Genomic DNA, 57,671 nt, shown 5'->3' with positions numbered 1-57,671 from the left:
AACTTCATGGTCTGTTCTGTTTATATACACAAGTCCATAACGTTTATTGAAACCTTGTGAAGAACTTAAAAGGTCTGTAAATGACCATGGACAATATCCAATCATCTCTACACCATCTTCAATAGCTAGTTTACATGCATTTATATGACTTCTTAAATAATCTATACGATAATCATCATGAATTTTTCCATCTTCTAATACATCTTTAGCTCCAAGCCCATTTTCTGTTATTATAACAGGTAAGTGATATCTTTGCCAATATTCATTTAGAGCAACTCTAAGACCTGATGGGTCTATTGCTGCCCCATACTCTGAAGCCTTTAGATTAGGATTCATAGACATTTTAAATAATCCATACATACTAAAATCAACAGTTCCTTCTCTTAATCCAAATGGATGTTGTGAGTCCTCTGGTAAAGCTTCTGCACAATTTGTTCTATAGTAATTTACAGCTATAAAATCCATTTTAGACTTTTTAAGTATTTCTTTATCCCCATCTTCCATATGAGGAATTATATTTCTTTTTTCAAGATAGTTCATATAGTATCCTGGATATTCGCCATAATGATGCATATCAAGCATATAATACACTTTGAAGTTATCATTCATTCTAGCTGCATACACATCTTCTGGTCTAGATGTAAGAGGATATGTTACAGATGATGATACAGCTGCTCCAATTTTACTGCCTTTTATCATTTCATGGCATGCATTAACTGCCAATGCATGTGCCAAACAAAGATTATAATCCATCTGAGCACGCATTTTATCTATCTTCCATGAATCTGTTTCATCATATATGTTAATTCTCTCTTCTACTCTGACAATTAAATTCTGCTCATTATGAGGTTGCCAATACTTTACTCTATCTCCAAAATGCTCAAAGCATATTTTAGCAAATCTTTCAAAAGCATAAACAGTCTCTCTACCTTCCCAACCATTGTATTTCTCCACTAGTGTAAATGGAAGGTCAAAATGATATAAAGTTACGAATGGCTCAATATCGCACTCTATTAGTTTATCTATTATTTTATTATAAAAGTCTATACCTTTCTGATTTATTTCTCCTTCACCATCTGGAATTATTCTTGCCCATGAAATTGAAAAACGATAAGTTTTCATCCCTAATTCTTTCATTAATTCAATATCTTCTTCATAATTATGGTAAAAATCTGATGCCACTTTAGTATCTGCTTGTAAATGAGACTTTTTAAAAGAATTGTAGTCAGCTACTGTTTTTCCTTTATTGTCTTTATCCCAAGCTCCTTCTACTTGAAATGCAGAAGATGATGCTCCCCATAGAAAGTCTTTTGGAAATCCTGTATTCATAAATATTTCTCCTTTTTATATTGATTATTTTCTTTATTGACTCATTGCAAGAAGTTTACTCTCTATATTAACTATTTTCTTTGTTAATTCATTACAATAAACTTACTTTTATATATATTTAATTATTAATTTATTTATTTCTATTTAAACTAACTTACTTATCTCTATTCAAATTAATCTAATTACTAGCTAATACTAATGAAATTATATTATCATTGGTTGAAACATAACTAGATTTACAAGAAACTACTTGTCCAAAGTCAAATGTATTGTTTACTATAACTGGTGTAGTTACATCGTAACCAGCCTTTTTTATTTTATCTATATCAAAGGATATAAGTTTATCACCCTTCTTCACTAAATCTCCTTGATTAACATGTTTTGTAAAGTATTTGCCATTTAACTCTACTGTATTAATTCCAACATGTATTAACATTTCTGCTCCATTATCTAGTTTTAATCCTATTGCATGTAATGTTGGAAATAAAGAAGCTACTTCACAATCAGTAGGAGCTATTATTACTCCTTTTGTAGGTAATACAGCTATACCTTCTCCCATAGCTTTTGATGCAAATACATCATCCTTTACCTCTGATAATTCTATACATTCTCCCTCTACAGGCGAAGTTATATCAATAACACCATCTTTCACTTCTACTTTTATAGATGAACTTTCTTTATTAGAAAATTCTTCTAAATCTTCAAACCCAACTAGATAAGTTGAAATAGCTGAACCAAAAAACGCTATAGCACAACCACCTAAATAACTTAAGAAACCTAATGCACCTGCTTCAGCATATACAGGTATAGTTAAAACACCTTGGTTTGCAAATGCATTACCATAAGCTCCACCCATTCCCATTATGGCACCTCCAATTGCACCACATATTACAGCACATACCATAGGTTTTTTTAGTCTAAGATTGGCACCGTATATTGCAGGTTCAGTTATGCCAAATAACGCTGTTATAGTTGCAGACATAGAAATTGTTTTTAATCCTTGATTTTTAGTTTTAAAGAATACTCCTAGTGCAGCTCCTGCTTGTGAAAAGTTTGCAGCCCCTGCAAATGCCAATAAATTTTGTCTTCCTGTTTGGGCAACATCACTTATACCGATTGGTAATAGTGCTCTATGCGCACCAAATATAACCAACACACACCATAACCCACCTACAAATGCTCCACACAATGCTGGGCTTAGTTCATAAATGTACTTATAAGAAAAGTTTATAACATTTCCTATATATATTCCAATTGGTCCAAATAAAAACAATGTTGCAGGTAACATTATAACCAATGATAAAGTTGGAACCATTATTATTTTAATTACCTCAGGTATATACTTTTCTAATGCTTTTTCAACATATGAAAGGGCCCATATAGCAATAATTATTGGAATAACAGATGATGTATACGTAGCTTTTGTTACTGCTAGCCCTAAAAATCTAACAGCTTCTTCACCTTCCATCAAAGCAGTAAAAGTCGGATAACAAAGTGTAGCTCCTAATACCATAGATATTATTTTATTTGCATTAAATACTTTAGCCGCAGTATATCCTAGTATAATAGGCATAAAATAGAATATAGAATCAGCCATAGCATTTAAAATAATATAGCTTTGAGTTTCTTTTATATCTACCCCATGTTTATTCATATAATACATAGCAAGAACTGATAAAATACCTTTAATCATACCAACCCCTGCTATAGCAGGTATTGTAGGTGTAAAAATACCAGCTACTGCTGATAATATAGAATTCATTATACCTTGTTTTTCTCCACTTTCATTTTTTTTACCTACTTCATTAGATTGAGGTACAATTTTTATAACCTCATCATATACTTTTTTTACTTTATTGCCAATTACAACTTGTATTTGACCCATACTCTCAACAACAGTTATTACTCCCTCAGTTTTAGATAACTTATCCTTATTCACTTTAGAAGCACTTTTGACTTTAAATCTAAGTCTTGTCATACAATGAGTCACTTCATTTACATTCTCTTTCCCTCCTACATTTAGTAGAATTTCTTGAGCTATATTTTTATAATCCATAAAAAATCCTCCATTTCAATTATCGGCTTTTTGTTTTATGGCCATTTAAACAAAAAAATCGAACCAAATAAATAGATTATACCCATAGTACTCTATAGATAATCTATAAAAATTGATTCGATCTTGCCTGCATTACCAGTAACACGTCTACTGTTATAATATTCAAATTTGTTAACTTTATAGTATCACAAGCGTTTTCTTAATTCAACTATAAATTATAATTTTTTAGTAAATAATAATTATATGTTTAAATTTTTTTGGCAGAGAAGGTACTTGATTAAAAACTCTAAATGGTATATTATTTACATTATAAAAATACCATATGGAGGATAATATGAAAAAAATATCTAATCAAAAACTACTTTTACTTGCCATTGTCGCATTTTTCTGGTTTTCACAATATGTATATATACCTTTCCAAAGTCCATATTTAAGTGCGTGCAATGTATCTACAAACATGATTGGTATAATAATAGGTGCATATGGAATCTCACAATGTTTACTAAGACTTCCTGTTGGAGTATTTGCCGACTCCATAAACAAACATAAAATATTTATACTATCAGGAATTTTATTTGCTGGTTTAGCATCTCTTATAAGAGTCTTCTCTCCTGAAGGCAATGGTTTTCTTATAGCTAATATTTTATCTGGAATATCATCATCAACTTGGATTTCTTACATGGTTCACTATACCAACTTTTTTTCTACAGAACATCAACAAAAAGCTACAAGTACGATAATATTAGTAAACAATCTAGGAATGTTGATTGGATTTGTTATGAGTACTTTATTTTATGAAAAATTAGGAATGACAGCCTTATGTACCATGAGTGTATTGTCTTCAATTATTGGAACAATTCTAGCCTTAAACATAAAAAATCATAATTCAAAAAGAATACAAGAAAAAACATCAGTTAAAAAATATCTATCTATCTGTAAGGATAAAAGACTTATATTTTTTTCTTTTATGGCATTGATTCAACAAGGTATTCAAATGTCTACAACAATGTCATTTACTACTCAAATTCTTAAAAACTTAGGTTCTAGCTCTACCCTTATAGGTCTATCTTCTATATTTTACATGGTATGTGCTGTTGCCTCTTCTGGCTTTGCTTCTACTAAGTTTTGTACTAAACATGGACCAAAATTTTGGATTCCTCTAGTTTTTATTTTAATTTCAGCTTACTGCTTTTTAGTTCCAACAATAAAAAATATTAATATAATATTTGTGCTACAAGTGTTACCAGGTATATCTACAGGAATACTTCTTTCTTACCTTACTAGCGAATCTATGAAAAATGTACCAAAACATCAGAAATCTACTGCAATGGGCTTTTTTCAAGCAATTTATGCTATAGGAATGTCTATATTTCCAATGCTAGTTGGTAAAATATCAGAACATACTTCAATACAATATGGATACTTTGTCTTAGCTATTATAGCTATAATAGCCTCTATCTTGTCTTATACATATTATAAAAAAGTAGACTTAACTCTTAACTATGATATAATACAATCATAAAAAAATTATATGTTTAGGAGTTTTTATGAAAAGCTTAAATGCCACTGAAAAAATCATTGATTATATTAAATTAAACATTCTAAATGGAACTTTTAAAATTAATAGTAAATTACCAAGCGAGAGAAAGATTGCTGACCTGTTTAACATAAGTAGAATACCTGTAAGAAATGCCATAAATATACTCTGTAATGAAGGAATACTTAGAGCTGTACCTTACTCAAGCCCTATAGTTGAAGGATTTAAAAAAGTTGACCTGTTTGATGATAATGAAGTCTATAAAAATCATAACATACAAGAATTTTATGTTGAATCTTTAAGAGCAAGGCAACTTATCGAAAGTGAAGCTACTAGGTTAGCAATTTTAAATGCTACCTCCAAAGAACTTCAAAAAATAAAATATACTTACTTAAAGTCAATAGAGGAACTGGATAAGGTTTATCAAGGTTTGATGGAAGAATGTTATGATGCTGACTTTCAATTTCACAAAGAAATAATTTTAGCTTCTCATAACCCAATTTTTATAAAGTATTATGAGTTAATACCTAAAACAGTTTCTTCTAATCAATACTTTGGCTTTAAATATAGGAACTCTCTACAGGATATGATTAGCCATCATAATAATATAATAATAGCCTTTGAGAGTAAAGACTATAACTTAGGTTATACATCAATGTACAATCATTTAGAAGATGTAATTCAGTTATTTCAACATGATTAAGCTACTATTTTACCTTAAATGCAACTGTCATATAAAAAGGTGTCGCTCTACTTTTAGTGCGACACCCACGATTAATTTAAGTCTATTAAAATTTCACTTACTATAGATTTTGCATCCTCTATTATATACTTTGGATCGACTTCATAAAATTCTCTATCTATAAATCTATCAATCTTCTCCATGCTTTCTATAGAATCACTTGTAACAAATAATACTATAGATGCATCTTCTATGTCGTAAATAGAAAGTTCATTTTTTATATTATCATTATCTTGAATTTCATAAACTAAATCAAACCCTAAATCATTTGCAGCTGCCTTAAGAGAATTTAAACTTCTTTCACTTTCACAAACTGCCACTATCTTTTTATTCATATTTCAAATACCTCTCTAATTCTACTCCGGTACAATCATCACTATACATTTTGCCTGTTTAACTACACTTGCTGTAACTGAACCTATCATTCTTGTAAGACCTTTTTTAGTAGATTTTGTCATAACTATAATATCTACATTATCTTCTTTTGCTTTTCTAATTATTTCATCTCCTGGATACCCAAAAGTAAAGTGGACTTTAACATCGTACTCTCCCATTATATCTGCTGCTTTATCCAGGATTCTTCTTCCTAAGTTCTCAGAATTCTTTATCTCTTCAGCCAGGGATATGCCATCAATAAATACTAGTTCTTTTACATTCATTATTTCTACTTCGATTTCATCTTTCTTGAATATTCCTTGTATAAATTCCAAAGAATGCATACTTCTTTCTGTTCCATCAATTGGCACTAATATTTTCTTTTTATTCATGTCACATCTTCCTTTCTCACTTTAGAATAATTAAGTAAAATATATATTCTAAGTTATAAAAATATATAATAAATCTTTACTTCAGGAATTAATATTAATAGTATGTATAATAAATTTAATATTTATTATGGTGTTAATTTTATAATATATAGCTAATAGTGTCAATGAACAAAATTGTAATTAAAAAAATAAAGGATATTAACCTGTAAAACTATTTTCTTTCAACAAATTTTTTAAAACTTCTGCAATTCTTCACACTCTGCAAATAGTTCTTTTGCCTTAGTAGCAATTCTTTCCCCAAATATTTTAGCCTTTTCATCTTGTACTTCTGGACCTTCAACTGAATGTACATGTCCCAAATGTATGAATGGCTTTCCTAAAGAACCACCTCCAGAGTACACAAGCATTCCTTTAACCATCAAGTGCCCTACTATAGTAAGTATTGCAACATCTGGACCTCCACATATATAATCACATGTAGCAAAAACAGCTCCTAATTTTCCAGCTAAATTGACTTTTTTTGAATCTTCATCAAACCATTTTTTTACTTCCCAAGTTGTATTTGCTAAATAAGTAGGTGTTCCAAATATTACTGCCTTACTTTCACTTAAATACTCTAAATCAATATTATCAAGTCTCATAAGTTTAACGTCTACTCCACCCACCTTTTTAGCACCATCTTCTATCAGCTTAGCTACCCTTTCTGTGTTTCCACTTCTAGTTTGATATAATATCGTAATCTTCAAATTTAATTCCCCCTTATTTAATAAAAATAATTCATTATATGTCAAAGTATAGCACTAATTTTACTGTACTACAAAGAACTAGTCGATTATTTTTTTATTAACTATTTCCCGTAAAAAACACATAAATTTATTACCTTAAAAAATGCCCAAACTCACTTTTAACTTGCTTATTTCAATTTCAACTATATCTGATATATCTTCAAAAGACATACCTCTATCATAAAGTTTTCCTGCAATTTTGATTTTTGCATTTTCTTCTCCCTTTTTAATCAATGCTCTGTTTTCTTTTTCTATTACATTTCTAACGTATCGCTTTGCAAATGGTTCATTATTATCACATAAAGCCTTGTATTTTTCCTTGTCTCCTTTTACAAAACTAAGTGCCCTTTTATCTTGTTTTATAGCTTCTGTACAAATTTCTTCTGTTTGTTCTTTTACAAATTTTAATGCCATTCCGTATTGTCTTACTGCTTTTAAACAGATACCAATAGTTTGCTCCTTTACAAATTCTAGTGCCAATCCATTTTGTCTTACTGCTCTCAAACAGATTGTTTCTGTTTGATTTTTTACAAATTTTAAATCAAGCCCATTCTGTCTCACTGCTTCCATGCAGATTTCTTCCGTTTGATTTTCTACCCATTTTAGATTATAGCTACAATGTTTAACTGCTTCCATGCAGATTTTTTCTGTTTGATTTTTTACTCTTGCTAGTCCAAATTCGCTATTTCTAACTGCTTCTATACATATTTCTTCTGTCTGTTCTTTTACATATTCCAAAGCAGCACCATTTTTTTCAACAGCTCTTAAACATAATTCCTCTGTTTGATTTTCTATATATTTTAATGCTGTTCCATCTTGGTTAATAGCTAGCATGCAAATTTCTTCTGTTGGCTCTTCTACAAATTCCAACATTCTCCAATCTTGTTTAACTGCTTCCATACATATTTTTTCTGTCTGATTCTGAACACATTTTATTGCATTACAATTTTGTCTAACAGCTTCTAGACATATCTCTTCTGTTTGATTTTTTATGTATATTAAATTCAATCCATTTTTTCTTACTATCTCTAAACATTCTTCTTCTGTCTTATTATTAAAATCCTCAGTATCTATTGATTCAAATATATCATTTTTATCTTCGTGCATATCTTAAACTCACCCCTTATAAATTTTATAAAATTCAATAAATTTACTCTCAATTTTATTCTATCAAAGAATATAAAAATTTTTGAGTCTTGTTTTTTTTCACAGAATCATTTGCATGTTAAAAAATAAATTAATTGCTCTAATTCCAGTATACAATACCCAAAATATGTGGTATATTTTAACTATAATATATTTTTATATATTATTGTCAGAATATTTAAAGTAAAATTTATATAGAATGTCTTTATTTATATATCACTTATATTAAGTATATTTTTCTTTTTTAGTTTTGGGGTTAGTAAGGGGTTAGTAATTTAGATTTTCATAGGATATTATTTTTACAATTAGTTTTTATTTTTATCAAGCCTATTTGTATTATAATTAATAAAACTAAATACGATTTAAATAATTCCTTGAGATAAATTTAATAAAACTTAGAATCCTTATCTAAGCTTAAAGTATAAAATTATTGGGAGGATGTAAATTATGGACCAAATCAAGCGCTTACATGAATTGCAACAAAAATCATACTTAACTAAAGAAGAATTTGATGAATTAAAAAACATCACATATATTGAAAAATTTGAATTAAGAGACGAATGTGATAACTCTTATATTTATACATTTTACACTAATGACAAATGTAATGATATAAAATTTATAAAATCACAATTTATTGTTACACTTATAAAAATTGGTTTCTTATGTGAGTGTGGCGGTGTATTTAGACAAAAGAAAATAGTTGATGAATATGATTACGGATATAATGCTATATACAAATGTGATTCTTGTGGAAAAGAACTTGATAGAGAAGTAGAAAATTATGATTAAATAACAAAAGAGCTATTTAAAATATTTTTTATAAATGCTCGATAAAAGTCACTCTAAATTGTGAACTATACCCCTCTTAGGAGACAGTTAAAATATGTAAAACTGTCTAAAACTAGGAGGGTTTTGTTATGTCTAAAATTAAGTATAATAATTTTGAAATCAAAAGAGACTGAAATATAGATAGTAATTATAAATTTAATAAAAAAAGTACTAATGATTTACACTAGTACTTCATAGCTACTTTTACATGTTTTAACTGTATGAAATATCCTTAGATAATAGTGATTTTTTATGCCTTAATCTTAAGACAAGTCATCTTAATTCAAGCCATCTTAATTGTTTAATTCAATTTCATATTTTTTTATTTTCTTATATAAAAGACTTTTATGTATTCCCATAACCTCTGCTGCTTTTGAACATTTCCAGTTGTACTTCTTCAACACATCAATAATTAAACTCTTCTCATAATTCTCAACCATTTCATGAATTGAGCAATTACTATCCACATTACATTGAGCCACTCTGCTGATATTATCCATCTTAGATGGAAGGTCACACATCATAATTACCATATCATCACTTACAGCATAGGCGCTTTTTATTACATTTTCTAGTTCTCTTATATTTCCTGGCCAAATATAGTTAATAAAACAATTTTTAACATTATCACTTAAAACTTTCAATTCTTTATATTCAACATTTAATTTATTTAGTATATAGTTTGCTAACAATAAAATATCATCTTGTCTATCCTTTAATTCCATCATATGAATATTTATTACATTTAGCCTATAGTATAAGTCTTCTCTAAATAATCCCTCTTCAACCATTTTGCTTAAATTCTTTCTTGTAGCAGAGATTACTCTTACATCTATCTTTATAGTTTTAAGACCTCCAACTGGCTCTATCTCACTTTCCTGAAGAACTCTTAAAAGTTTTGCTTGCATGGTCAAAGGCATGTCACCTATTTCATCTAAAAAGATTGTACCATTATTCGCAACCAAAAACTTACCTTTTTTGCCTCCTTTTTTTGCTCCTGTAAAAGCTCCTTCGTCATACCCAAATAGCTCTGATTCTAATAGTTCTTCTGGTATTGCAGCACAGTTTATACTAACCATGGGCTTGTCTGCTCTACTGCTGTTATTGTGAATTGCTCTAGCAAATACTTCTTTACCTGTACCTGTTTCACCCGTTAAAAGTACTGAGAAGTTTGTTTTAGAAGCTTTCATACCTGTTTTCTTAAGTTCTATGAAATCTTTATTTTCACCTATGAGCTTGTCAAAACCACATTCATCCTTGAATTGTTCTTTATAATATTGGAGCTCCATATATTCTGACATTAACTTTTTAGCCACATCAAAGGATTGTAATCTAAATTTAACTTGAGCCACTCCTGCAACTACTTCTCCATTGTCATTTTCCACATAGGATCTACTTACTATTACACTCTTTTCTTTTGTTTTTCCACCAGAGTAATGGTGTATAGCTCCTTCTTCACAATATTTTTCTCTCATAACATCTAACATTTTTGTATTTGGTATAATACTTTGTATATTGTGTCCTATTATCTCTTCTCTGTCTGTACCTAAGAAGTCACAATATTTATCATTAATATCTATGATTACTCCATCTTTATCTACAACAATAAAACCATCATCAGTCATGGATAATACTCTTGCAAATATATCCTTATACCAGTGCTTTTTCATTGTTTCACCCCTCCACTATACCTTCAGCAAAAATAATAAGTCTTACAATACAATATTATAAGACTTACCATTCTATGTATTCAATGTTTTCTAAAAGTTATCTACTTAATGATTCTATCATTTCAGGTAGAATTTCATACAAATCCCCTACAATTCCATAGTCACATATATTGAAAATAGGAGCTTTTGAATCTTTATTTATAGCAACTATATATTTAGAATCACTCATACCTGCTAAATGCTGTATCGCTCCAGATATCCCACATGCAATGTACAACTCTGGTCTAACAGTAGTTCCTGTTTGTCCAACTTGATGAGAATGCTCTATCCACCCTGAATCTACTGCCGCTCTTGAAGCACCAATCTCTGCCCCCAATTTATCTGCCAATTCTTTTATGAGTTCAAATCCTTCTGCCTTCTTTAACCCTCTTCCTGCTGATACTATTATTCTAGCATCAGTTAGATTTATGGATTTCTTTTCTTGTGGAAGTATTTCCACTAATCTAGTTCTAATCATATTTTCAGTAAGTTCTGGAGTAACAACCTCTAAAACTCCAGTCTCTGATTCAGTTCTTACAGCTTTTGCCATAACCCCTGGGCGAACTGTTGACATCTGTGGTCTATTTTTTGGACAAACAATAGTAGCCATTAAATTTCCGCCAAATGCTGGTCTTGTTTGTAATAACTTATTATCTGTTAAATCTATTTCAAGTTTTGTACAGTCAGCAGTTAGACCTGTCCCAACTTTACCTGCAATTCTAGGTGCGATATCTCTTCCTATAGAAGTAGCTCCTACTAGCACAACCTCTGGCTTCTTTCTTTCAATTAAACTTGCAATTGAAATTGCATATCCATCAGTTGTAAAATCTTTAAGAAGAGGGTCATTGATATAATATGCTTTATCAACACCATAGTGAAGTAACTCCTTTACTTCTTTCTCTACTTCATATCCAGCTATTACAACTGCAAGCTCTTTTCCTAATTGGTCAGCAAGCTTTCTTCCCTCACCAATGAGTTCTATAGTAACAGGATTGATTTTGCCTTCCCTTTGCTCTCCTATTACCCAAACACCATTATAATCATTTAAATTTATACCTTGATTAACTTTTGCTCTCATCATCTTAACACTCCTATACTAGTTTCAAATCGAATAGTATTTCTATTAATTTATCAGCTTTTTCCTTTTTATTTATACCTTCGATTATTTCATTATGCTTGTCTTTAACTGGTACAAAAGACTTGTAAACATTTGTAGGTGAACCCTTTAATCCAATTTGAGTTGTATCAACAGCTAAGTCTGCAAGTGTTAGCACAGTAATTTTGGTATCTCCATTATTGTAAGCTTCTAAGATTCCTTTGACACTTGGATATCTTGGACTATTCAACTCTTTTATAGCAGTTAGTAAAACTGGCATCTTTGCTTCTATTAAATAATCTCCTGTTTCTGTATAACGAGTTACTAGTAATTTATCACCTTGAACTTTTACTTCTTTTGCATAGGTAACCTGTGGCACTCCCAAGAATTCTGCAACCTCTGGTCCAACTTGAGCTGTATCTCCATCTATAGCTTGTCTTCCACAGAATATTACATCATACTTTCCAACCTTCTCTATCGCAGCAGCAATAATTGTAGATGTAGCCCAAGTATCTGAACCACCAAAAGCTCTATCTGAAATTAAATATGCTTCGTCAGCACCCATTGCCAAGGCTTCTTTTAAAGCACTTTTAGCTTGAGGTGGTCCCATGCTTATAACTTTAATCACTGCTCCCATTTCATCTTTTATTTTTAAAGCTTCTTCTAAAGCATTTCTATCATCTGGATTGATTATACTTGTTACTCCATCTCTTATTAGAGTACCTGTCTCTTTATTTATTTTAACTTCATTAGTGTCTGGAACTTGCTTTAAGCAAACAACTATATTCATGCTCTTCCTCCTATCCTAGTACTGCTCTTGAAATAACAACCTTGTGTATTTCTGAAGTACCTTCGTAAATTTCTGTTATCTTAGCATCTCTGTACATTCTCTCTAATGGATAGTCTTTCATATATCCATATCCTCCATGAATTTGAAGAGCTAGGTTTGTAACCTCTCTTGCAGTACGTGACGCATTGTATTTTGCCATGGCAGCTTCTTTAGTATGTTTTTCTCCTCTAGCTTTTAAGTCTGCTGCATAATATACCAACAACTTTGCTGATTCCACCATAGTAGCCATATCTGCTATATACCATTGAATACCTTGCAAAGCCGAAATTGGCTTGCCAAACTGAACTCTTTCTTTAGAATATTTGATACTTTCTTCTAAAGCCCCTTCAGCAATTCCTACAGCTTGAGCTCCAACTCCAATTCTTGCCCCATCTAGACAAGTCATAGCTATATTAAAGCCTTTGCCTTCTTTTCCTAATAGGTTAGACTTTGGAACTCTACAGTTATCAAATATTAACTCTACAGTCTCTGAACCATGGATACCCATTTTTTCTTCAATTTTTCCTATTGAAAAACCTGGAGTACCTTTGTCAACAATGATAGCAGACATTCCCTTTATGCCCTTTGATGGATTTGTCAATGCAAATATTATTAATGATTCTGCTTGACCTCCACCAGAAATAAAACACTTTGTTCCATTTAAAACATATTCATCAGTTTCTTCGTCAATAATTGCAGTTGTTGCAGCTCTTGCAGCATCCGAACCAGCATTAGGTTCAGTTAAAGCAAAAGCACCTACACACCCACCTTCAGCCATTATTGGAAGGTATTTTTTCTTTTGTTCCTCAGTGCCAAATTTCAAAATAGCTTGAGCATATATTGTGTGTATTGATAATATTGCTGCAGATGATGCACATTTTTTAGCAACCTCATTAACAACAATTACCTTTTCTATATCTGCTCCACCAGAACCGCCATACTCTACAGGTGTTCCAATACCATTAAATCCTATTTTAGCCATTTTGCTAAAAAGCTCTCTTGGAAAAATACCTGTTCTATCTATTTCAGCAGCTATTGGCGCTATTTCATTCTCTGCAAATTCTTTTGCTACTCTTTGAAGCATTAATTGTGCTTCTGTTAATCTAAAATCCATAAAATTCCCTCCTATTTATTGACATACTTCACATGTTTATTAACATATTTCACATGCTTCTTTATTCATCGTTACAATTCCAGATTCAATTAGAGCCTCTATATCAGAATCACTGTATCCAAGTTCTCTCAATATCTCATCTGAATGTTCTCCTATAAGTGGAGCATCACAAGTCATGTTAACTTCAATATTTCCAAATTTAACCGGAGTGGATGCAAGCATTGTCTTATTTCCATTTTTACTTGTATGTTCATATATATAGTTATTAGCGATAGCCTGTTCATCAGTTACTACATCCTTAACATGCTGAATTCTTTCATGGGCTATATCCGCAGTAGTAAGCTTTTCAACCATCTCATTTTGAGTAAATTTTGCAAATTCACCATCCAAAATACTAATAAGTTCTGTAGCATTTTTCTTACTTTCTACTGAAGATGCAAATTTCTCTTCTTTTACTAGGTCTTCTCTTCCAAATAATCTGCAAAGTGCCTCAAAATATCTTTCATGCTCTAGGATACTTAAGAATATCCACTTTCCATCCTTACAACGATAAGAGTTTATTACTGGAGAAATAGCATTCTTTCTAGTTTTTGGATACTCATCGCTAAACTGTGTAGATGCTAATAAAGATGATGCATTCCATATTGCTTGTCCAAATAAAGATGCCATTACTTTTTGCCCTTTTCCAGTCTTAGCTTGCTGGTATAAAGCTGCACATATACCTCCAGATAAACTACAAGAAGTTGTGGCATCTCCAAAAGCTATAGGTGGATTTATTGGACTTGTATCCTTCTCTGCGATATCAAGCATAGCTCCACTTCTTGCCCAAAAGGCAACTGTATCAAAACCCGCATTATCCTTAGCAGGTCCAAAATCGCCAAAACCATTTATTTGTCCCCAGATAAGATGTGGATGCTTTTTGCTTAATGATTCATAGTCAAGACCTAATCTTTTTAACGCTCCTGTTCTATAACTTGAAACAAATACATTTGCTTCACTTAAAAGCTTATCCATAATTTCAATTCCTGCCTCACTCTTAAGATTTATAGACAAACCTCTTTTATTTGAATTATATGTGCTGTAAAAAGGATTATTATAATCATCTATTGGCATTGTCATTGTTGCCCCTGTCTTTCTTCCTGGGTCTCCAAAGCTTGGCTCTACCTTAATAACATCAGCACCCCAGTCAGCTAATATTTTAGAAGTTCCTGGACCTGCTACAAAATATGTTAAGTCAATAACCTTAACTCCTTCCAATGGCTTATTTAACACTTTCAATTCCTCCTTATACTATCAACTTGATATTTTAAATATGGTATTTATGGTATTAAAACATAAAATTTATTGTACATACTTTGAAAATTGATTTTATAATATCAAAATATAATCTATACTTTTGTCTTTTCTGTTATGGTAACCCTGGGAACATAGTAAACAGAAGAACTGCTACTACGGTTCCAATAATAGGGGTCAAAACAGTTACCCAGAATATTGGCATATAAGCGTCCTTATGTGATTCTTTACATAGACCATTTGTTACAGTAACTATATATCCGTTGTGTGGAAGCGAATCTAATGCTGCTGATGAAATTGCCATAGTTCTAGTTAATGCAGCAGCAGAAACACCCTTAGCTAAAAATACTGGTCCAAGAAGTGGAGCCGCAATCCCAAGTCCACCTGAAGCTGACCCACAGATACCTGCAATAACTGTAGTCCCAACTGCAGCTCCTGCAATAGGAGGTCCAGGAATGCTAGTCATTGCATTAACTATGAAGTCAAAACCAACTGCTGATTTTACAACTGAACCAAATGCAACTACAGCACAAGTATTACATATTGCTACTACCGTAGTTTTACATGCATCACCAACATGTCCAACTATTTTAGTATTATCTTGATATTTATTTAACAATAAATATACTAATAAAGCTCCAATAAACACTCCTACCTCAATAGGTACTATCGCTTGTCCATTAACTTTTACATTAATTATTAAGATTGATACTATTAATGGAATTAAAGCAATTAGACCATTAGGACCATTTTCTCTCTTAGAATTAGTTGAGACTACTTCATCAAATATATCTGATTCATGTGCTATAAAATGCCCACCATTGCCCTTTTCCTTTGAAACCATTTTGTATAAAATGGTGCTTCCAACTATAAACATTACTGCACATGATATAAATCCATTTACTGCTCCAGCCATAATATCTGTCCCTAATGTTGAAGCTGGAACAATATTATGAATCTGGGGTGCTCCTGGTGCAACCATAGCAAAAGTTGAACATCCAAAAGTCAAAGCTGCCGGTATAAATCGTCGTGGCAAATCAGCTTCTTTAAAAATTTCCAAAGCTATTGGAAATACTGCAAAGCTTACAACGAAAACACTTACTCCTCCATAGGCTAATATTCCACAAGCTATTGGAATAGAAAGTAATGCTTTATCCTTCCCAATCCATCTTACAATCATCTTAGCAATAGATTTTGCTCCACCAGTAATCTCCATTATTTTTCCCATTAATGTACCTGTTAGGAAAATAAAGAAATTTGCCTGGAGAAATCCAACAAATCCTGTCATATAATCCACCTTAAGTGCATTATATACATTTAAATTTCCTGTTATAGCAACTAATAATGAACATACAATTGCTATTATAAAAATATTTACTCCCTTCATAACCATTACAACTAGAAGGGATAGGGCTATGATAATCCCTACTAAACTTATAATTACTCCCGTATTCATAAATTAACTCCTTTTAAAATTAAACTATAAAACTATATGTATTTTTCACGAAATTTAGATTTTGAATATGTTCTACATTTGTTCCAATTTAGTTATAATAGCTACTTATTTTCAAAAACCGGTTTTCTCTTTTCAATAAATGCATTCATTCCTTCTTGCTTATCTCTTGTAGCAAAAGTTAAACCTGCAATATCTTTCTCTAGTTCAAGAGCATTTTTTAAATCCATATCTATTCCCTTATTGATAACAACTTTTGCATATCTTATTGCTATTGGTGCTTTTTCAACTATTTCGTTCATCATCTTCATTGCCTCTTCTAAAAGCACATCACTTGGAACAACTTTATTAATAAGACCAATAGATTTAGCTTCTTCTGCGTTTACTTGTCTTCCTGTAAAAATTAATTCTTTGGCTATCCCAGTTCCAACAAGCCTTGATAATCTTTGAGTTCCACCAAAACATGGAATTACCCCCAAATTAACTTCAGGTTGTCCAAATATAGCCTTCTCTGATGCAATTCTAATGTCACAACTCATAGCAAGTTCACATCCACCACCTAATGCATATCCATTAACTGCTGCTATTACTATTTTCTCAAGAGCCTCAATTTTATCAAAAATCCCTTGGGCATAACCAGCATATTTTCTTCCTTCTTCACTTTTATAGTTTTGCATCTGGCGTATGTCAGCTCCAGCTACAAAAACTTTACCTTCCCCAGTAATAATAACTCCTAATATTTCCTCCTGTTCTGATACTACATCAATAACTTGAGATAATTCTCTAAGGGTGTCATTATTAAGAGCATTTAAGGCTTTAGGTCTATTTATAGTAATAATACAGACTTTGTCCTTAACTTCCACATTAAGATTTCTCAAACTTTCCACTACAGATTCCATCATATTCCCCCCATTATACATTGTTATTTTTTCTACATTTCTTGTTAACATATAGTAGCAAGTTCTACGCCAACTCATATTGAATTCCTTTATTTTTATTAAAAAGTTATCTTTTTGGGGTAAAATAAACGAAATATACATAAATTTCACTGTATTTTTAATAATTTTTAACTTTAGAATTGATTAAATTACAATTTACTAAAGAATTTTTATCCAATAAAATCTATAAAGCAATATTTTTGTCTCATTTTTGAGAAAATACTTAAAAAACACAGTATCACTTTTGAGAATACAGTCTCATTTTTGATACTTTCATTAAAATATTTTAGTTGGCATCTCCATAAGCTTATTTGCACTCTAATAAAGGAGTCCTTATTCAATATATAGATAGTTTATTTTCTGGAGTAAAAGTTATTGTTTAGTAACAACTGAGCACTTATTCACTTATAGACAGTTTATGTTTATTAATTTAAGTTATTAATACTTTAATTTAATAAATTTATGTATTTCTTCTAATATCATAAATTTTTTAATGAAAATAGGAAAAACCACAAAGACTCAATGTCTAAATAGCTTTTCCTATCTCAAATGCTACTAATAATTTTAGATTGATTTACAATATTTATTTAATCTTTTTTGATATTATTCTGAAATCTCCACGTGTATTCATAGATAAATTAACAATATTATATTTATACTTTTTCTCTAAAATTAAATAACTCCATTTTCTTTTAAATCATTTATTTTATCACTATCAAAACCAAGCCAACTGCTATAAATCTCCTCATTATTTTCTCCTAAAGATGGTGCTGGTACATTAATTTGAGCTTTTGTTGTCATTAACTTAACTGGATTTCCATTGACTCTCATATCTCCTATAATAGGGTGTCTCATATCTACAATCATTTCCCTTGCTTTTGCAATATGTTCATCTGTTGTTACACAGCTAAGATTATAAATAGGGGCAGCTGGAACACCTGCCTTTGATATTAAGTCAACTGCTTCTTTTATTGTATGATTAACAGACCATTTTTCTATTTCTGTTTTAAGAGCCTTGTGATGTTCACAACGATTAAGATTTGTTTTAAATCTCTCATCTGTTAAAAGGTCTTCTCTAAAAAGTACCTTTTTACATAACTTTTCAAAAAGTTTGTCATTACCACAACCTATTACAAAATTGCCATCACTTGCTTTAAAAGAGTCATAAGGATAAGCAGAAGCATATCTATTACCCATAAGTTCAGGCTGACCTGAATCAAAGTATCTCTGTATACCAGTTTCGAGAGATGATACAACAGAATCAACGAGGGAAATATCTACTCTTTGTCCTTTTCCTATTATCTTTCTAGCATTAAGTGCTGCAAGTATACCAATAGTTAAATTCATTCCACCTAATACATCCCCCATAGCATTACCTACTCTCGTTGGCTCTCCTCCTTCTGTACCTGTTATACTCATAAGACCACCCATTGCCTGTGCAATAATATCATAACCTGGACGTTCTGCATATGGTCCATAACATCCAAACCCTGACACAGCTCCATAAACTATTTGATTGTTAATTTTGGCTAATTCATCATAACCCAGCCCTAGCTTTTCCATAACACCTGGTCTATAATTTTCTACTACAACATCAGCTTGTTTTACCATTTCTAAAAATATATTTTTACCTTCTTCTGACTTAAGGTTTAGAGTTATACCTTTTTTATTTCTATTTATATTTGCATAGTATAGGCTCTCTCCATTTACAAAAGGTCCAAAACCTCTTGTATCATCACCTTTTCTTGGCATCTCTATTTTTATAACATCAGCACCAAAATCTGCCAACATCATTGTACAATATGGACCTGCAAGGACTCTAGTAAGGTCAAGTACTTTTATATTACCTAATGCTCCCTTTTTCATAACTATACCTCCAATTTATATTCTATTACTCAATATTAAAAGTTAATTTTAATAACAAATTCTTCGATTATCGAAATTAATTCATAATACGTGCTATTCCATTAAAGAATAAAACTGATACTACTGCAATAACCAATAATCCAACTACACTCATAATGAACAGTTGAACAAACACCTTATTTTGTTCTTCTTTATTAAAATCTTTCTTACTTGACCCCATAGCTGCTAAAATTAACGCGCCACCAGTAGAAAGCGGACTTACACCAGCAAGAGAACCTCCTACACCAACTGCTGCAATAAGTGCTAGTGGGTCTACTCCTCCAACTGATTTAGCTATATCAACACACATAGGCATCATAGTTGGATACACTACTGCTAAGGCAGAACTTACCATAGACATAAGCCCTGCTGAAATACTCATAATAGGAGTAGCTGTTTTACTATTCATTAGTGATGATAATGCATTACTCATCAAGTCAATACCTCCCGCTGCATCCACAATTGTCATCATTGCTCCCACTCCAAGTACCATTACTATTGTACTCCATGGAATTGCCTTGATACATTCTCCATCTTCAGCAATATTGAAAAGAAGAAGTATAGCAGAAACTGAAAAAGCAGCAAGTCCAACATTCACATCAAAAAATATAATAAAAGCAATCATGACTAGTATACTTATAAGAGAAATTATTTGCTTTATATTAAACTTTTCTATATTCTTACTATCTATAATATTTATAGATTTTTTAAGTTTATATCCTTTAAAAATTATGAATAATACTATTGAAAATACAATCGTTGATAGGGTTTGACATGCTAAAATAGTTGGCATAACATTTTCAATTCCAACCCCTTCTGCAACAGTTTTTATAATTTGACCTTCTGGAGTAATAGTAGTCATACGACCTGCCATTAATCCACATTCGCCTATAAGTGCAAGCATTACAGGATTATAACCAACAGTTATTGCTACAGGAACAGCCATTGCTGGAATAATTGCAAGCGCCGGAATTGCTCCAGGTCCAACACCGGCAACAACAAATCCTGCTATAAAAACTGCTATAGGTATAAGCCAAACACGTTTACCAGAGACAGCTACAATTTTTTCTGCAACAAGCTTCAATGCTCCTGTTGAGTTTACTATTGCAAAGAGCAGTGTTATACCAACAAGTGTAGTAAACATTGAGTTGCTTATAGCTCCATAAAGGTCTTTATCATCCATACCAAAAACTCTAACAGCTATAACACCAATAGCTAGAGCTAAAATACCTGCATTATTCTTACGTACAAATGCAATAATAATAACTCCTAAAAATAAAAGTAAAGCTATAATATCCATACTAATCCCCTCAATTCCTTTGTTTATTTTATTAGTTGATGTATTTTTATTAATTGATATTTTTTATTAATAAATCTATTTTGCTAATCAACGTATTTTGTTAATCAATTAATCAATAGAACTAATAATTACAATTCTCAGATTTTATATTTACATGATGACCACTATATACACCGTTTACAAAACTCATCTGATACTTTGATAATTCAAGGAGTTTAACAAAATCAACTCCTGTATCATATCCCATGCGTTCGAGCATGTACACTAAATCTTCAGTTGCAGTATTTCCAGATGCTCCAGGAGCAAAAGGACACCCTCCTAATCCCCCAAGTGTAGACTGAACAGTATTAATACCAGACTCAATAGCTACAAGAGTATTAACCATCCCCATATTTCTAGTGTCATGTATATGTACCTGCCATCTACATTCTGGTAATGCTTCGACTAATGCACTAATAGTGTCTCTAACTTGTTTTGGGTCAGCAATACCTATTGTATCTGCCAAATTCATCTCTCTGATACCGTTTTCCCAAAGGCGTTTACTAAACTCCACCGCATCCTCTATTTTTGGTATGCCTTCAAAAGGGCATCCAAATACTGTGGCTATTCCAACACATATATTCATTTCAGGATAGAAATCTATTATTTTTTTAAGTTCAGTAATGGATTCTTCATGAGTTCTATTTATATTTTTCTTATTGTGAGTTTCACTTAAGGAAATAACATAAGATATATCTCTTATACCACACTCCCATGCGACTTTAGCACCATATAAATTTGGAACTAATGCATAAAGTTTCACATCAGGATATTTTTCTACACAGTAAGTTGCTATTTCTTTTGCATCTTTCATCTGAGGTATTGCCTTTGGGCTTACAAATGAACTAATTTCAAGCTGTCTAATCCCTGAAGCAATAAGACCATCAATAATCTTAAGTTTTTTATCAGTTTCTAAAAACTCTTTCAGGTTTTGAAATCCATCTCTAGGACCAACTTCAAATATATTTATCTTACACATTTCTTTTCCCCCTTTTACAGTCACATAACAAGCTAGCATTGTATGTTCCTGCTTAACTTTACTTAAATTAAGTTAATAATAAGCTTATTTAAGCATATTATAATTCTTCTAACTAAATTATGTCAACATAAAGTAAGGAGTTTTTTTAATTTCTCTATTCTAATCCTGTAAAATATACACCTTGTAGAATATTGTTCTTTGGTTGAATATATGTTAAGATTATTGATATAAGCAAATTTAAGCAACTATTTAAGGAGGATTTTATCATGGCAACAATCAAAGATATTGCAAAAGACTGTGGTCTTTCTTCAGCAACTGTCTCGTACGTCTTAAGTGGTAAAGGAAATGAACGTAGAATTCCACTACAGACACAAGAACTTGTATTAAATTCAGCTGATAAGCTTGGATATAAACGCTCTACTCCTATTAAACATAACAATATTCAAATAGCATTTTATTGGCAGGATGAGGGATTTGAGTTGGCATCAACTAATATACTTCAAGCAATAAACCATATAGTTTCTTTAGAACATTTAAATATAAATATCATAATACGACCTTACAAAGTTGGTCATCTATGTGATGATGAATATCTTTTTTCAAATAATTATTATGATGGAATTGTTTTAACAGGCATAAATGCTAATGATATAGAATATCTACTAAAAAATAAACCTAAAATTCCTGTGGTTGTTGTAAATCGTGAAATACCTGGTTTTTCAAGTGTATCTATTGATAATGAAGAAACTGGTCGTATAGCAGCTTTACATGCTATTCAGAATGGTAAAAATGATATTGCTGTTGTATTCAATCCAACTTCCTTTACATGCATGACTTTAAGAGGCAAATCTTTTTTAAAAACATGCAAAGAACATGGAATACATCTATCAGATTCTATATATTATTGTTCTAATAAAATAGATAGTGGATATGATATTGCTCAAAAAATGCTTGCAAAAAATTCACTAAAAAAAGTAATTTTCTGTAATCATGATTTGGTAGCTCTTGGTATGATGAATGCATTTCATGAATCGGGAATTGTAATTGGAGAGGATGTTCAAATATTTGCGGCAAGTAATGGACCTTCACGACTAATGGCAAGAAGTATTCCTCCTTTGACAGTCATAGATTTGAAAATGGAAGAGACAGCAGAACGTAGTCTTAGGATGATTATTGATACAATAACTGGTCGTATAAATGGTATTCAACAACAAGTGGTATATCCATCAATTATTTATAGGCAATCAAGCCCTGCTCAAAACTTATTTTAAATTGTCTTAATCTATAAGCACAAAAACACCTCTGACCTATGTTTACATATTGTTATGCAAATATAGGTTAGAGGTGCATATATTCATTTTAGTAATTTCCTATTTTATAAAATTTATCACATTTAAAAATTTATGTAATAATTATAAATTTCAATATGCTTATAATATCTATTCTACTTCCCAGTTATGATATATATCTTGAACATCATCATCTTCTTCAAGCATATCAACCAATTTATTCATCATTTTTAAATGAGATTCTTCAGTCAATACAGTTGTAGTTTGAGGTATCATCTTAACATCAGCAGATATAAACTCATATCCTTTAGCTTTCAACTCATCACGAACACCAGAAAAATCTTCTGGTGTAGTTATTATTTCATAGCCATCTTCTTCTGTTATAAAATCTTCAGCTCCTGCTTCTAATGCAACATCCATCAATTCTTCTTCTGAAACTCCATCTCCCAAACCAACTAATATTTGTCCTTTTTTATCAAACATAAAAGACACACATCCAGTAGTTCCCAAGTTTCCTCCGTTTTTATCAAAGTAATATCTTACATTACCAGCAGTTCTGTTTTTGTTGTCAGTTAAAGTTTCTACTATAACAGCAACTCCACCAGGACCATAGCCTTCATAAACTATAGTTTCATAGTCCTCTCCAGCACCTGCTCCAGCACCTTTAGCGATAGCTCTATCTATATTATCATTTGGCATATTGTCTGCCTTAGCTTTTTCTATAGCTGTTTTTAACGCTGCATTGTACTCTGGGTCTGCTCCACCTTCTTTAGCTGCAACGGCTATTGCTCTAGCATGTTTAGTAAATATCTTTGCTCTTTGAGCATCTTGTTTACCTTTTCTATTAATTATATTACCTATACGTCCCATATTTCCACTCCTTAATACGTACAATTAATTATTCTAATTTTCATCACTTGTAAATTTTATCACAAATCTTATAAATAGTAAATTAGAACTTAGGAGGTTGTGCAGGCGTTTTTCTCTTGTGTTCGCTTAATCTATGAAGTCTTTCAATTATCTCTTGGTCTCTTTTAGGAACTTCATCTAATCTACCTTCTAACACAGCATCTATCATATTGTAAGTAGTTCCCATTTCATCTTCATCTGTTTGACCTTCCCAAAGACCTGCTGAAGGAGCTTTATTTATTAAATCTTCATGAACACCAAGTTCTTTTGCCCATTTATACACTTCTCCTTTAGTTAAATTTGCAATTGGTAAAATATCAACTCCACCATCACCAAATTTAGTAAAATATCCTGTGTGTATTTCTGCAGCATTATCTGTACCAACAACTAGATATCCTAGATTGTTAGCAATTGTATAAATAGTACTCATTCTTACTCTTGCCCTTAAATTTGCATCTGTCATCTTTAAATATTCTTCTCTATATAAATGTTTATCTTTTAAATTTCCTACTACCATGTCTAATATAGCACTTTGTGGTTCTATAAGGTCTAAATCAAGATATTCTATATCACATCCCTCTATAACCTTAAGTGCATCTTCTCTATCTTGAGGATTACTTTTTATGCTCATTATAACTCCCATAGAGTTTTCTGGAAATGCCCTTTTAATTAAATTAGCAACTACTGCTGAATCAATTCCTCCAGATACACCAACAATTAATCCTTTTGCATTTGCCTCATTAACCTTATTTACAAGCCATTCTACAGTTTTGTCTATTTGTATTTTTATATTTGACATTGTTATCTGCTACTCAAAATATGGTCAAATATATCCATATCGAGATTTTTCCTTCTTCATTGAACCTCGCCTTGCCTAAGCTACTACGATTTGGTATAGTTCTCCAAAGGCTTAAATTCCGAAGTTAGCCCTCCGTACATATATAAGTAGCTATCTTATATTTTTTAGCATTTTTAAGATTAATACTTGCATTTAAATCTCTATCAATAGATAATCCACATTCACATTTGTACACTCTATCTTTAAGTTTTAAATCTTTATTAATCTCTCCACATTGGCTACAAGTCTTTGATGATGGATACCATCTGTCAACTACTCTAAGTTCTATATTATTTTGTTTGCATTTAGCAGTTAGTTTGGTTCTAAATTCAAAGAACTTTTGACTTGATATTGCCTTTGATAAATGCTTATTTTTCATCATTCCACTAACATTTAAATCTTCAATGGTTATATAGCTTGGCTTTTGCTCTATTACCTGAAATACTGTCTTATTAATATAATCAGTTCTTATATTAGCTAATCTTTGATGAATTTTTTGTACTTTGACTACCTGTTTTTGGATATTTTGACGAGTAGCTACTCCTTCTTTTATATTTTTATTTCTTACTTTTAAACTCTCATATTTTCTTGAAAGTTTTCTTTGTTCTCTTTTTAATTTCTTTTCAACTTTTTTGACAGTCGAAGTCTTATTTATATTTTTAAATTTGCTTCCATTTGAGCATATTGCAAAATCTTTAATTCCTAAGTCAATACCTATTCCTTCATTAGTACATTTAGATACTTGAATATTATCTTCCTCAACTAATATAGATACATAGTATCTATCAGATTTTTGACTTACTGTACCACTTTTAACTATTGAATTTATTGGTATATATCCAAATTCTTTTAGTCTTACCCAACCAAGAGTAGGTATTTTGACCCTATGCCTTTCAATAGTCCAATCAGTTTTGTTATTCTTTGGAAAATATGCTTTAACATCTTGATTTTTCTTTTTCTTGAACTTAGGAAAACCTTTAGTTTTTTTAAAGAAATCTTTAAAAGCTTTATCTCCATTCATAATAGCTTGTTTTGTAGCCTTAGAAGATACATCTTTAATCCATTTCATATCTTGATTATTAGGAATATATTCATTATTTAACCATTTAGAAAAATCCATACCGCTTATAAATTTACCTTTACTCTCATAAACTTCTTTATTGTGAGCAATATAGAAGTTATATATAAATCTACTAACACCAATCGTTTGATGTATTTTAGATTTTTGTTCAGTAGTAGGATTAATTTCTATTCTGTATGCTCTTTTCAACTTCTTCATCCTCTCTAATCTTTTTCTTGTATTTTCTTAATCCATATATGCGACAACTAAAAGTATGAAGTATTGATATTATATCTTGAATTAATTCTTCTTTTGGTGAAAGACTTTCATTATTTACAACTATAATATCTACATTGAATTTACCTAAAAAGCTCTCAAACCACTCATATCCAAATCAAATGAATCTATCTTTATGAGTTACAATAATCGTATTTATCTCATTAGTCATACAACTATCAATTAGTTTATTCCACTTTTTACGATTATAATTTAGTCCACTTCCACAATCCTAGGTAACTTCATCTACTATTATTCCTTTAGCATTTGCATATTGTCTAAGAAACTCCACTTGATTTTTCAAATTATCTTTTTGATTAGAAGTTGAAACTCTTGTATAAATAACAGTTTTTCTATTTACTTGTTCTTTATGTATTCCTTTATATTCTAAATATTGTTCATAAGTGTAATATCTTCTATCTGTTGGAGTTCTAAAAGTCTTTAATTTCCCTTCAACATCCCAACGTTGCAGAGTTCTGACTGAAATATTAATTAACTCTGCAAACTCTTTTGGTTTATAGTTATTATTTTTCATATAATCACCTTTTGGCTGTATCTTACTATAAATAACTATATTTATCTATGTTTTTATTAACTAAAGATAACCTCCTCTCAAATTTGCTACTTTGTTTTAATATATTATACCATATATTAATATGTTGTTTTAATATGTTTTTTTTATGCAAAATCAAACAAACATTAAAGATTATATTTAATCTTATTTTATATAAATATAATTTGCCTATTTTGGTAAAACTATTTCAGAAGGTGATTTTTATGAAAAAAACTGATGATTTAAAGAAAAAATATTTTAATTTTAACTTAAAAAATACAATAATTGGTGTTTTTACAGGATTTATAAATGGGGTGTTTGGTTCTGGAGGAGGTACTCTTTTAGTTCCAATATTAAATGACATTGTTAAGATAGAAGAACATAAATCTCATGCAACTGCTCTTTCTATAATAGTTTTCTTAACGACAGCAAGTTCTGTTTTATATGTATCTAAAGGTACTTATGATGTTAATTTAACAATTAAAGTTGCAGTTGGAAGTATTCTTGGTGGTATTATAGGAGCTAAGTTACTAAATAAGGTTACTGGAAAGTTTCTTAGAATTTCTTTTGGAATAATCATGATAATTGCAGCATTAAGGATGGTGTTTTAATGTTATTTGCTCTAATTGGATTTTTTGCAGGAATTATTGGAGGAATGGGAATGGGTGGAGGAACAATCCTTATACCTGCACTCGTTTTGCTTGCTGGTATAGATACTAAAATAGCACAAAGTGTAAATTTACTTTCATCTATCCCTATGACACTTATAGCACTTGCTATACATATAAAAAATAAAAATGTAGTTTTTAAATTGGTCATACCTATAGCTGTGTTTGGGGTTTTAGGAGCTGTGTTTGGTTCACTATTAGCTAATTATCTGTCTTCAGATATATTAAAAAAAATATTTGGGGTATTTTTACTTTTAGTTGGTTTATTTGAAGTAAAAAAAGGATTCTGTGCAAAATCTGATAAAAAGCCATTAAATTGATTTAGATTAAAACAATTTAATGGCTTTTCATTCAAAAATACTAATTAGTTATTTAAGGAGGCATTGACTATTCTAATAACCTTATAAATTACAGTAAAATTTCTCCATTTTGTTCAGACAAATAAAATTCCTCCCCCAAAACTATTTTGCCTGTTCCACTTGTTATATCAATCATTTTTTCTGATAATTTCTCTACATCTTCTAATCTTGAATATACTACTATCTCAACATTATCCTCATATACAGTATCTTTTATAAAATACCCTAAATTCATTAACTCATTTTGTACTTTTCCAAGTTGAGTATAGTCTATCTTAATCTTAACTTCTTGATACATTACCTTATAAATTATCTTACCTGCTTCAAGTCCCAGCTTAGCACCTTTTGTATAAGCTCTAACTAAACCACCTGCACCTAATTTTGTGCCTCCAAAATACCTAGTAACAACAACTACTACATCTCTCAAATCTTCTTTTTTTATAACCTCTAATGTAGGTATCCCCGCTGTTCCTTGTGGCTCTCCATCGTCACTGTATCTTTGTATATTCATATTTTGTCCTACTGTATAAGCCCACACATTGTGCGTTGCATCTTTATGCTTTTTCTTTATTTCATTTATAAATTCTAATGCTTCCTCTTCACTCTTTATAGGACTAGCATATCCAATAAAAACAGACTTTTCAATCGTTATTTCATCCGTTCCAAATTCATGTAATGTCCTGTAATTGCTCATTATAATTCCTCCCATTTTAATCCTTCGCTAATATATACATTTATTTATAAAAATTATTCTACTAAAACATAAATATAATTTTTAGTGTTTATTTAATCAACATCATAAAACAATTATATAATAAAATTGCATACTTTTTAATTTTTATTTTAGGTATAAAGCACTTATTTTAGATATAAGTTTAATAATCTATAAAGATTAATAAATCATAATCTATAGAGATTATAAAATTCATATTTAAGATAACTTTAATTAAAAAAGGAAGGGGCTTATCCCTTCCTCAGAATTCTCTAGACTCACAATTAATTTGCTGGAACATCATCGCCCTCTGAAACTAATTTCTTTAATTCCTTAAACTTTTTATAAGATACTTCTACTAAAGCTTGTTCTTTATGATGTGACAACATTTCTAAAGCATCCTTTACTTTATAAAATCCACCTTCTTGGAATTCAGGAGCAAGTACACAATCAGTGTTACAAGCCTCCATAACATACCACATTATTGCATTACAAACTTCTTGTTGTCTACTTCTTGAGAAAAATTCATACATAGTATCGCCAGCCACATCTATCATTTTAGCATCTATACCAGTCTCTACTTTAACTCTTTGAACAGCACTCTCATATGGAAGTCCTCCTCCAAGTATCTTTCCTTTTGGAAGTGTCCATTCACCTCTATCATTTTTTACAATAAGTACTTTATTAGCATAAAACACTACTCCACCTGCACAACGTCTTACTATCATTTGAAACCCCTCCCATTAATTTATTTATTACCTTGTTAAACTCTAGAAATACATCTCTAAGTAAACAAATTGCTTTAATAAAAAATTACTTTTTCAAATTTTTTGCATTTTCTAATGACTTAATGGCTTCATCATAAGCTCTAAGTACATATTCTTTTTCAAAATTCTTATTCTTGTCTTTCAACTGCTGTAAAATCTTTAAACTGTTTTTATCTCCCAATTTTGAAAGAGCTTTTGCACAATACTGTCTAGTTTGTGCATTTTTATCGTAGAGACCTTTTTGCAGTACTTCTCTACTACTCGGTGATTCAATCTTTCTGATTGCTGAATAAGTTATTCTTCTAATATCTGAGTGTCTGTGGTTTGTGAGCTGATGAAGCAATTTCAAGAATCTATCATCTTTTAGCTCACCTGTCGCCCAAATTAAAACAATTAAATCTTCAGCATTTTTTTCCACAAGGATTCTTTTGAAAACCTTTCTCTTAAAGTATACCATTTTTTCGTCATCTAAGCTATCCATAAAATCAAGTCTCTTAATTTTATCTAATTCTAAAAATTTATCTAAAATATCCTTAGATGCTTCAAAATCATCTTTTTGCATTTCCTTTATTTTTAATTTTGCTTGTATAAGTTGCTCACTTGCTTCAGTACTTGAAATATTTCTAATTTTACTAATTTGAGATACTGTTTTAGATTCTTTATAAAGAAGATAGGTTATAAAATAATCTTCGAGATTATCTATATTTTTCCAATTTATATCCATATTCAACCTATTTTTCTAGTATGTACCCTCTATAGATATTAAAATCTTCTTCATCTAAGTTTACATCTAGTGTTATACCATTTTCCCCATACTCAAAATTCTCCACATTATATTTATCTTTTATTCTACTAAATATATCACCTCTCTCATAAGGTAACATCAAGCTTACTGAATAAGTATTTTCCATTAAAGCAATTTCTATCATATTTAATAGCTTATCCATATTTATGCCTTGTTTTGCAGAAATATACACAATATCTTCTTGACTTTTAGGATATATATCCAATTCTAGCTTGTCCACTTTATTATATACAAGTATATGTTTTTTATCATTTACACCAAGTTCTTTTAATACACCTTCAGTAGTACTTTTTTGCAATTCATAACTAGTATTTGTCGCATCAATTACATGTAAGATTAAATCTGCATACTGTACTTCTTCCAATGTTGCTTTAAACGCTTCTACTAAATCATGGGGAAGTTTACTTACAAATCCAACAGTATCTACTACTAAAAATTCTTTTTTATTTGGCAAAAGAGCCTTTCTTAAGGTTACATCTAAAGTTGCAAAAAGCATATCTTTTACAAAAACTTCTTTTTCTTGCTCATAATCCTTGTGTGTCTTTATTAATTCGTTTAGCAAGGTAGATTTTCCTGCATTTGTATACCCAACAAGTGCTACAATCGGTATATTTGACTTTAAACGCTTAACTCTCTGTGTCTCTCTATTCTTTTTTACTTCTCTAAGTTCACGTCTTATATCTGCTGCTTTATTAAGTATATGTCTTTTATCTATTTCTAGTTTTTGTTCTCCAGGACCTCTAGTACCAATCCCTGCACCCGTTCTACTCATCTCACCACCCATTCCATAAAGTCGTGGTAATCTGTACTTTAATTGTGCTAATTCAACTTGTAATTTACCTTCTTTACTAAGTGCCCTTTGAGCAAATATATCTAAAATCAAGGTAGTTCTATCTATTACTTTTCTTCCAACAACATTCTCTATATTTCTGATTTGAGCACCAGATAGTTCATCATTAAAAATTACTAAAGTAGCATCTAAAGAGTCACTATATGCTCTTATTTCTTCTACCTTACCTTTTCCTATATAATAAGCTGCATCTATAGAATGTTTATTTTGAATTAAGCTACCTACAACCTCTGCTCCTGCAGCTTTTGTTAATTCTTTTAATTCTTCCATAGATTCACTAGTGTTTATATCATCACTTTTTTTCACCATTGTCGTCAAATTCAAACCTACAAGAAGTGCTTTTTCTTGAATTTCTTTCACTATAATCACCTCATTTTTTGTTATAAAGCATATTCTAATTGCAAAATACACTTACATTATTTTTACATTATTTTTACATTATTTTTCTATTGACTAATTATACCATTAATACTATGATTAATAATACTATATTATCAACTATTCACAAAAATATTTAGTATAATTATATTATCACCAAAATCTTATATAGTTATAAAAGATTTAAATTTTATTTAATTTAGGAGGAAAATATGGGCGAAAATTATAAGTTTTTTAATCACAAAGATTGTGAATTTTTCCCTTGTCATAAAACTAATAAACCAGAAGAATTTAATTGTTTATTTTGCTACTGTCCTTTGTATGCTTTAGGAGAAAACTGTGGTGGAAATTTCAAGTATACAGATAAAGGTATCAAAGATTGCAGTAGTTGCATGCTACCTCATAAAAAAAATAATTATAATTATATTATGGGAAAATTTCAAGATTTAGTTAAAATCACTAGTAAAAAGTGATTTTTCATTAGAAATAGCTATGCGTAAATATTTATTAACTACTTTTAGTCTAAATATTGTTACATAGCTATTTTTATTGTATAATTTTTAATCTAATTTATTTTTATTATCTTATTTTGAACGATTTACATAATTTATACATTACAAAAAGTAATATACTTGCTAACAAAACTAATATTAAAATCATCATTCCTGAGTGAAAGAAGAATTCCTCTGGCAACATACTTATAACTGGGTCTAAATTAGGGTCAAATATCCAATAATCGTTTCTAAATAATAACTTATGAAAAATAATAAACGACTTTTCAAAATTCAATAAAATTGGAACTGCCAATAATAATGGCATAATTATAAGTGTTATTGATGTAGTTTTCAAGATTTTTATATTTTTATTCTTTACACTTAGTACAATTCCTACTAAAGAAACTACCATTAATAATTTAGCTAATTTATTGATATTTTGAAATATATTCCTAACTTCTTCAAAATGTATCTTCCCTTCTGGAGAAGATTTTAATGTTGGTAACTTGAACTCAGACACATTCTTACTTAAATTATAATCAATTAGATAATCGTAGTTTAATTTTATATCATCTTTAGATAAACCAGATAACTCTGATATACTTAAATAATCAATGTCAAAATAATAAAGTTGTTTAAATCCAACAGTAAAATTAATAACACCTACTATTATAACAATACTAATACAAACTGAAAAAAGTATATTTAGAAACTTTTTCATGAAATCCCTCCAGTAATAAGTTAAATTACTACACGATTTTAGTTGTAAAATCTTCTATATTCCATACATCATCAACAATTTCTGAATAAAATTCTGGCTCATGGCATACCAAAAGAACTGTTCCCTTAAAGTCTTTGATAGCCTTCTTCAATTCATCTTTTGCCTCAACGTCCAAGTGATTTGTAGGCTCATCTAATACTAAGAAATTTATATTTTTTAGCATTACTTTACAAAGTCTAACCTTAGCAGCTTCTCCACCACTTAACACTCTCATTTGACTAGTTATATGCTCATTTGTAAGTCCACATTTTGCAAGAGCCTGTCTAACTTCAAAGTTTGTAAGCCCTGGAAATTCACTCCAAATTTCATCCATAGGTGTATTACTATTTTCTCTTGAACTCTCTTGTTCAAAATATCCAACTTCCAAATAGTCACCTAACTTAACATTTCCTTCAAATGGTTTTATTATTCCAAGTAAAGTTTTTAATAAAGTAGATTTTCCAATACCATTCATTCCTTTTAAAGCAATCTTCTTTCCTCTTTCTAAGTGGAAATTGAGTGGTTTTGTCAATGCTTCATCATATCCTAACACTAAATTTTCTGTTTCAAAAATTATTTTACTTGCTACTCTAGCGTCTTTAAAAGCAAAAGTAGGCTTTATTTTTTCTTTTGGTCTTTCCAATATTTCCATCTTATCAAGTTGCTTTTGTCTACTGTTAGCCATTCCTCTAGTTGCTACTCTAGCTTTATTTCTAGCTACAAAATCCTCTAGTCTTTTTCTTTCTTCAACTTGCTTATCATAGGCTTGTTCTTCTTGACGTTTCTTTATATCATTAAGTCTTACAAATTCATCATAGTTTCCTTTATATCTATTTAACTCTCCATTTTCCATATGATATATTACATTACAAGTATTGTTTATAAAATCAATATCATGAGAAACTAATACAAAGCTATTCTCATACTCTTGAAGATACTTAGTAAGCCACGTTATATGTTCTTCATCTAAATAGTTTGTAGGCTCGTCCAATATAAGAATAGTTGGATTTTCAAGTAGAAGTTTAGTAAGAAGTACCTTTGTTCTTTGCCCTCCACTTAAGTCAGTTACATCTTTATCAAGACCAATTTCTCCAAGACCAAGACCATTTGCAACTTCTTGTATCTTTGCATCTATCATATAAAAACCACTATTTTCAAGTATAGTTTGTATTTCTGCTGTTTCTTCAAGAAGCTTATTCATTTCATCATCACTAGCTTCTCCCATTTTATCATACATAGCAATCATTTCTTGCTCTAAGTCAAACATATGCTTAAAAGCTTCTCTAAGCACTTCCCTTATAGTTTTACCCTTACTTAATACCGTGTGTTGGTCTAAATAACCTACTGTAGCTCTTGAAGACCATTTTATATTTCCAGCATCTGGCATAAGCTTCTTTGTTATTATATTTAAAAAACTCGATTTTCCTTCTCCATTAGCGCCAACTAGTGCAATATGTTCACCTTTTCTAAGTCTAAAAGATACATTTTCTAATATTGTTCTTGCACCAAATCCATGACTCACATTTTCTACTACTAGCATTCTAACACCTCTCAAAAAAATTTTACACATTCTATATTATAATATATTCTTTTTAAACTTAAATCAAGTATTACCAATATTTTTAGTTATATTTACAACAATTTAACCTAGAATAAATTTTATCATTATATTATGTACAATAAAAAATAGAGATAAAAATTAGGAAAATAATATCAACTCTAATTTTTTCTCTATTTATACTTTATTTAAAATATGCATCTAATCCATCAGCTATACATTGCATCATTTTTCTTTGATAGTCTGGATTTGACATCATTTGGTCTTCATTATAGTTACTCATAAATCCCATTTCTACTAATACAGCTGGTACTTTTGACCAGTTAAACCCAGTCAAATCACCTCTTTGAAAGATTCCATTAATTTGTATACCTGCTTGTTCCATATTCTGTTTGATAAACTCAGCACAGTTATTACTCTCTTCATATATAGGAGCTGTATATTTTCCATCTTTTTCAGGAATCAATATAGATGCTCCAGTTTTTGAAGAATTATTCAAACTGTCTGCATGTATTCTTACAACCATATCTGCCTTTTTATCATTAGCAAGTATTGCTCTTTCTGAATTACTTATATTTACATCATGTGTCTCTCTAGTCATTATTACATTATAACCTTTAGATTCTAATATACTCTTTAAAACAAGAGATGCTTCTAAGTTTAAAACGTATTCTGGTTTTTTTGTAGCAATACCCTCTGTTCCTGAAGATACTCTCGCTTTTTTAGAGGAAGAACCTGGAGCTACTGGTTCTAAATTGCTATCTCCTTTTCCTTGATGCCCTGGGTCTATACAAATTAAAAATTTTTTATTTTTTTGAGTTTCATTTTTACTATCTGATGATTTGTCTTCTGATGACTTATCTTTATTACTTTTAGAATTTGATTTGTCCTCATCTTTATCTTTAGTATTTTTGTTTGAATTTTTATCTTTATCTGCTTTTTCATTTGTAATATTTCCTGAACTAATCAAATTTGTAGTCTTGTAAAAATTGCTAACTGGATTTGATGTTCCTATAATTATAATTCCCATGGCAATTATACAAGTAACTAACAATCTATATTTTTTCATTTTTTGCTCCTTTCTAATGATAGACAGTTATTGTTTATTTTTATTTATATGAATATGTATCTATTTTATAATATACACTCTTTATTTTATTTATTTTTATGAAAACTAAGGTGTTATTGAGCCAGTTTTCCAAGCATCAAAAACTAATTCTTGAGCAACATAATATAGAAGCAGCGAAAACTTCAATTCTATTATTAAAATAATTTAATAAGAAAGAGGTGTTTTATGCAACTTAAAAAATTTCATTTTAAAGATAAAGCTTTAAGTAAAAAAATCAACTTAGCTAAGTCTAAATTTACAATTGTTTTAACATTTTTATTTTTATTATATTTTTTCTCAAATAATTTAATTTATGCACAAAATTTACAAAAAAATGAGCCTGAATATTTAATACCGATTGGAAACGTCCTTCAAATCGATGCAGAATTAAAAAATATCATCGTTAGAAATCCTGGAGAAGCATCTCCATTTAGATTAGGTGATGCTATAGTAAAGGTAAACAATGTTGAAGTTGATGGATATAGCGACTTTGCCAATACCTTAAATGCTTTACCTGAAGAAAAACAAGTATCTATTTTATTAAATAGAGGTGGTCAACTTATAACGATGAAAACTACTAAACACATATTAGAAAAAATTAGTTTTAATAACTTACTCTCTGGATTTGCTACTTTGACATATATTAATCCAGAGACATCAGAGTTTGGTGCTGTAGGTCATCCAATAAGTGTTGGTAATGCAAGAAAAATACCTATTAAAACAGGTTCAATTTCTACAACTAAGCATCTTAATATAGAAAAATCTTATAAAGGTAGTGTTGGATGTATAAATGCAAAACGAGAAAATATTATTGGTAGCTTTACAGAAAATACTGATTTTGGAATAAGAGGTCAAATTAATAACTTGGATATTTCTAATTTAAAAAAATATAAAGTAGCATCTTTAGATGAAGTCAAATTAGGAAAAGCTCAAATAATTTTACAAGATAACTTTAATGAGTGTAAAAAGTATAATATTGAAATTATAGATATAGAAAACCAAAAACATCCAGAAAGTAAAAGTTTTAAAATTAAAATTACAGACAAAAAGCTTTTAACTCAAACCGGTGGTATTGTACAAGGTATGAGTGGTACTCCAATAGTTCAAGATAATAAAATAATCGGAGCAGTGTCACACGCTATTGAAAATGACCCAGCTGTAGGTTATGGTGTATTTATCAAGTGGATGTTGTAAATAATATAAATAAATAACTTTTAAGATGTTATTAAATTATTAATAATATATTTGGTCTAAAGCTATTTTTATTTAGCCTACAGACCAAATATATTAGATATTTTACATAGTATAAAATATAATTTTTTATTGAAATTATATTAATATTATTTCCAAAATTTTTATTTATAAACTAATATTTTAAATTTGTTTAAAAATATACAACTTTATATTACTTGTTAGTATTCTTTCCAGTGTTAGGTAAAACATTGCCTAGATTTTTTTCTGGTATATTTACATAACTTTCTGGAACATCACCTACTATTATAGTTTCACAAATAGGTATTTGAGCTTTAATTTGTTTTGTTGATGTTATAAGTGGTATCACTACTTTAACTTGTGTTTGGGCTTCTAGATATATTCTATGTCTTGTTTGATTTATACCTGAGGACTCAAATTCCGTTTTAAAGTTTACTGATACTGTTCCTATAGGTTCAATAGAAACTTCAAGTCTAGGACCGTATTTAGCTAATATAGGACTTCCTAACGCCGTTCCTATAGGTATGTAAGAACTTGCTGTCTTATCCTTTTTTAATTCATCTTGTATTTCTAAAGCTATTGCAGATGCAATCTCATTCATCATTATAGTATTTGCTTGTATCATAGTTATTTTACCATTATTATCAAGCTGTATATCCATTAAGTCTTCATAATTTATTTTTCCTTCTACCATCTCAGCAACAGCTTTATTTATGGACCTATTTGCTAGTTCAAGAGCTTTAGTTTCTGCCAAAACTGTTATTGTCGGTCTTAAAGTTTTATCTATATATATAAAACTGCCTATAAATACAGACAAGAAAAGAATTACCAAAAAAATAGCTGCGATTTTTCTAACTTCATTTTTATTTTTTCTATCTACTATCCTATTCAAAATTATCCCCTCCTATTTATTTATATGTAGCTTTGGCATAACTTTTATAATATTTGTCAAAAATAAATAAAATAAAAATATAGACTTTTTAATACATTATGTTTATACATATTTACAATGTACAGAATATTATAGCAAATTCATTTTTTCTATTAATTACAAAACTACTCCTATTTGTGTTATAATATTGCATTAAGTAAGGAGGTTAAAATCTTATGAATAACGATAATGATAAAAATGGAAATAAAATCAGAAGAAAAAAAGTTAGTTCCTCTAGTAATACAAACAAACCAATTAATAGAGGCTCAACTAACAAAACTCGTTCAACAAAAAACAAGAAAAAATCTAAAAAAAGCGATAAATTTAGAAAACTAAGAGTATTTGGGATAGTATTTTTAGTTTTACTAGTTGTTGGTACTGCTGGTACTGCTGGTTTAGTATTTGCATCATTAAGAGACGTTACTCCAGTCACAGAAGCTGTCTTGGATAAACAGACAAACCAAACAACTACAATTAAATACGCTAATGGAAAAACATTATCTACAGCTCCAAGTGTAAATAAAAAGACACCTGTTCCATTAGATAAGATTTCACCTCATCTTCAACATGCTGTAATTGCAATAGAAGATGAACGTTTTTATGAACATAATGGTGTCGATATTAAAGGTCTATTTAGATCAGTATTAAAGACCCTTACAGGTACTAAACAAGGGGGTAGTACTATTCCTATGCAGGTATCTAAAATGTTGTTGACTACTGAACAACAGACTCTACCTCGTAAAATAAAGGATATTTACTATGCATATGAGATGAGTAAAACAGTAAGCAAAGAAAAAATACTAGAAACTTATTTAAATAACTTTTTCGTCGGTAAAGGTCTAGCAGGAGCTGAAGCTGGTGCACGTGGTTATTTTGATAAGTCTGCAGCTGACCTTACTATAGCTGAGTCAGCACTTCTTGCTGGTTCGACTAAAAATCCATCAAGATTTTCAGCTTACAAAACTTCTAAGTTAGATGGAAGCGAAACTAAAAGTGATTTAGAAAATAAACTATTATTTTTTGTTAACACATCTGATGATGAGTTAGACGACCCTACTCAAATAGACTTTGATATGATTGAAAAAATAAAGTCTTGGGAGCTTATATCTAATGATACTTATAAACAACTAAAAGCAGGTACATTAGTTGTCAGAAAGGCTGTAAGTAACCCAGAAGCTAAGAAAAGACAAAAAGTTGTTCTAAAGAAAATGTTAGAATTAGGATATATAAAGCAAAACGAATATGACGAAGCAATCAAAGCTAAAATAGAAATAAAATTTCCTAAATCATCAGACAAAGTTTCTTCATCTGTAGAAGACCTTATTGAAAGTGAAGTTATAAATGCTTTAATGGAACAAGGACATACAAATGATGAAGCTCAAAACTTATTCTATAATGGTGGTCTAATTGTAAATACAACTATAGACCCTAAAATGCAAGATGCTTTAGAAGAAGAATTTGATAAAAATAGCAATTTCCCAGGACATATGGTCGGTTCTGATGGAGTTAGCCAACCACAAGCTGCAATGGTAATCTTAGATTATAAAAATGGCGAAATAAGAGCACTAGCTGGAGGAAGGAATATAAGTGGTAGAAAAACTTTAAATCGTGCTACTAACCCTCATCAGCCGGGTTCTTCTATAAAACCTCTAGCAATATATACACCAGCTATTGATACTTTAAAAATCACACAATCAACTGCTCTAAGTGATTCCAGAGGAGGATATAAGTTTGAAGAAAATAATAAATGGAATCCAAGAACTACTACTTCTGGTCATGGTTCTATGAGTTTACGTAGAGCACTTGCTAAATCTTCAAACACAATAGCTGTCAAGACTGCTGAAATGCTTGGAGATTCTTATGATGAATGTGTAGATATAATGATGGATTACTTAAAGAACTTTGGTATAACAACTTTGAAAAATAATCACTCAGGTTCATCTGAAGCAAGTGATAGAAAATTCCCATCATTGACACTAGGCGGTATGGCAAATGGTATTACTCCACTCCAAATGGCTGCTGCTTATGGTACATTGGCAAATCAAGGTGTTTATGTAGAACCTTCTATTTTTACTACTATAACTACCTTTGACGGTCAATTATTAGTTAAAAATGCTCCTGAAGAACATAAAGTTGTAGACCCTGAAGTAGCTTATGTTGTTACAGATATGTTAGAAAGTGTAATTACTGAAGGTACTGGTGGTGTCGCAACACTTCCAAGTGGAATGCCTGTAGCAGGTAAAACAGGTACTACAAATAGTGCATATGATGCTTGGTTTGTCGGTTACACTCCTTATTATGTTGGTGCAACTTATATTGGAGATGATGCTGGTAGAAAAGATGATGCTGGTAACACTATAAAACGTAGAGAGGTACCACGTGGAAGTACTAGTACTGCAAAACTATGGGAAAAAATCATGGCAAAAATACATGCTAATTTGACAGTTACTGAATTTGAAGTTCCTAAAAACGTGTATTTTACAAAAATTAATTTAGAAGATGGAGGAAAGCAGTCTTCTGGTTCTAAAGCAGCATTTATTGAAGGTACTGCTCCTACTAGAGTAAGCTCTCAACCATCATCTGAAGACACAAAGAAACCAGATAATAATCAACAAGAAGAAAATAATAATAACAACAATAACACAGGTGATAATGGTGGTGGTTCTACTCCTCCTGATAATAGCGTAAATAATGGTGGTGGCTCTACTACTCCTCCTGATAATGGTGGCAATAACAATGGTGGTAGCTCTACTCCTCCTCCTGATAATGGTGGTAATAACAACGGTGGTGGCTCTACTAATACCCCTGATAATGGTGGCAATAACAATAGTGGTGGTTCTACTAATCCCCCTGATGGCGGTGGAACTCCAACCCCTTAGTCTATCAAAAATCAAAATTTAAATAAAAATATAAGGAGTTGTCTCAAAGTGATTTTTAAAAATCATTTATGAGACACTTCTTTTTTTTAATTACAACATATTATTTATCTACATAAGAAAAGAGAATCCTGATAAACAGAATTCTCCTTTCTTATGTAAACAAGTGTACCAAATGTCTGAAGCAAATCTACCAGCTGAATCTAAATCACTAAAATTAGTTGCACCTGTATCTCATCCAGCAACAGGCATCTCTGTTGTAATTGCTACTCCCACTATTGGTGTATCTGTAGCAACTGCTAGTTGTAAAATACTATATTTTTAATACAGTTTTAATACTTAAAAACTTACTATTTTATTCTTTTAACACTATTTCGTATTATTAATCTTGGATATAGTTTTCTTGGAATATGCTCTGTACTCTTTTTATTTATTATATTTACTAAACTATCTACCCCATTTTTTATAACTTGCTCTCTTGGGTCATCTATTGTTGATAAATGTGACCTAAAATATGATATTAATTCAATATTATTGTATCCTATTATAGAAATATCTTCTGGTACATTTATGCCATAAGTAGTTTTTAATTCTTGTATTATAGAAATTGCTGGTACATCTTGTTGTACAAATATAGCTGAAGCTTTCTTTATTTTATCAATATATTTTTCTAGAAATTCAACTTGAGATTCAAAATCCATTTTAGATTCAATAACTTCAGTCTTTAAATTTGCCTCTTTCATAGCATTTAAATATCCCTTGGTTCTATCTTCATGCATTTTTGAACTCTTATCATCTGAAGTTACTGTTATTATATCTTTATGACCATGGTCAATCAAATGTTTAGTAGCTATATAGCCTCCATATACATTATCATCCCAAAAGAAATTGTCTATTTCTCCTACAAAAGATGGTTTAAAATATATAAATACATGTGGAAAATTATTGTCTTTTAAAAAATCATATTCTTCTTTTTTTATTGATTTGGACACAATTACTAATCCGTCAACCATTTGTCCATTTACCATTTTATATACATTACTATCACCGCTAATGTTATTATTAGGTTGTATTATAAAATCGTATTTATTAGTCTCAATAGAGTTTATAGAACTGTCCATTATATCACTAAAAAATTTTCTAGTATCTTGATGATTAAAATTATTTGAAAAGATTACTCCTATCCTGTTGGTTTCTTTTTTTGCCAGATTTCTTGCATTTACATTAAAATGGAACCCTAGTCTATTTGCCTCTTCTACTACCTTATTTTTTGTTTTTTCAGATACATTAGGATTATTGTTTAAGCACCTAGAAACGGTTGAATAACTGATACCTAGATTCCTTGCAATATCTTTAATAGTTACCATCTTTATCCCCTACTTCACTTCATTTTATTTTGATAATATAATACTACACTATGTTGTAAATAATTGTCAACTTCAATTATGTAAACGTTTATTTATATAAAAAAGTCATTCAACAATATTGTTATAGCTTATAAAATATAAAAATGATACCTCTTGTTAATCTAATAGATAAGTAATCCTTTTTTAAAAAAATATTTTAGTGAAAATATTATTTAAATAAAAATCCTGTGTCATAACAACACAGGATTTTTAAACATCTAAATTTTAATGCTAATTACAGAAATCATTTTTTGTCAAATATATATTTTAACCATATATACGAGGATATTTTACTCCGTTAGTATCAAATAAATATACAACTCCATCTATGGTGTAATATCCACCAGCTGCAGCTCTAGCAGTATCAGGCATAAAATAATAGACATCGCCATTAATAGTTTGCCACCCAGTTACTGCCTTTGAGTTGTTACCAAAATAATATATAGAACCAAAGAAATTCAGTAATTTATTTTGATAAAGTATAGCCTCACCTGATACGTTATTACCAACAGTATTAGCAGGGGCAAAACATTCAAATCCATATGGTCCTTTAAACACACCTACCTGTGTAATACCATTTCTAAAATAGAAGTGTTTACCATCAATAATTGTATAACCATTCGCACCTATAGCTGTATCAAGTTCAAAGTAATATTTAAGGCCATCAATAATTTGCCATCCAGTTACTGCTTTTGAGTTGTTACCAAAGTAATATACATTATCTGCTAAATGCAGGAATTTATTTTGATAAAGTATAGACTGACCTTCTACGTTATTACCATCAGCATTAGCAGGGGCAAAATATTCAAATCCATATGGTCCTTTAAACACACCTATCTGAATTAAACCATTTCTAAAATAAAAGCTTTTATTATCAATAATTTTATAACCATCCGCACCTATAGCTGTATCAGGTTCAAAGTAATATCTATAGCCATCAATAGTTTGCCATCCAGTTACTGCTTTTGAGTTGTTATCAAAGTAATATATATTATCTGCTAAACGCAGGAATTTATTTTGATAAAGTATAGCCTGACCTTCTACGTTATTACCATCAGCATTAGCAGGGGCAAAATATTCAAATCCACTTGGTCCTTTAAACACACCTATCTGAATAATACCATCATTATTAAAGTAAAAATGTTTACCATCAATAATTGTATAACCAGTTGAAACTATGAAAGTGTTAGGATTGAAATAATATTTTTTACCATCAATAGTTTGCCAGCCTGCAACTGCAGCAGCAGTGTTAAGATTAAAATAGTATGTTTTACCACCCATAGTTTGCCAGCCTGTAACTGCAACAGCAGTGTCAAGATTAAAGAAAAATCTTTTTTTACCATCAGTAGTAATTTGCCAGCCTGTAACTGCGACAGCAGTATCAGGCTTAAAGTAATATTTTTTACCATCAATAGTTTGCCATCCAATAGCTGCTTTTGAGTTATTATTAAAGTAATATCTTTTACCACTCAAAATTAAGAATTTATTTTGGTAAACTATAGCCTGACCTTCTAGGTTATTATTATAAGTATTAGCAGGGGCAAAATACTCAAATCCATTAGGTCCTTTAAATACTCCTGTCACCATTTTAGAACCATTATTAGCATCAAAATAGAAATTATTTCTTTCAATAGTAATATATCCACTTTGAAGAATTCCATCATGGCTAAAATAATACTTATCATTATCAATAGTATATAGATGAGTCGTAGCAATAGCATTATTCGGATTAAAGTAATATCTCTTATCATCAATAGTTTGCCATCCAGTTACTGCTTTTGAGCTAGTATTGAAATAGTATAGATTTCCATCAAAAGTTAAAAATTTATTTTGATAAAGTATAGCTTCACCTTCTTGGTTATTATTATAAGTATTAGCAGGGGCAAAATACTCAAATCCATTTTGTCCTTTAAATACACCTAACTGCATCACACCACTATTATCAAAATAAAAATGGTCACTATTAATAATTGTATAACCAGTTGAAGCTATGGAAGTGTTGGTATCAAAGTAATACTTTTTACCATCAATAGTTTGCCATCCTGTAACTGCAACAGCAGTATTAAGATTAAAGTAATATTTTTTACCATCAATAGTTTGCCATCCTGTAGCTGCAACAGCAGTATTAGGATTAAAGTAATATTTTTTACCATCAATAGTTTGCCATCCTGTAACTGCTTTTGAGTTATTATCAAAGTAATATTTTTTACCATTCAAAATTAAGAATTTATTTTGGTAAACTATAGCCTGACCTTCTTGGTTATTATTATAAGTATTAGCAGGGGCAAAATATTCAAATCCATTAGAACTACTGAACACACCTATTTTCATTACACCATCATTGTCAAAATAAAAGTTTTTACCCTCAATGGTTTTATAACCAGTAAATGCAATAGAGGTGTCAATATCAAAATAGTATCTACTACCATTAATAGTCTGCCAAGCTTTTAAGATGACAGCATTATCAGGATTAAAACAATACTTATTGTTATCAATTACTTGTAATCCCACTGCAGCAATGCCAGTACTAGGGTTAAAGTAGTATTTCTTACCGTAAAGAATTTGCCATCCTGTAACTGCTTTTGAGCTAACATTGAAATAGTATAGATTTCCATTAAAAGTTAAAAATTTATTTTGATAAAGTATAGCTTCACCTTCTTGGTTATTATCATAAGTATTAACAGGGGCAAAGTACTCAAATCCATATGGTCCTTTAAATACACCTAACTGCATCACACCATTATTATTAAAATAAAAGTGTTTACCATTGATAATTGTATAACCAATTGAAGCTGCTCCATTATTTATATTAAAATAATATTTTTTACCATTTATAGTCTTCCATCCTGTTACTAAATTAGATTCTATAGGGTCAAAGTAAAATAATGAATTATTTATATTGATTAATCCCTTAACCAATTTACTATCTTCATTATAATAATAAGTTTTGTTATCGATTGTTTTAAACCCAAAATGTTCTCTATCTAATTCATTTTCAGAGTTAAATGATTTAAAATTACTCATTATATATCCTAGGGATAGTTTTTTAATATCTTTAAAATCTATACTCATTTTGTTAAATGATTGAGTGTTAGATAAAATATCTTTAAGTCTTATTTTTTGTAATATTTCCTTATTATTTTCTTCTAAATATCTAGATAAAATAAAGTCACGTCCTTCTGTAGACCATTTATACTCAAAAGAAGAACTATCCAAATTTATATTTACTTTTTCGTGGAATGTATTTGGGTTAAGAACTATAATCTCAGGATAGTAATCATTTAAATAATAATTAGTGTTAATATTTATTAAACTTGTATATAAATTAGGGGCAATCAATATTTTATTAATATATCTATCTATTCCATAGAGAGGTTCATAAGAAAAATCTAGTGAAGTATATATATCTTCACCTGTATCAATATTGTATATAGGTTCTACTATAAGGTTTTTACCATTTCCACTAAATATAGAGCTTTTAGATGCTGCTGTTTTCCATTTACCAAAATATATATCTATATTTTTATTATTATCACAAATAAATTCTACATATCCAAGATTAGCTTTACCATTGAGAACAAAGTATTTATCAACTACAAAGTCTATATTATTAACTCCAAATAATTTCCAAAACTGTATCTTCTCCAAAAATAAGTTTATAAAATTAGAAGTATTGTAGTTTCCATCTGAATTTTTTACAAAATCAAGGAAAGACGAGTATACAGATTCATTTAAATATAATCCATTTACTTTTACTTCGTTTTTACTAATTAAAGAAATAGAGAACTCTATACTTTTATCAGTATTATTATCAACATAATATTTTCCTGTTATATTATTAATATCATCTTTCATAAATACATTTATATTCTCTGCAACAAAATCTTTACAGTTAGACTCTAGTGTACTGCCATTATAAGATTCTAATATATTTTTATTATCTTTTTTATAATATATTATGCTTTTTTGACTCGTTTTAGATATAGCTCCAAAATATTTATTATTAGATTCATCAATATAGTTGTACATTATATTCTTAACATTTAGACCTAAAGTATCGATTTTCTCAATAGTATTAGATAAATTAGATATTAAATAATCTTTATCTCCAGACAATAATAAACTATAAGATTTTGCAACAAGGTTTATTTCTATTACTAAGCTAATTTTATCGTCTAACTCACAAGTCAAGAATATATATCTGTCTTTATTATCTATATCACCTGAAAAATATATTGTTTGATTACCTATAATAAGTTTATTTTTATTTATATCAATTTTACTTAAAACATCTTTTATTAAATTTCCTTTTTTAATAGTACCATCTTCTATAGATATTTCTCTTACTTCATTATCAATACTAAATATCCATAAATCATCTTTAACTAACTTTATATTCGTTGATATTGGATATGAAGATAATAATAAAGAGTAAGTTCCTCCTGCTCCCTCAAATGAATAAGATAACTTGTTTCTAATTTCATCAGTAGTTATAGTTGGCATTATGAAGTTTCTAGTATCTTTATCTAATTTAATTTTAATATTTGTGTCTTCATACACTGGTTTTAATGTAGTTATTGCAAAATCGAAAAATGCATAGAATCTCCAGTAGAATTTGCCTGGATATAAATCTCTTATTGAATCAAGTAATTTAGTTCCATCATTTTCTAATGACCTTAAACCTGGAACTGCTCCAGTTTCCCACCAAAACAATCTCGAAGTGGCATTAGGTAACATCATTAATTTTTTCGAAAAATCTAAATTTTCTGTTTGCATTCCTATTGCAGGATAAATTGATAATGGAGGAACATGAGAACTTATAGATGGAGATGAGAAAAAGTGATCTATGTTACTAGTTACTGTGTGTCCTGAGCCACCCTCCATTGCTAATATATCACATTTTCCTAGTTTTATAGAATCAGTATTAAAATCAACTTCTGATATTACTAAATCATCAATAGGAACTAAAACTTTATCATCTTCTGTTTTAAAAGGACCGTATTGTTTAGATTCAGCCAAATGATTAAAATAATCTACTACTGAAGTTGCTCCATCATGTAATATTAATTCATTATTAACTAATGAAGGTATTCCTGCAGATATACCAGCTATAGGTAATAAGAAAATAGTAAATTCAGCACCCATTCCAACAATTGAAGATATTGTTGCAGCAATAGATAGTGACATATTTACTGCTAAAACACCCACCTTAGCCTCTAACTCTTTTTTTAGCAATGGGTCTTGTTCGTCTATTAATTCCTTAATTGCTGCACCTAAATTTACTCCATCTAATATAGTAGACACAATAGGTATTCCCTCTGTTATAGTGGGTAGTACATTTATAGTATCATTTACTGCATTTGATATTAAGTTTATCAATTGAATAGAGTCATATATAGTGTTTAACCCTGTACTAAATAGTTGAGCATAGAGTTGAACCTTAACCGAAGTACTTAAACCATTTAATACATCTTTATTACTACTATAATCTATTAATGATTGAATAAAGAATGCTGCATTTAATGTATTAACTTGAGATACATGATCTAATTCTACATTATATATTAAATTACCATTAACATCTGCAACTATACTATTTTTTATAGTACTTATCTCTTCTGTAATATGTTCGCTATATTCTGAAAAAATTTCTTTTTCTGTCTGTACATAAACTGATTCACCATCATTTTTGTTAATAAATCTTACAGAATAAGTTGAATTATTTTTTGTTATATCTTCAAAAGATATTAAATATCTATCATCTAAATTATTTAAATTTTTTAATTCATATAATTCATCAGATACATTTTCAATGATATTAAACTCATTTATTAAATCATCTATAGAGTTGTGAATTATATTTTTAACAGGTTCTAATTTTTCATAATAAATGTAATCTCCAATAGAGGATTCAATATCAAGTTTAAGATTATTTAAAATAAATTTCACGTCAGGACTAATACTTGCATCAAGTAATAATGTTTTTATGTCCTCTGATATTGAAATTAATCCTGGAATATTCTTAGATTTCGCTTTTAGTGTATTATCTATAGGGTCAAAGAAAATGTATTCTTTACTAGATAAATCACTCATAATAGCTTCCTCTTTATTCATCCATTTACCAGAGTGAGCTAAAAGCTCTTTTCTTCCCTCACTATTAATTCTTACTTCATATTGATTTGCTCCTACAGTAATAGAATCTTTATTTACACTAGGTAAAGTGGAAGTAATCTTATCCATGATTCTTAATAGTAATTTACCAGGGTAAGTTTCCTCAACATTAATATCATAACTAAACATATTACATCCAAGCAAGTTTATTTCTACACTTTTAGGTGATATATCTAATTTTATGATATCTAAAAATGAACTTATCTCATTAGAAAGTGAATCTACACTTAATCTAGCAAATTCACTTGTGTTGAATTCATCTTTACCATGTCCAATAAAGGTTACTTTTATTTTTTCATTATTTTTTAACCTTTCAGGTATTCTATATTTATTTAATTCTATAATAGATTTTCCATCATCACTTAAAAAGTAGCTTTTTGCACTTTCATTCATATTTCGTTGTATAATAATGCTATTTTCGGGATTTTTAGAAAATAGATTACAAGCTGATTCATAACTTACATCATCTCCTTGTAGCTGTATGATATAGTGAACGTAATTTTTACTTCCAGTTTCTTTTAAATTATTTGATGGAATTTTATCATTTAATAAATAGTTTTTATTTATAACAGTATTTTTATTAAAGTCTAATCCACTGTCTTCAGAAAGAGATTCACCAGTATAATCTCTTACATATTTCTCAAACTGATATTTTGCACTCGCTTTATCAAAACTCCATAAGCTTTTCATTTCTTGTTCTGTAAATTGCGATAGATTACTTTCTGGAAATTTAAATTCTGTTAACCATGATGTATCTAAAGCTTTCGTTAGAGTATTTTCTTGTAAATTCATAAAATCATAGTAAGCTAATAAATAGGCTCCTGGACCACTTAAACTTATTGTAGAGCGGACTTCTGGCATAAATCCCACTTCTAAATATGGCGCTATTCTAGTTAAAAATGAAGCGTTATCTTCATTAACTGACTCAAATAATGAATCTTGGAAAATTTTGGTCACATCTGAGAAGTTACTCCCAGATTCTATAGCTGGATTAAGATGCTGGTTTAAAAATTTATATCGTATTTTTATTTGTTCTATTACTAGGTTGGTAAGATATGAACCTTTTTTTGATATCAAGGCTTGATTTATAATACTACCTAAAGCAAAAGCTATTTTAAGTTCAATATCAGACACATCTAAATTTCCTAACTTAGAAAATATTTCAGATTTTTCACTTTTACTTTCTATAATGATTTTAAAATTATCTTTTAATTGTTGATCAAGCTTATCAAAATTTTCTGATGTATAATTATTTATATATTTCTTATACTTCATAATAGCCTCTAATTTTATCTTTTCCCAAGTATCTTTTGCTATATAATCAGGTTTAGATATTGCTTGAAATAAATCAGAGTGTATGCCTGGAAGCATATCGACATCTAAATATACTCCTCCAAATTTTTTTAATACTAATAATCTTACTACATCAGATGCTGCAGCTAGATTCCCATGATTTAACAATTCTTGATTATAAATACTTAATAATTCTTGTTCTGTAAACAAGTTATTAGATCTGATATCTATCCCATTATTACTATTTATTTTTCTCAAAGAATTTGTTCTATAGGATTCTAATAAACTTGCGTCTTTACCATATTCAGCTACTAGATGAGACTTTATAATATCATCTATTGTAGGTACTGTAGGTTTATTGATTTGAGATTCATAATAATTTATAAACCTTTTTTGTCTATCATATATAAGTTCCATCCTCTTTTTGTAAAATATCATATTATCAAATTGAGGATTTTTAATCTCTTCTTCTAATAATTGTAATGCTTCATTGGTAGAAGATTCAACTATAGCTTTTTTTAGTGTATTAGCCAAGAATACCTCACTATCATACCACAGTTTGACACTATATTCTGTATTAACATCAGTCCATTGTTTTATATATTCAAGAGCAACATCACTTACTTCTCCACCTATCCATATAAAATGTAAATTTTTTTCTACAGGACTTATATTGGAATTTTTAATAAGAATTACTTCCTTTAGTATATCTTTTTTTAGATTAGATAATGCTCTATTTCTACTTGAATTCTTATATTTATTCATGAAAAAATCAATAGAATCACTTAGTTTTTTTAATTGTAAGTATTTCTCCTCAGTATTATTTGTAACTAACTTATTGTATTCATCTAAATTAGTTAATATAGCTTTATACTCATTTTCTCTTGGTTTAATGCTATATGCTAGTTTTATTAAATCTTCTTTAGATATTAAAGACATAAAAACCTCCTCGTATTATTATTTTTAATAAAGTAAAATATATCTTATACACTCCTTTCTATTTTTAAAAATAAATTAATATCAATTTTTTATAGTTTAAGTCTTCATATTTAACTCACTTCCTAACATTTTAATCTAAAGACACTCAATTAGTTAATTGACTCTTCTATCATATAAAAAGGTTATCTTATAGCAATCTGTAAACCTATTTTATATTTTTTTAATATTTTTTATTTCTTTATATATTTTTTCTGTAATTTTTAATCTATCAGTTAAATCCTTTATTAAAATTTGATAGTTATTTTCTCTATTATTTTGCCTTTCATCAAATATTTTTTGTGTTTTTATTATATAAAAAATTAAAAAAATACTTAAAACAGACCATATACCTTGTGTCGATGCTAATTTCAAAATATCACTTTCCATTATAACAACTCCTTTTTATTTCCTTAAAATCTCTGTTTTTATCTAAATAAACATTAAGATTCAAGATATTCTCATAAAATTCTATAAACTCAAACTTTATTTTAGAATATTTTTTAAATTAACTAACTTTTTTTAATAGTGTCTCAAAACAAATAAAAATTCTTGTAAACAATCTACTGAGTTACTTCTTGATAAAATAATTAATTCATAAAAAGACTTTTCATATAATCACCTCTCTTATAGTTATAATGATGACTTTTTTTGAATTTTGACAACATATTTTTGAATTTAAGAATTATAGTTGTAAAAAATATAAAATAAAATTATTTGAAAATACATTAATTTAAGAGACTTAAAAGATAATTTTATTTAATTCATCTATCGTAGTACCAAAATATTCTGTTAATTTAGAAATATAAAAAAGGTGAACTACTGTGGACTCATTGTAGCTCACCTTTTTATTGGTAAATCTCCATACTAGGTAGAATACTTTATGAAAATATATTCATATTAAGTATTTTATAATTTAAGTTTTCATATCTATTCATTTCCCAATATTTTAATTTGAATATATTTGGTTAGCTAACTACTCTTCTATTAAATAAAGACCTACTTTGATACAAATATGTAAATCTAATTTAGATTTTTTATATATTTTCTATATCATTTTAGTCTATTGGTTAAATTAATTATTAAAATTTGGTATTTATTCTCTCTATTATTTTATATATTTCAAAATATTTTTTGCGCTTTTATCCTTTAAAAAATTCTTCGTCTATATATTTAGATATTTTTTATAATCATTTTTTATTTTTTTAAAGGCTCTATTTTTAGCCTTATTAACAGCTTGTCTTGATATATTTAACTTCATAGATATCTCTTTGTCAGAATATCCTTTTAGATATTTATAAAAAATAACTTTCCTTTGAATCCCACATAACTCCTTAAAAACGTATTCATAGAAACAAATACTTTCTTCAAAAAAACATTTATCTAACTGAATATCAATATTCAATACATTCTCATCAAATTCTACAAATTTAAATTTTATTTTAGAATATTTTTTAGACAATTCAAAGGTTTTATTAAGCAATGATTTATGAATATATTTGACTATTGCACCGTCATTTTTCATATTAAATTTTTCTAAATCCATTTTTTTTAGTAGTTCAATAAAAAATATTATTAAATCTGTATTCCCCTCTTCATAGTGTAAAAATTTACTAAGTTTTTTTAGTAATGGTTCAAAAGTAAATAAAATTTCCTGTAAATCCTCTACTGAATTTCTTCTTGATGAAATAATTAGTTCATAAAAAGATTTTTTCATATAATCACCCCTCTCGCACTTATTAAGGATGATTTTTTTTGAATTTTGACAACATATATTCAAAATTAGTCATTACATTCGTAAAATAGGAATAATATTTTACAAAAAATATAAAATTAAAGTATTTGAAAATACATTAATTTAAAGGTTATTTTGAAATACTTTATTAAATTAATAAATAAGTTATATGAGAATAGTAATGAAATTATATGAAAACATCAAATAAATTATATATCAATAATAAAGATATTATATAAAAATAATTATTTTTTTAACACTACAAAAATAAAATTTTTTATCGATATATTATAAAAAGTTATATTATGTAAATACGTGAAAGCTATTATTCTTTTCTGTATTTCAATTTTTATTGTAAATAGGAATCGTTATGGATGTATACATTATTATCTTATAATAATACTATTTCCCAAATAATGTTAAAAGATAAACAATATATTGTTAAATAAAGACTTTGGTATGGATACCATAGAAGAAAAAATAAGAAATTGTATTAAAATTTAAGTTATTAATTAAAAAAAGAAATAATAAAAAATAGTATATAAAAATCTAAAAATGGAGTTGAATTCAAAATTTGATTAGAAAAAATCAATTTTGAGACAACTCCATTTTATAAAAAGTTATTATTTAAAAAATTTATTATTCTCTTAAGAGATATTTATGGTTTTGCTTTTGGAGTAAATACTACTGACATAAGATATCCAAAGAATATAGCTGCTGCTATTCCACCAGCTGTAGCAGTTGTACCACCTAGAAAAATACCTAAAAAACCATCACTTTGAATTGACTTCATTACTCCTTTAGCAAGTGAATATCCAAATCCTATTATAGGAACGGTTGCACCTGCTGCTGCAAACTTAACTAATGGTTCATAAAGTCCTAGAAAAGTTAAAACTACACCAGTTGTTACATATGTTACCATAACATATGGAGTTTGCATTTTAAAATAGTCCATCATTACTTGTGCTATTAAACATATAATTCCACCTACAATAAATACTCTTACATAGTCCATTAACATATATATCACTTCCTACTCATTTACTATTACTACTGCATGTGCAACACATGGTATTGTCTGCTTTTGTAGTGTACTTGTCGGCGAAAGTAGTGCTCCTGTTGATACAAGCATTACTTTGTTAAATTCTTTTTTTCTCAATTTATCATATATATATCCTGCAAATACTGTAGCTGAACATCCACATCCACTTCCACCACAATGAACATCTTGTTCTTTAAGGTTAAACATCTCTATACCACAGTCAGTGTAAACTTTTGATATATCTACACCCTTTTCTTTTAAAAAGTCTTCTGTTATCTGTTTTCCAAGAGTACCTAAATCTCCAGTAGCAATTATATCAAAGCTATTTGGGTCATCATTAGTATCTTCAAAATAAGAATATATGGTATCTATTGCTGCTGGAGCCATAGCTGGTCCCATATTATTACCATCATCAATACCCTCATCTATTACTTTACCAACTGTAACATACTTTACCTTTGGACCTTCTCCATTAGAAGCTAGTAATACACTTCCTGCTCCTGTAACTGTCCACTGAGCTGTCATTGGTTTTTGATTTCCTAGTTCCAATGGGAATCTAAACTGTCTTTCTGCTGTACAGTAGTGGCTTGATGTACCTGACAGTACTAAATCCGCAAAGCCACCATCTATAAGCATAGAACCTATACAAAGACCTTCTGCCATTGTAGAACAAGCTCCATATATACCTAAAAATGGAATTGCCAATTCTCTTGCTGCAAATGATGCTGGCACTATTTGATTTATTAAATCTCCACCTAGCATATAATTTACATCTGTCAGTTTTTTCCCTGCCTTTTGTATAGCTTTATGAGAAGCAGTCTCTACCATTTTACTTTCAGCTAATTCCCAAGTTTTTTCACCATATAAATCGTCGGTCATAATCATATCAAAATAGTCCTTTAGTGGTCCTTCACCTTCCTTAGGACCCACTATAGTTCCAGTTGATATTATTGTTGGTTTATTTTCTAACTTGACTGTTCTTTTTCCAATTCTTTTATTTTTCATATTTTCACACCTTTTTAATTTTGCATTTTAATATTTAATTTTTTAATATTAATTAAAATCTGCATGATTATTTCCTAACTAACTACTTCCATAACTATTTTTCAGATTTCATACCTTCTTTATAATTAATAAAATTTAAATTAAATAAAAATCCTCTAAAACATCTTAAAAATATAATAAATAATTCCACATAAAATAGAAGAACCTATACCATAAACTAAAACTGGTCCTGCAATTTTAAATAGGTTTGCACCTACACCTAATACATAACCTTCTCTTTTATACTCCATTGCTGGAGATACTATTGAGTTAGCAAAACCTGTTATTGGAATTATAGAACCAGCTCCAGCCCTTTTTCCTATTAGGTCATAGACTCCTAATCCAGTTAAAAATGCCCCTATAAATATTAGCGTTATTGATGTTGCAGAACTAGCACCTAATTTATCAAGACCTCCAACTTTCATGTACAAATCATTTATTGCTTGCCCTATCATACAAATAATTCCACCTACAATAAATGCAAGCGTATAGTTTTTTAAATATGTAGGTTTTGGGCTTATTTGGTCTACATATTTCTTATAATTTTTATCCATACTAAACACCTCTCTAAAATATTATTTGTCAATTTTAAAAAAATAAACCTATTATTTATTTTGACCATCTAAAGTTTTGTCAAAAAATAAAAAAGATGCCCAATAAAGAAAAAATCTATTTTCCTATAAAGACACCTTATTTTAATATTTTTTATTTTTTTAATACTTTTTATTGTTTTAATATCTTTTAATAATAATTTAAAAACTTAACATAAAAAATTATTACGTCTTATTTTAGTAATATCTTTATTATATTGTTATATTTTTTTATTCTACATATCATAAGTATTCTCATGATATATATTCTTTTAACTTAGACAATACTTTTTTCTCTATCCTAGATACTTGAACCTGTGATATATTAAGCATTTCTCCTATTTCACTTTGAGTCATATCTTCAAAATATCTGAGAACTATTATTTGACGTTCTCTCTTATCCAATCTTCCAAGTATGTCTTTTAACAATATATTATCTACTACTTTTTCTTCTTCACTTTCTCCTTTCATGCTTATTTTATCAATAAGACATATTGGAGAACCTTCTTCTTCATGAATAACTCCTTGCAAATACTCAACGTTAAAATTAGCTTCCATAGCCATTACTAAATCTTCTTTTTCTACATCTATTGATTTAGCTAATTCTTCTATACTCGGTTCTCTACCTAATTTTTTAGTTAAAGCTTCACTTTCCATCTTTGCCTTTACAGCTATTTGCTTTAATGACCTTGATACTTTTATCATACCATCATCTCTTAAGTATCTCTTTATTTCACCTAAAATCATTGGTACTGCATAAGTAGAGAATTTTACATTAAATTTTGGGTCAAATTTATATATTGATTTTATTAAGCCTATAGAACCTAACTGAAATAAATCTTCTCTATCATATCCTATATTTAAAAATCTAGATACAACGCTCCTAACTAGACCTAAATTGCTTGATATTAATATTTCTTTTGCCTCTTCATCTCCATTTTGAACTTTTTCAATAAGTTCTAGAGTCTCTTCATGACTAAGAAGAGGTTTCTTTTCTTCTCTGGCAACAGTTACTTCCATAATAAAACCTCACTTTTGGACTTTATTTAGGCACATTTATTTTTTTAGTCATTTCAATTCTAGTCCCATTATCTTTTACAGAACTTACCTCTACATCGTCCATAAAGCTTTTCATTACTGTGAATCCCATTCCTGATCTATCAAGTTCTGGTTTTGATGTATAAAGTGGTTCCATTGCCTTCTCCACATTTTCTATTCCATACCCTTCATCTTCAACTATAATCTTTATAGTATTTCCTTCTATCTCACATCTTAAGAATACAAACTTAGAACTGTCTTCTTCATATCCATGTATTATAGCATTCGTAACAGCCTCAGAGACAGCAGTTTTTATATCCACTAATTCATCTACTGTTGGGTCTAACTTAGCTGCAAAGGATGCTACTATAACTCTTGCTAAACTTTCATTTTCAGATATTGCCGAAAATTTAACTTCCATAATATTATTCATCACATACTCCTCCCTACAAAGAACTTAGAGCTTCTTCATACGTATCATAAATGCCAATAATTTTATTTAACCCAGATAAATCAAAAATCTTCTTAACTCGTGAACTTATATTAATTACTGAAACTCGTCCCCCTTCATTAGAAATCTTTTTATATCTACCTATGATGACACCTATACCTGAAGAATCCATAAAATTAATATTTTCAAAATTAAATACAACATTTTTCACTTGATTTACACTTAATAAGTTATCTATTTCTTCCCTTATTTCATTGGCTACATGGTGGTCTAGTTCTGAGCACATAAATTCTATGTATAGATTCTTATGTTCTAAGGAATAATTTACCATCAAAATCCCTCCTTCAATAGTTTTGTAAAAATAGTAACTTTTAATCAATTCTATAATTATATTTCTATTCCTTCAATGAAATTTAACTAGTTTTGTCGTATTATTTCTACCATGCTTTCATTATATGTTACCTGACCACCAAAATCTGATATACCAGAGTCTGTCAAAGTATTAGGATTTCCATGTTTCTTCCACCAACCAACATACATTTTTACTATATAATTACCTACTCCATCATCTATATTTATTTGTACATTTATTTTTGCTTTTTTTGACCTTAATGTCACAATATCTTTATCCTTAATACCTACTTTTTTAGCCATGCTTTGATTTACATATGCTTGGGCTATAGATTTTTTATCCATAAAATGCTGGCTAAATAAAGTATCTGCATGATGATTAGTTAATAATCTAAAAGAAATATTTTCATTTTTATCTTCTATTTCTTTATGTTTATTACTTATATACACTGGTATTGGGCTTATTCCCAAACTTTTTATACTTTCTGAATAAAGCTCGTATTTTCCAGAGGGAGTTTCAAACTTCTTATCTTCCCAAGCAACAGGATTATGTATAGTAAAATAATTATTTTTAAGTTTTTCTATATCTATATTTTTATCAAAATGTTTAAGTGGTTCAATCACTTTCCCTAAATACTCCCTCTTTTCTACAAAGGGATAACTATTTAGTTCCATCTTTTTAGCTAGCTCCATAAAAAAATAATATTCATCCATCAATTTATGTGCTGGCTTTACTGCTCTTTCATTATAGGTTATATATGGATTAGTCATTGAACTATAAATTATATCTTCACTCTCTAATGTATTTGTACAAGGTATAAACATGTCACATAGAGTAGCTGTATCAGTCATAAACATATCAAAACATACTTTAAATTCAATCTTTGAAAATACCCTCTCAAGTTCTACTAAATCTGGCAATTGATTCATCATATTACTTTTAGTTATCACAGCCATCTTTATAGGAATATTACCTTTGATTGATTTACTAGATAAACTATGTAATTCACTTGATATATAGTCTGTTTCATTTGACATTATATCAAATTCATCTGATACATGATTTATTTTATTTAATGTTATATCAAGTTCATTTGATACATAATTTATTTTGTTTGATGTATGCTCTAAAGATTCTTCTATAAATTTACTGATATTACTTACATAAAACTCCCTATCTTCACCATATGATTGGCTATTGTAAGGGTCAGAATTTATAATACTTGGATAAACTTTATTAGCATAGTTTACCCCTCCACCACTAAATCCTATTTGACCAGTTATAGCTCCTAAAGCATCTATAGCTCTTATTGTATTTCCACCA

The 57,671-nt window shown here is 29.2% G+C and carries 47 protein-coding genes and 2 pseudogenes (2 of these 49 running past the window's edge); 9 read left to right on the top strand and 40 right to left on the bottom strand.

The genetic code is table 11. The features are described from left to right. Window positions 1-1,329: the 5' portion of a glycoside hydrolase family 1 protein gene (locus tag JJC02_04220; protein ID UDN55393.1), read on the bottom strand. It extends 78 nt beyond the left edge of the window; the window shows 1,329 of its 1,407 coding nt (coding positions 1-1,329); the start codon lies at window positions 1,327-1,329; its stop codon lies beyond the left edge, outside the window. Window positions 1,330-1,507: 178 nt separating this feature from the next. Next, complete coding sequence (locus JJC02_04215) at window positions 1,508-3,385, bottom strand: PTS glucose transporter subunit IIA (GenBank protein UDN55392.1); 1,878 nt, start codon at window positions 3,383-3,385, stop codon at window positions 1,508-1,510. A gap of 334 nt (window positions 3,386-3,719) precedes the next feature. Between JJC02_04215 and JJC02_04210 the strand changes: the two genes are divergently transcribed. Continuing rightward, window positions 3,720-4,907, top strand: a complete 1,188-nt coding sequence (locus tag JJC02_04210; protein ID UDN55391.1) for an MFS transporter — start codon at window positions 3,720-3,722, stop codon at window positions 4,905-4,907. Between the two features lie 25 nt (window positions 4,908-4,932). Next, window positions 4,933-5,625, top strand: coding sequence for a FadR family transcriptional regulator (locus JJC02_04205; GenBank protein UDN55390.1), 693 nt, complete (start codon window positions 4,933-4,935; stop codon window positions 5,623-5,625). A gap of 71 nt (window positions 5,626-5,696) precedes the next feature. Here the strand turns inward: JJC02_04205 and JJC02_04200 are convergent, their stop codons facing one another. From JJC02_04200 to JJC02_04185, 4 genes are all read right to left on the bottom strand, one after another. Continuing rightward, window positions 5,697-5,999, bottom strand: a complete 303-nt coding sequence (locus JJC02_04200; GenBank protein UDN55389.1) for a PTS sugar transporter subunit IIBC — start codon at window positions 5,997-5,999, stop codon at window positions 5,697-5,699. A 21-nt stretch (window positions 6,000-6,020) separates the two neighbouring features. Further along, window positions 6,021-6,431 carry a universal stress protein gene (locus tag JJC02_04195; GenBank protein ID UDN55388.1) on the bottom strand — a complete coding sequence of 137 codons (411 nt, stop codon included), beginning with the start codon at window positions 6,429-6,431 and terminating at the stop codon, window positions 6,021-6,023. Between the two features lie 233 nt (window positions 6,432-6,664). Next, entirely contained in the window at window positions 6,665-7,177 is a 513-nt protein-coding gene (locus tag JJC02_04190; GenBank protein UDN55387.1) for a flavodoxin domain-containing protein, read from the bottom strand. Between the two features lie 135 nt (window positions 7,178-7,312). Further along, window positions 7,313-8,323 carry a DUF4116 domain-containing protein gene (locus JJC02_04185; protein UDN55386.1) on the bottom strand — a complete coding sequence of 337 codons (1,011 nt, stop codon included), beginning with the start codon at window positions 8,321-8,323 and terminating at the stop codon, window positions 7,313-7,315. Window positions 8,324-8,809: 486 nt separating this feature from the next. Between JJC02_04185 and JJC02_04180 the strand changes: the two genes are divergently transcribed. Beyond that, entirely contained in the window at window positions 8,810-9,154 is a 345-nt protein-coding gene (locus JJC02_04180) for a hypothetical protein (GenBank protein ID UDN55385.1), read from the top strand. A gap of 332 nt (window positions 9,155-9,486) precedes the next feature. Here the strand turns inward: JJC02_04180 and JJC02_04175 are convergent, their stop codons facing one another. The 10 genes from JJC02_04175 to JJC02_04130 all read right to left on the bottom strand — a co-directional run bounded on the left by JJC02_04175 (window position 9,487) and on the right by JJC02_04130 (window position 21,848). Next, entirely contained in the window at window positions 9,487-10,863 is a 1,377-nt protein-coding gene (locus tag JJC02_04175; GenBank protein ID UDN55384.1) for a sigma 54-interacting transcriptional regulator, read from the bottom strand. A 97-nt stretch (window positions 10,864-10,960) separates the two neighbouring features. Continuing rightward, complete coding sequence (locus tag JJC02_04170) at window positions 10,961-11,983, bottom strand: electron transfer flavoprotein subunit alpha/FixB family protein (GenBank protein ID UDN55383.1); 1,023 nt, start codon at window positions 11,981-11,983, stop codon at window positions 10,961-10,963. A 10-nt stretch (window positions 11,984-11,993) separates the two neighbouring features. After that, complete coding sequence (locus JJC02_04165; GenBank protein UDN55382.1) at window positions 11,994-12,788, bottom strand: electron transfer flavoprotein subunit beta/FixA family protein; 795 nt, start codon at window positions 12,786-12,788, stop codon at window positions 11,994-11,996. Between the two features lie 10 nt (window positions 12,789-12,798). After that, window positions 12,799-13,941 carry an acyl-CoA dehydrogenase family protein gene (locus JJC02_04160; GenBank protein ID UDN55381.1) on the bottom strand — a complete coding sequence of 381 codons (1,143 nt, stop codon included), beginning with the start codon at window positions 13,939-13,941 and terminating at the stop codon, window positions 12,799-12,801. Window positions 13,942-13,980: 39 nt separating this feature from the next. Next, the gene (locus JJC02_04155; protein ID UDN55380.1) at window positions 13,981-15,213 is read right to left on the bottom strand and encodes a CoA transferase; all 1,233 of its coding nucleotides are present in this window, start codon (window positions 15,211-15,213) and stop codon (window positions 13,981-13,983) included. A gap of 136 nt (window positions 15,214-15,349) precedes the next feature. Beyond that, window positions 15,350-16,690, bottom strand: coding sequence for a GntP family permease (locus JJC02_04150; GenBank protein ID UDN55379.1), 1,341 nt, complete (start codon window positions 16,688-16,690; stop codon window positions 15,350-15,352). A 101-nt stretch (window positions 16,691-16,791) separates the two neighbouring features. Beyond that, window positions 16,792-17,586, bottom strand: coding sequence for an enoyl-CoA hydratase/isomerase family protein (locus JJC02_04145; GenBank protein ID UDN56373.1), 795 nt, complete (start codon window positions 17,584-17,586; stop codon window positions 16,792-16,794). A 711-nt stretch (window positions 17,587-18,297) separates the two neighbouring features. After that, window positions 18,298-19,491, bottom strand: coding sequence for a CoA transferase (locus tag JJC02_04140; protein ID UDN55378.1), 1,194 nt, complete (start codon window positions 19,489-19,491; stop codon window positions 18,298-18,300). A 76-nt stretch (window positions 19,492-19,567) separates the two neighbouring features. Next, window positions 19,568-20,830: a hypothetical protein gene (locus JJC02_04135; GenBank protein ID UDN55377.1), complete on the bottom strand. Its 1,263-nt coding sequence runs from the start codon at window positions 20,828-20,830 to the stop codon at window positions 19,568-19,570. A 121-nt stretch (window positions 20,831-20,951) separates the two neighbouring features. Then, on the bottom strand, window positions 20,952-21,848 hold the full coding sequence (locus tag JJC02_04130) for a hydroxymethylglutaryl-CoA lyase (GenBank protein ID UDN55376.1): 897 nt from the start codon (window positions 21,846-21,848) through the stop codon (window positions 20,952-20,954). Window positions 21,849-22,114: 266 nt separating this feature from the next. Here JJC02_04130 and JJC02_04125 point away from each other — a divergent pair, with 266 nt between their 5' ends. After that, window positions 22,115-23,119, top strand: a complete 1,005-nt coding sequence (locus JJC02_04125) for a substrate-binding domain-containing protein (protein ID UDN55375.1) — start codon at window positions 22,115-22,117, stop codon at window positions 23,117-23,119. A gap of 168 nt (window positions 23,120-23,287) precedes the next feature. Here the strand turns inward: JJC02_04125 and JJC02_04120 are convergent, their stop codons facing one another. The 4 genes and pseudogenes from JJC02_04120 to JJC02_04105 all read right to left on the bottom strand — a co-directional run bounded on the left by JJC02_04120 (window position 23,288) and on the right by JJC02_04105 (window position 26,755). Then, entirely contained in the window at window positions 23,288-24,007 is a 720-nt protein-coding gene (locus JJC02_04120; protein ID UDN55374.1) for a YebC/PmpR family DNA-binding transcriptional regulator, read from the bottom strand. An 82-nt stretch (window positions 24,008-24,089) separates the two neighbouring features. After that, a complete protein-coding gene (gene nadE, locus JJC02_04115) occupies window positions 24,090-24,845 on the bottom strand; it encodes an NAD(+) synthase (protein ID UDN55373.1) in 756 nt (251 codons plus the stop codon). 124 nt (window positions 24,846-24,969) lie between these two features. Then, window positions 24,970-26,154, bottom strand: a complete 1,185-nt coding sequence (locus JJC02_04110) for a transposase (protein UDN56372.1) — start codon at window positions 26,152-26,154, stop codon at window positions 24,970-24,972. Further along, window positions 26,126-26,755: pseudogene (locus tag JJC02_04105) on the bottom strand (IS607 family transposase). Before JJC02_04105 ends, JJC02_04110 begins: the two are co-directional and overlap by 29 nt. A gap of 242 nt (window positions 26,756-26,997) precedes the next feature. Here JJC02_04105 and JJC02_04100 point away from each other — a divergent pair. Both JJC02_04100 and JJC02_04095 read left to right on the top strand, forming a co-directional pair. Then, a complete protein-coding gene (locus JJC02_04100; GenBank protein ID UDN55372.1) occupies window positions 26,998-27,384 on the top strand; it encodes a sulfite exporter TauE/SafE family protein in 387 nt (128 codons plus the stop codon). Further along, the gene (locus JJC02_04095; GenBank protein UDN55371.1) at window positions 27,384-27,761 is read left to right on the top strand and encodes a sulfite exporter TauE/SafE family protein; all 378 of its coding nucleotides are present in this window, start codon (window positions 27,384-27,386) and stop codon (window positions 27,759-27,761) included. The genes JJC02_04100 and JJC02_04095 overlap by 1 nt, the downstream gene beginning before the upstream one ends. Window positions 27,762-27,849: 88 nt before the next feature. On the opposite strand, the gene JJC02_04090 is transcribed toward JJC02_04095, so the two are convergent. The 4 genes from JJC02_04090 to hflX all read right to left on the bottom strand — a co-directional run bounded on the left by JJC02_04090 (window position 27,850) and on the right by hflX (window position 31,294). Further along, window positions 27,850-28,494 carry a YigZ family protein gene (locus JJC02_04090; GenBank protein ID UDN55370.1) on the bottom strand — a complete coding sequence of 215 codons (645 nt, stop codon included), beginning with the start codon at window positions 28,492-28,494 and terminating at the stop codon, window positions 27,850-27,852. Between the two features lie 302 nt (window positions 28,495-28,796). Next, window positions 28,797-29,240 carry an NUDIX hydrolase gene (locus JJC02_04085; GenBank protein ID UDN55369.1) on the bottom strand — a complete coding sequence of 148 codons (444 nt, stop codon included), beginning with the start codon at window positions 29,238-29,240 and terminating at the stop codon, window positions 28,797-28,799. Window positions 29,241-29,325: 85 nt separating this feature from the next. Beyond that, the gene (locus tag JJC02_04080) at window positions 29,326-30,003 is read right to left on the bottom strand and encodes a HEAT repeat domain-containing protein (protein UDN55368.1); all 678 of its coding nucleotides are present in this window, start codon (window positions 30,001-30,003) and stop codon (window positions 29,326-29,328) included. A gap of 7 nt (window positions 30,004-30,010) precedes the next feature. Further along, complete coding sequence (gene hflX / locus JJC02_04075) at window positions 30,011-31,294, bottom strand: GTPase HflX (GenBank protein ID UDN55367.1); 1,284 nt, start codon at window positions 31,292-31,294, stop codon at window positions 30,011-30,013. A gap of 230 nt (window positions 31,295-31,524) precedes the next feature. On the opposite strand from hflX, the gene JJC02_04070 reads away from it, so the two are divergent. Further along, the gene (locus JJC02_04070) at window positions 31,525-31,785 is read left to right on the top strand and encodes a cysteine-rich small domain-containing protein (protein ID UDN55366.1); all 261 of its coding nucleotides are present in this window, start codon (window positions 31,525-31,527) and stop codon (window positions 31,783-31,785) included. 106 nt (window positions 31,786-31,891) lie between these two features. Here the strand turns inward: JJC02_04070 and JJC02_04065 are convergent, their stop codons facing one another. From JJC02_04065 to JJC02_04055, 3 genes are all read right to left on the bottom strand, one after another. After that, window positions 31,892-32,527 carry a TIGR01906 family membrane protein gene (locus JJC02_04065; GenBank protein ID UDN55365.1) on the bottom strand — a complete coding sequence of 212 codons (636 nt, stop codon included), beginning with the start codon at window positions 32,525-32,527 and terminating at the stop codon, window positions 31,892-31,894. A gap of 28 nt (window positions 32,528-32,555) precedes the next feature. Further along, window positions 32,556-34,106 (bottom strand): ABC-F family ATP-binding cassette domain-containing protein, encoded by a 1,551-nt coding sequence (locus JJC02_04060; GenBank protein UDN55364.1) that lies wholly within the window; start codon window positions 34,104-34,106, stop codon window positions 32,556-32,558. A gap of 202 nt (window positions 34,107-34,308) precedes the next feature. Further along, on the bottom strand, window positions 34,309-35,193 hold the full coding sequence (locus JJC02_04055; GenBank protein UDN55363.1) for an N-acetylmuramoyl-L-alanine amidase: 885 nt from the start codon (window positions 35,191-35,193) through the stop codon (window positions 34,309-34,311). A gap of 225 nt (window positions 35,194-35,418) precedes the next feature. Between JJC02_04055 and JJC02_04050 the strand changes: the two genes are divergently transcribed. After that, window positions 35,419-36,426 (top strand): peptidase S55, encoded by a 1,008-nt coding sequence (locus tag JJC02_04050; GenBank protein UDN55362.1) that lies wholly within the window; start codon window positions 35,419-35,421, stop codon window positions 36,424-36,426. Between the two features lie 211 nt (window positions 36,427-36,637). On the opposite strand, the gene yunB is transcribed toward JJC02_04050, so the two are convergent. Continuing rightward, window positions 36,638-37,336, bottom strand: coding sequence for a sporulation protein YunB (gene yunB, locus JJC02_04045; protein ID UDN55361.1), 699 nt, complete (start codon window positions 37,334-37,336; stop codon window positions 36,638-36,640). Between the two features lie 215 nt (window positions 37,337-37,551). On the opposite strand from yunB, the gene JJC02_04040 reads away from it, so the two are divergent. Next, window positions 37,552-40,254 carry a transglycosylase domain-containing protein gene (locus JJC02_04040; GenBank protein ID UDN55360.1) on the top strand — a complete coding sequence of 901 codons (2,703 nt, stop codon included), beginning with the start codon at window positions 37,552-37,554 and terminating at the stop codon, window positions 40,252-40,254. Between the two features lie 231 nt (window positions 40,255-40,485). On the opposite strand, the pseudogene JJC02_04035 reads toward JJC02_04040, so the two are convergent. The 12 genes and pseudogenes from JJC02_04035 to JJC02_03980 all read right to left on the bottom strand — a co-directional run. Continuing rightward, window positions 40,486-40,566 (bottom strand): annotated as a pseudogene (locus JJC02_04035) (DUF1177 family protein). A 35-nt stretch (window positions 40,567-40,601) separates the two neighbouring features. Then, window positions 40,602-41,618 (bottom strand): LacI family DNA-binding transcriptional regulator, encoded by a 1,017-nt coding sequence (locus JJC02_04030; GenBank protein ID UDN55359.1) that lies wholly within the window; start codon window positions 41,616-41,618, stop codon window positions 40,602-40,604. A gap of 306 nt (window positions 41,619-41,924) precedes the next feature. Further along, a complete protein-coding gene (locus JJC02_04025) occupies window positions 41,925-50,060 on the bottom strand; it encodes a peptidase C80 (GenBank protein ID UDN55358.1) in 8,136 nt (2,711 codons plus the stop codon). A gap of 210 nt (window positions 50,061-50,270) precedes the next feature. Then, window positions 50,271-50,486, bottom strand: a complete 216-nt coding sequence (locus JJC02_04020) for a hypothetical protein (protein UDN55357.1) — start codon at window positions 50,484-50,486, stop codon at window positions 50,271-50,273. A 775-nt stretch (window positions 50,487-51,261) separates the two neighbouring features. Beyond that, on the bottom strand, window positions 51,262-51,813 hold the full coding sequence (locus JJC02_04015) for a sigma-70 family RNA polymerase sigma factor (GenBank protein ID UDN55356.1): 552 nt from the start codon (window positions 51,811-51,813) through the stop codon (window positions 51,262-51,264). 676 nt (window positions 51,814-52,489) lie between these two features. Next, window positions 52,490-52,852 carry a stage V sporulation protein AE gene (spoVAE, locus tag JJC02_04010; protein ID UDN55355.1) on the bottom strand — a complete coding sequence of 121 codons (363 nt, stop codon included), beginning with the start codon at window positions 52,850-52,852 and terminating at the stop codon, window positions 52,490-52,492. A gap of 12 nt (window positions 52,853-52,864) precedes the next feature. Further along, on the bottom strand, window positions 52,865-53,878 hold the full coding sequence (gene spoVAD / locus JJC02_04005; GenBank protein UDN55354.1) for a stage V sporulation protein AD: 1,014 nt from the start codon (window positions 53,876-53,878) through the stop codon (window positions 52,865-52,867). A 155-nt stretch (window positions 53,879-54,033) separates the two neighbouring features. Further along, a complete protein-coding gene (gene spoVAC, locus JJC02_04000) occupies window positions 54,034-54,471 on the bottom strand; it encodes a stage V sporulation protein AC (protein ID UDN55353.1) in 438 nt (145 codons plus the stop codon). 291 nt (window positions 54,472-54,762) lie between these two features. Further along, window positions 54,763-55,527 carry an RNA polymerase sporulation sigma factor SigF gene (gene sigF, locus JJC02_03995; GenBank protein ID UDN55352.1) on the bottom strand — a complete coding sequence of 255 codons (765 nt, stop codon included), beginning with the start codon at window positions 55,525-55,527 and terminating at the stop codon, window positions 54,763-54,765. Between the two features lie 22 nt (window positions 55,528-55,549). Continuing rightward, a complete protein-coding gene (locus JJC02_03990; protein ID UDN55351.1) occupies window positions 55,550-55,978 on the bottom strand; it encodes an anti-sigma F factor in 429 nt (142 codons plus the stop codon). A gap of 13 nt (window positions 55,979-55,991) precedes the next feature. Further along, a complete protein-coding gene (gene spoIIAA / locus JJC02_03985; GenBank protein UDN55350.1) occupies window positions 55,992-56,327 on the bottom strand; it encodes an anti-sigma F factor antagonist in 336 nt (111 codons plus the stop codon). An 86-nt stretch (window positions 56,328-56,413) separates the two neighbouring features. Then, on the bottom strand, window positions 56,414-57,671 hold the 3' portion of the coding sequence (locus JJC02_03980; protein ID UDN55349.1) for a molybdopterin-dependent oxidoreductase. 893 nt of this gene lie beyond the right edge of the window; only the last 1,258 of its 2,151 coding nucleotides appear in the window; its start codon lies beyond the right edge, outside the window; it ends in the stop codon at window positions 56,414-56,416.

The sequence above is a fragment of the Clostridioides sp. ES-S-0054-01 genome (assembly GCA_021561035.1).
Classification (GTDB): Bacteria; Bacillota; Clostridia; order Peptostreptococcales; family Peptostreptococcaceae; genus Clostridioides.
Note: the sequence above shows the minus strand (reverse complement) of the source record. Positions and strands in the feature narration are given on the sequence as shown.

Coding starts and splice junctions, on each gene's coding strand:
- JJC02_04215 (UDN55392.1), bottom strand. CDS start 3,385: ATGGATTATAAAAATATAGCTCAAGAAATTCTACTAAATGTAGGAGGG.
- JJC02_04210 (UDN55391.1), top strand. CDS start 3,720: ATGAAAAAAATATCTAATCAAAAACTACTTTTACTTGCCATTGTCGCA.
- JJC02_04205 (UDN55390.1), top strand. CDS start 4,933: ATGAAAAGCTTAAATGCCACTGAAAAAATCATTGATTATATTAAATTA.
- JJC02_04200 (UDN55389.1), bottom strand. CDS start 5,999: ATGAATAAAAAGATAGTGGCAGTTTGTGAAAGTGAAAGAAGTTTAAAT.
- JJC02_04195 (UDN55388.1), bottom strand. CDS start 6,431: ATGAATAAAAAGAAAATATTAGTGCCAATTGATGGAACAGAAAGAAGT.
- JJC02_04185 (UDN55386.1), bottom strand. CDS start 8,323: ATGCACGAAGATAAAAATGATATATTTGAATCAATAGATACTGAGGAT.
- JJC02_04180 (UDN55385.1), top strand. CDS start 8,810: ATGGACCAAATCAAGCGCTTACATGAATTGCAACAAAAATCATACTTA.
- JJC02_04175 (UDN55384.1), bottom strand. CDS start 10,863: ATGAAAAAGCACTGGTATAAGGATATATTTGCAAGAGTATTATCCATG.
- JJC02_04170 (UDN55383.1), bottom strand. CDS start 11,983: ATGATGAGAGCAAAAGTTAATCAAGGTATAAATTTAAATGATTATAAT.
- JJC02_04165 (UDN55382.1), bottom strand. CDS start 12,788: ATGAATATAGTTGTTTGCTTAAAGCAAGTTCCAGACACTAATGAAGTT.
- JJC02_04160 (UDN55381.1), bottom strand. CDS start 13,941: ATGGATTTTAGATTAACAGAAGCACAATTAATGCTTCAAAGAGTAGCA.
- JJC02_04150 (UDN55379.1), bottom strand. CDS start 16,690: ATGAATACGGGAGTAATTATAAGTTTAGTAGGGATTATCATAGCCCTA.
- JJC02_04145 (UDN56373.1), bottom strand. CDS start 17,586: ATGGAATCTGTAGTGGAAAGTTTGAGAAATCTTAATGTGGAAGTTAAG.
- JJC02_04140 (UDN55378.1), bottom strand. CDS start 19,491: ATGAAAAAGGGAGCATTAGGTAATATAAAAGTACTTGACCTTACTAGA.
- JJC02_04135 (UDN55377.1), bottom strand. CDS start 20,830: ATGGATATTATAGCTTTACTTTTATTTTTAGGAGTTATTATTATTGCA.
- JJC02_04130 (UDN55376.1), bottom strand. CDS start 21,848: ATGTGTAAGATAAATATATTTGAAGTTGGTCCTAGAGATGGATTTCAA.
- JJC02_04125 (UDN55375.1), top strand. CDS start 22,115: ATGGCAACAATCAAAGATATTGCAAAAGACTGTGGTCTTTCTTCAGCA.
- JJC02_04120 (UDN55374.1), bottom strand. CDS start 24,007: ATGGGACGTATAGGTAATATAATTAATAGAAAAGGTAAACAAGATGCT.
- nadE (UDN55373.1), bottom strand. CDS start 24,845: ATGTCAAATATAAAAATACAAATAGACAAAACTGTAGAATGGCTTGTA.
- JJC02_04100 (UDN55372.1), top strand. CDS start 26,998: ATGAAAAAAACTGATGATTTAAAGAAAAAATATTTTAATTTTAACTTA.
- JJC02_04095 (UDN55371.1), top strand. CDS start 27,384: ATGTTATTTGCTCTAATTGGATTTTTTGCAGGAATTATTGGAGGAATG.
- JJC02_04090 (UDN55370.1), bottom strand. CDS start 28,494: ATGAGCAATTACAGGACATTACATGAATTTGGAACGGATGAAATAACG.
- JJC02_04085 (UDN55369.1), bottom strand. CDS start 29,240: ATGATAGTAAGACGTTGTGCAGGTGGAGTAGTGTTTTATGCTAATAAA.
- JJC02_04080 (UDN55368.1), bottom strand. CDS start 30,003: ATGGATATAAATTGGAAAAATATAGATAATCTCGAAGATTATTTTATA.
- JJC02_04070 (UDN55366.1), top strand. CDS start 31,525: ATGGGCGAAAATTATAAGTTTTTTAATCACAAAGATTGTGAATTTTTC.
- JJC02_04065 (UDN55365.1), bottom strand. CDS start 32,527: ATGAAAAAGTTTCTAAATATACTTTTTTCAGTTTGTATTAGTATTGTT.
- JJC02_04060 (UDN55364.1), bottom strand. CDS start 34,106: ATGCTAGTAGTAGAAAATGTGAGTCATGGATTTGGTGCAAGAACAATA.
- JJC02_04055 (UDN55363.1), bottom strand. CDS start 35,193: ATGAAAAAATATAGATTGTTAGTTACTTGTATAATTGCCATGGGAATT.
- JJC02_04050 (UDN55362.1), top strand. CDS start 35,419: ATGCAACTTAAAAAATTTCATTTTAAAGATAAAGCTTTAAGTAAAAAA.
- JJC02_04040 (UDN55360.1), top strand. CDS start 37,552: ATGAATAACGATAATGATAAAAATGGAAATAAAATCAGAAGAAAAAAA.
- JJC02_04030 (UDN55359.1), bottom strand. CDS start 41,618: ATGGTAACTATTAAAGATATTGCAAGGAATCTAGGTATCAGTTATTCA.
- JJC02_04025 (UDN55358.1), bottom strand. CDS start 50,060: ATGTCTTTAATATCTAAAGAAGATTTAATAAAACTAGCATATAGCATT.
- JJC02_04020 (UDN55357.1), bottom strand. CDS start 50,486: ATGGAAAGTGATATTTTGAAATTAGCATCGACACAAGGTATATGGTCT.
- JJC02_04015 (UDN55356.1), bottom strand. CDS start 51,813: ATGAAAAAATCTTTTTATGAACTAATTATTTCATCAAGAAGAAATTCA.
- spoVAE (UDN55355.1), bottom strand. CDS start 52,852: ATGTTAATGGACTATGTAAGAGTATTTATTGTAGGTGGAATTATATGT.
- spoVAD (UDN55354.1), bottom strand. CDS start 53,878: ATGAAAAATAAAAGAATTGGAAAAAGAACAGTCAAGTTAGAAAATAAA.
- spoVAC (UDN55353.1), bottom strand. CDS start 54,471: ATGGATAAAAATTATAAGAAATATGTAGACCAAATAAGCCCAAAACCT.
- sigF (UDN55352.1), bottom strand. CDS start 55,527: ATGGAAGTAACTGTTGCCAGAGAAGAAAAGAAACCTCTTCTTAGTCAT.
- JJC02_03990 (UDN55351.1), bottom strand. CDS start 55,978: ATGAATAATATTATGGAAGTTAAATTTTCGGCAATATCTGAAAATGAA.
- spoIIAA (UDN55350.1), bottom strand. CDS start 56,327: ATGGTAAATTATTCCTTAGAACATAAGAATCTATACATAGAATTTATG.